This is a genomic window from Bacillus sp. FSL R5-0712 (assembly GCF_038593285.1).
Lineage (GTDB): Bacteria > Bacillota > Bacilli > Bacillales > Bacillaceae > Bacillus > Bacillus safensis.
Genome location: NZ_CP151981.1, coordinates 1,726,296 through 1,782,626 on the forward strand (window position 1 = coordinate 1,726,296; position 56,331 = coordinate 1,782,626).

General features: G+C 39.7%; 65 protein-coding genes and 2 pseudogenes (1 of these 67 cut by a window edge). 49 read left to right on the forward strand and 18 right to left on the reverse strand.

The genetic code is table 11. The annotated features are described in order from the left end of the window. From NSU11_RS08575 to NSU11_RS08640, 14 genes and pseudogenes are all read left to right on the forward strand, one after another. Window positions 1-83, forward strand: a pseudogene (locus NSU11_RS08575) (T7SS effector LXG polymorphic toxin); its annotated part reaches 1,089 nt to the left of the window's first position; the annotation flags it as partial. Window positions 84-516: 433 nt separating this feature from the next. After that, window positions 517-900 carry an immunity 22 family protein gene (locus tag NSU11_RS08580; protein ID WP_024425095.1) on the forward strand — a complete coding sequence of 128 codons (384 nt, stop codon included), beginning with the start codon at window positions 517-519 and terminating at the stop codon, window positions 898-900. 73 nt (window positions 901-973) lie between these two features. Then, window positions 974-1,378 carry a hypothetical protein gene (locus tag NSU11_RS08585; protein WP_024425096.1) on the forward strand — a complete coding sequence of 135 codons (405 nt, stop codon included), beginning with the start codon at window positions 974-976 and terminating at the stop codon, window positions 1,376-1,378. Window positions 1,379-1,846: 468 nt separating this feature from the next. Then, window positions 1,847-2,026: a hypothetical protein gene (locus NSU11_RS08590; RefSeq protein WP_024425097.1), complete on the forward strand. Its 180-nt coding sequence runs from the start codon at window positions 1,847-1,849 to the stop codon at window positions 2,024-2,026. 91 nt (window positions 2,027-2,117) lie between these two features. Further along, window positions 2,118-2,462, forward strand: a complete 345-nt coding sequence (locus NSU11_RS08595) for a hypothetical protein (RefSeq protein WP_024425098.1) — start codon at window positions 2,118-2,120, stop codon at window positions 2,460-2,462. A 317-nt stretch (window positions 2,463-2,779) separates the two neighbouring features. Then, complete coding sequence (locus NSU11_RS08600) at window positions 2,780-3,148, forward strand: nuclear transport factor 2 family protein (protein WP_024425099.1); 369 nt, start codon at window positions 2,780-2,782, stop codon at window positions 3,146-3,148. 648 nt (window positions 3,149-3,796) lie between these two features. After that, complete coding sequence (locus NSU11_RS08605) at window positions 3,797-3,973, forward strand: ParB N-terminal domain-containing protein (RefSeq protein ID WP_258011175.1); 177 nt, start codon at window positions 3,797-3,799, stop codon at window positions 3,971-3,973. Window positions 3,974-3,988: 15 nt separating this feature from the next. Then, window positions 3,989-4,498, forward strand: a complete 510-nt coding sequence (locus NSU11_RS08610; RefSeq protein ID WP_024425101.1) for a phage minor head protein — start codon at window positions 3,989-3,991, stop codon at window positions 4,496-4,498. A 42-nt stretch (window positions 4,499-4,540) separates the two neighbouring features. Further along, on the forward strand, window positions 4,541-5,191 hold the full coding sequence (locus tag NSU11_RS08615; protein ID WP_024425102.1) for a hypothetical protein: 651 nt from the start codon (window positions 4,541-4,543) through the stop codon (window positions 5,189-5,191). A 37-nt stretch (window positions 5,192-5,228) separates the two neighbouring features. Further along, window positions 5,229-6,226 (forward strand): annotated as a pseudogene (locus tag NSU11_RS08620) (XkdF-like putative serine protease domain-containing protein); the annotation flags it as partial. 315 nt (window positions 6,227-6,541) lie between these two features. Next, a complete protein-coding gene (locus tag NSU11_RS08625) occupies window positions 6,542-7,174 on the forward strand; it encodes a hypothetical protein (RefSeq protein WP_024425103.1) in 633 nt (210 codons plus the stop codon). A 231-nt stretch (window positions 7,175-7,405) separates the two neighbouring features. After that, a complete protein-coding gene (locus NSU11_RS08630) occupies window positions 7,406-7,825 on the forward strand; it encodes a hypothetical protein (protein ID WP_024425104.1) in 420 nt (139 codons plus the stop codon). Window positions 7,826-8,201: 376 nt separating this feature from the next. After that, a complete protein-coding gene (locus NSU11_RS08635) occupies window positions 8,202-10,127 on the forward strand; it encodes a T7SS effector LXG polymorphic toxin (protein WP_024425105.1) in 1,926 nt (641 codons plus the stop codon). Between the two features lie 3 nt (window positions 10,128-10,130). Then, window positions 10,131-10,607, forward strand: coding sequence for an immunity protein YezG family protein (locus NSU11_RS08640; RefSeq protein ID WP_024425106.1), 477 nt, complete (start codon window positions 10,131-10,133; stop codon window positions 10,605-10,607). Window positions 10,608-10,671: 64 nt separating this feature from the next. Here the strand turns inward: NSU11_RS08640 and NSU11_RS08645 are convergent, their stop codons facing one another. Then, window positions 10,672-11,133, reverse strand: coding sequence for a macro domain-containing protein (locus NSU11_RS08645; protein WP_024425107.1), 462 nt, complete (start codon window positions 11,131-11,133; stop codon window positions 10,672-10,674). 228 nt (window positions 11,134-11,361) lie between these two features. Here NSU11_RS08645 and NSU11_RS08650 point away from each other — a divergent pair, with 228 nt between their 5' ends. Beyond that, a complete protein-coding gene (locus NSU11_RS08650) occupies window positions 11,362-11,943 on the forward strand; it encodes an undecaprenyl-diphosphatase (protein WP_342493878.1) in 582 nt (193 codons plus the stop codon). Window positions 11,944-11,995: 52 nt separating this feature from the next. On the opposite strand, the gene NSU11_RS08655 is transcribed toward NSU11_RS08650, so the two are convergent. Beyond that, on the reverse strand, window positions 11,996-12,367 hold the full coding sequence (locus NSU11_RS08655) for an iron chaperone (RefSeq protein WP_206533830.1): 372 nt from the start codon (window positions 12,365-12,367) through the stop codon (window positions 11,996-11,998). A gap of 543 nt (window positions 12,368-12,910) precedes the next feature. Here NSU11_RS08655 and NSU11_RS08660 point away from each other — a divergent pair. Continuing rightward, window positions 12,911-14,023: a tetratricopeptide repeat protein gene (locus tag NSU11_RS08660; protein WP_151039499.1), complete on the forward strand. Its 1,113-nt coding sequence runs from the start codon at window positions 12,911-12,913 to the stop codon at window positions 14,021-14,023. Between the two features lie 727 nt (window positions 14,024-14,750). On the opposite strand, the gene NSU11_RS08665 is transcribed toward NSU11_RS08660, so the two are convergent. Further along, on the reverse strand, window positions 14,751-15,446 hold the full coding sequence (locus NSU11_RS08665) for a YoaK family protein (protein ID WP_149126624.1): 696 nt from the start codon (window positions 15,444-15,446) through the stop codon (window positions 14,751-14,753). A gap of 67 nt (window positions 15,447-15,513) precedes the next feature. Further along, on the reverse strand, window positions 15,514-17,346 hold the full coding sequence (locus NSU11_RS08670) for a DNA ligase D (RefSeq protein WP_283860098.1): 1,833 nt from the start codon (window positions 17,344-17,346) through the stop codon (window positions 15,514-15,516). 115 nt (window positions 17,347-17,461) lie between these two features. On the opposite strand from NSU11_RS08670, the gene NSU11_RS08675 reads away from it, so the two are divergent. Next, window positions 17,462-18,310 carry a Ku protein gene (locus tag NSU11_RS08675; RefSeq protein WP_342493879.1) on the forward strand — a complete coding sequence of 283 codons (849 nt, stop codon included), beginning with the start codon at window positions 17,462-17,464 and terminating at the stop codon, window positions 18,308-18,310. A 217-nt stretch (window positions 18,311-18,527) separates the two neighbouring features. Here NSU11_RS08675 and NSU11_RS08680 read toward each other — a convergent pair whose 3' ends face one another. Beyond that, entirely contained in the window at window positions 18,528-18,971 is a 444-nt protein-coding gene (locus tag NSU11_RS08680) for a DUF2188 domain-containing protein (protein WP_024425114.1), read from the reverse strand. A 165-nt stretch (window positions 18,972-19,136) separates the two neighbouring features. Between NSU11_RS08680 and NSU11_RS08685 the strand changes: the two genes are divergently transcribed. From NSU11_RS08685 to NSU11_RS08700, 4 genes are all read left to right on the forward strand, one after another. Beyond that, on the forward strand, window positions 19,137-19,610 hold the full coding sequence (locus tag NSU11_RS08685; protein ID WP_051170147.1) for a glutathione transferase: 474 nt from the start codon (window positions 19,137-19,139) through the stop codon (window positions 19,608-19,610). 48 nt (window positions 19,611-19,658) lie between these two features. Then, on the forward strand, window positions 19,659-20,072 hold the full coding sequence (locus NSU11_RS08690; protein ID WP_024425116.1) for an Rrf2 family transcriptional regulator: 414 nt from the start codon (window positions 19,659-19,661) through the stop codon (window positions 20,070-20,072). Between the two features lie 100 nt (window positions 20,073-20,172). Continuing rightward, window positions 20,173-21,024, forward strand: a complete 852-nt coding sequence (locus NSU11_RS08695) for an SDR family oxidoreductase (protein ID WP_024425117.1) — start codon at window positions 20,173-20,175, stop codon at window positions 21,022-21,024. A gap of 154 nt (window positions 21,025-21,178) precedes the next feature. Next, the gene (locus NSU11_RS08700; RefSeq protein ID WP_024425118.1) at window positions 21,179-22,087 is read left to right on the forward strand and encodes a DMT family transporter; all 909 of its coding nucleotides are present in this window, start codon (window positions 21,179-21,181) and stop codon (window positions 22,085-22,087) included. A gap of 12 nt (window positions 22,088-22,099) precedes the next feature. Here the strand turns inward: NSU11_RS08700 and NSU11_RS08705 are convergent, their stop codons facing one another. After that, entirely contained in the window at window positions 22,100-22,291 is a 192-nt protein-coding gene (locus tag NSU11_RS08705) for a hypothetical protein (RefSeq protein WP_024425119.1), read from the reverse strand. Between the two features lie 110 nt (window positions 22,292-22,401). Between NSU11_RS08705 and NSU11_RS08710 the strand changes: the two genes are divergently transcribed. The 7 genes from NSU11_RS08710 to NSU11_RS08740 all read left to right on the forward strand — a co-directional run bounded on the left by NSU11_RS08710 (window position 22,402) and on the right by NSU11_RS08740 (window position 32,093). Beyond that, window positions 22,402-24,618, forward strand: a complete 2,217-nt coding sequence (locus tag NSU11_RS08710) for an RNA ligase (RefSeq protein WP_024425120.1) — start codon at window positions 22,402-22,404, stop codon at window positions 24,616-24,618. Window positions 24,619-24,682: 64 nt separating this feature from the next. Next, window positions 24,683-25,393 (forward strand): DUF421 domain-containing protein, encoded by a 711-nt coding sequence (locus NSU11_RS08715; RefSeq protein ID WP_024425121.1) that lies wholly within the window; start codon window positions 24,683-24,685, stop codon window positions 25,391-25,393. 221 nt (window positions 25,394-25,614) lie between these two features. Beyond that, window positions 25,615-26,193: a TetR/AcrR family transcriptional regulator gene (locus tag NSU11_RS08720; RefSeq protein WP_024425122.1), complete on the forward strand. Its 579-nt coding sequence runs from the start codon at window positions 25,615-25,617 to the stop codon at window positions 26,191-26,193. 21 nt (window positions 26,194-26,214) lie between these two features. Beyond that, complete coding sequence (locus NSU11_RS08725) at window positions 26,215-29,358, forward strand: bifunctional cytochrome P450/NADPH--P450 reductase (RefSeq protein WP_342493880.1); 3,144 nt, start codon at window positions 26,215-26,217, stop codon at window positions 29,356-29,358. Window positions 29,359-29,551: 193 nt separating this feature from the next. Then, window positions 29,552-30,460: a trypsin-like serine protease gene (locus NSU11_RS08730; RefSeq protein WP_024425124.1), complete on the forward strand. Its 909-nt coding sequence runs from the start codon at window positions 29,552-29,554 to the stop codon at window positions 30,458-30,460. A 258-nt stretch (window positions 30,461-30,718) separates the two neighbouring features. Continuing rightward, window positions 30,719-31,099 carry a NucA/NucB deoxyribonuclease domain-containing protein gene (locus tag NSU11_RS08735; RefSeq protein ID WP_051149980.1) on the forward strand — a complete coding sequence of 127 codons (381 nt, stop codon included), beginning with the start codon at window positions 30,719-30,721 and terminating at the stop codon, window positions 31,097-31,099. Between the two features lie 145 nt (window positions 31,100-31,244). Next, window positions 31,245-32,093, forward strand: coding sequence for an STAS domain-containing protein (locus NSU11_RS08740; RefSeq protein ID WP_024425126.1), 849 nt, complete (start codon window positions 31,245-31,247; stop codon window positions 32,091-32,093). A gap of 32 nt (window positions 32,094-32,125) precedes the next feature. Here the strand turns inward: NSU11_RS08740 and NSU11_RS08745 are convergent, their stop codons facing one another. After that, the gene (locus NSU11_RS08745; protein WP_024425127.1) at window positions 32,126-32,668 is read right to left on the reverse strand and encodes an IseA DL-endopeptidase inhibitor family protein; all 543 of its coding nucleotides are present in this window, start codon (window positions 32,666-32,668) and stop codon (window positions 32,126-32,128) included. Between the two features lie 295 nt (window positions 32,669-32,963). Here NSU11_RS08745 and NSU11_RS08750 point away from each other — a divergent pair, with 295 nt between their 5' ends. Further along, window positions 32,964-33,410, forward strand: coding sequence for a hypothetical protein (locus NSU11_RS08750; protein WP_024425128.1), 447 nt, complete (start codon window positions 32,964-32,966; stop codon window positions 33,408-33,410). 44 nt (window positions 33,411-33,454) lie between these two features. Here NSU11_RS08750 and lexA read toward each other — a convergent pair whose 3' ends face one another. Beyond that, window positions 33,455-34,075 carry a transcriptional repressor LexA gene (gene lexA / locus NSU11_RS08755; protein WP_024425129.1) on the reverse strand — a complete coding sequence of 207 codons (621 nt, stop codon included), beginning with the start codon at window positions 34,073-34,075 and terminating at the stop codon, window positions 33,455-33,457. Window positions 34,076-34,233: 158 nt separating this feature from the next. Between lexA and yneA the strand changes: the two genes are divergently transcribed. The 6 genes from yneA (at window position 34,234) to NSU11_RS08785 (ending at window position 38,649) form a co-directional block, all read left to right on the forward strand. Continuing rightward, a complete protein-coding gene (yneA, locus tag NSU11_RS08760) occupies window positions 34,234-34,545 on the forward strand; it encodes a cell division suppressor protein YneA (RefSeq protein ID WP_024425130.1) in 312 nt (103 codons plus the stop codon). A gap of 17 nt (window positions 34,546-34,562) precedes the next feature. Further along, window positions 34,563-35,210 (forward strand): recombinase family protein, encoded by a 648-nt coding sequence (locus NSU11_RS08765; protein WP_024425131.1) that lies wholly within the window; start codon window positions 34,563-34,565, stop codon window positions 35,208-35,210. Window positions 35,211-35,279: 69 nt separating this feature from the next. Continuing rightward, a complete protein-coding gene (locus NSU11_RS08770; protein ID WP_024425132.1) occupies window positions 35,280-35,510 on the forward strand; it encodes a DUF896 domain-containing protein in 231 nt (76 codons plus the stop codon). Window positions 35,511-35,697: 187 nt separating this feature from the next. Continuing rightward, complete coding sequence (tkt, locus tag NSU11_RS08775) at window positions 35,698-37,701, forward strand: transketolase (RefSeq protein WP_024425133.1); 2,004 nt, start codon at window positions 35,698-35,700, stop codon at window positions 37,699-37,701. 198 nt (window positions 37,702-37,899) lie between these two features. Beyond that, window positions 37,900-38,346, forward strand: a complete 447-nt coding sequence (gene sirA, locus NSU11_RS08780) for a sporulation inhibitor of replication protein SirA (protein WP_024425134.1) — start codon at window positions 37,900-37,902, stop codon at window positions 38,344-38,346. A gap of 84 nt (window positions 38,347-38,430) precedes the next feature. Then, entirely contained in the window at window positions 38,431-38,649 is a 219-nt protein-coding gene (locus tag NSU11_RS08785; RefSeq protein WP_003212379.1) for a YneF family protein, read from the forward strand. 261 nt (window positions 38,650-38,910) lie between these two features. Here the strand turns inward: NSU11_RS08785 and NSU11_RS08790 are convergent, their stop codons facing one another. Further along, on the reverse strand, window positions 38,911-39,078 hold the full coding sequence (locus tag NSU11_RS08790) for an aspartyl-phosphate phosphatase Spo0E family protein (protein WP_008343814.1): 168 nt from the start codon (window positions 39,076-39,078) through the stop codon (window positions 38,911-38,913). A 214-nt stretch (window positions 39,079-39,292) separates the two neighbouring features. Here NSU11_RS08790 and NSU11_RS08795 point away from each other — a divergent pair, with 214 nt between their 5' ends. Beyond that, window positions 39,293-40,000 (forward strand): cytochrome c biogenesis protein CcdA, encoded by a 708-nt coding sequence (locus tag NSU11_RS08795; protein ID WP_024425135.1) that lies wholly within the window; start codon window positions 39,293-39,295, stop codon window positions 39,998-40,000. 94 nt (window positions 40,001-40,094) lie between these two features. Beyond that, window positions 40,095-40,577 (forward strand): CcdC protein domain-containing protein, encoded by a 483-nt coding sequence (locus tag NSU11_RS08800; protein WP_047203110.1) that lies wholly within the window; start codon window positions 40,095-40,097, stop codon window positions 40,575-40,577. Between the two features lie 20 nt (window positions 40,578-40,597). Here NSU11_RS08800 and NSU11_RS08805 read toward each other — a convergent pair whose 3' ends face one another. The 4 genes from NSU11_RS08805 to sspO form a co-directional block, all read right to left on the reverse strand. Beyond that, complete coding sequence (locus NSU11_RS08805; protein ID WP_024427086.1) at window positions 40,598-41,026, reverse strand: DUF2621 domain-containing protein; 429 nt, start codon at window positions 41,024-41,026, stop codon at window positions 40,598-40,600. 262 nt (window positions 41,027-41,288) lie between these two features. Then, window positions 41,289-41,690 (reverse strand): Hsp20/alpha crystallin family protein, encoded by a 402-nt coding sequence (locus tag NSU11_RS08810; RefSeq protein ID WP_024425138.1) that lies wholly within the window; start codon window positions 41,688-41,690, stop codon window positions 41,289-41,291. A 102-nt stretch (window positions 41,691-41,792) separates the two neighbouring features. Beyond that, the gene (locus tag NSU11_RS08815; protein WP_003211331.1) at window positions 41,793-41,939 is read right to left on the reverse strand and encodes a small acid-soluble spore protein P; all 147 of its coding nucleotides are present in this window, start codon (window positions 41,937-41,939) and stop codon (window positions 41,793-41,795) included. Between the two features lie 16 nt (window positions 41,940-41,955). Next, window positions 41,956-42,102: a small acid-soluble spore protein O gene (gene sspO / locus NSU11_RS08820; RefSeq protein ID WP_024425139.1), complete on the reverse strand. Its 147-nt coding sequence runs from the start codon at window positions 42,100-42,102 to the stop codon at window positions 41,956-41,958. A gap of 220 nt (window positions 42,103-42,322) precedes the next feature. On the opposite strand from sspO, the gene acnA reads away from it, so the two are divergent. The 7 genes from acnA to NSU11_RS08855 all read left to right on the forward strand — a co-directional run bounded on the left by acnA (window position 42,323) and on the right by NSU11_RS08855 (window position 47,118). After that, window positions 42,323-45,052, forward strand: a complete 2,730-nt coding sequence (acnA, locus tag NSU11_RS08825) for an aconitate hydratase AcnA (protein WP_024427088.1) — start codon at window positions 42,323-42,325, stop codon at window positions 45,050-45,052. A 66-nt stretch (window positions 45,053-45,118) separates the two neighbouring features. Continuing rightward, a complete protein-coding gene (locus NSU11_RS08830; RefSeq protein WP_342492446.1) occupies window positions 45,119-45,622 on the forward strand; it encodes a TlpA disulfide reductase family protein in 504 nt (167 codons plus the stop codon). A gap of 74 nt (window positions 45,623-45,696) precedes the next feature. Then, a complete protein-coding gene (locus tag NSU11_RS08835; protein WP_003211002.1) occupies window positions 45,697-45,822 on the forward strand; it encodes an FbpB family small basic protein in 126 nt (41 codons plus the stop codon). A 51-nt stretch (window positions 45,823-45,873) separates the two neighbouring features. Continuing rightward, complete coding sequence (locus NSU11_RS08840) at window positions 45,874-46,017, forward strand: acid-soluble spore protein N (RefSeq protein ID WP_008357830.1); 144 nt, start codon at window positions 45,874-45,876, stop codon at window positions 46,015-46,017. Between the two features lie 13 nt (window positions 46,018-46,030). Further along, complete coding sequence (gene tlp, locus NSU11_RS08845; RefSeq protein ID WP_341081811.1) at window positions 46,031-46,273, forward strand: small acid-soluble spore protein Tlp; 243 nt, start codon at window positions 46,031-46,033, stop codon at window positions 46,271-46,273. A 107-nt stretch (window positions 46,274-46,380) separates the two neighbouring features. Further along, a complete protein-coding gene (locus tag NSU11_RS08850) occupies window positions 46,381-46,803 on the forward strand; it encodes a thioesterase family protein (protein ID WP_341081814.1) in 423 nt (140 codons plus the stop codon). Window positions 46,804-46,806: 3 nt separating this feature from the next. Then, window positions 46,807-47,118 carry a hypothetical protein gene (locus NSU11_RS08855; RefSeq protein ID WP_149126618.1) on the forward strand — a complete coding sequence of 104 codons (312 nt, stop codon included), beginning with the start codon at window positions 46,807-46,809 and terminating at the stop codon, window positions 47,116-47,118. 39 nt (window positions 47,119-47,157) lie between these two features. Here the strand turns inward: NSU11_RS08855 and NSU11_RS08860 are convergent, their stop codons facing one another. Together NSU11_RS08860 and plsY are read right to left on the reverse strand one after the other, a co-directional pair. After that, a complete protein-coding gene (locus tag NSU11_RS08860; RefSeq protein WP_024425145.1) occupies window positions 47,158-47,445 on the reverse strand; it encodes a HesB/YadR/YfhF family protein in 288 nt (95 codons plus the stop codon). 97 nt (window positions 47,446-47,542) lie between these two features. Beyond that, window positions 47,543-48,124: a glycerol-3-phosphate 1-O-acyltransferase PlsY gene (gene plsY, locus NSU11_RS08865; protein WP_024425146.1), complete on the reverse strand. Its 582-nt coding sequence runs from the start codon at window positions 48,122-48,124 to the stop codon at window positions 47,543-47,545. A gap of 75 nt (window positions 48,125-48,199) precedes the next feature. On the opposite strand from plsY, the gene NSU11_RS08870 reads away from it, so the two are divergent. From NSU11_RS08870 to parC, 4 genes are all read left to right on the forward strand, one after another. Further along, on the forward strand, window positions 48,200-48,328 hold the full coding sequence (locus NSU11_RS08870; protein ID WP_254966706.1) for a hypothetical protein: 129 nt from the start codon (window positions 48,200-48,202) through the stop codon (window positions 48,326-48,328). Beyond that, window positions 48,279-48,692, forward strand: coding sequence for a CoA-binding protein (locus NSU11_RS08875; RefSeq protein WP_024425147.1), 414 nt, complete (start codon window positions 48,279-48,281; stop codon window positions 48,690-48,692). The genes NSU11_RS08870 and NSU11_RS08875 overlap by 50 nt, the downstream gene beginning before the upstream one ends. 417 nt (window positions 48,693-49,109) lie before the next feature. Next, window positions 49,110-51,077, forward strand: a complete 1,968-nt coding sequence (gene parE, locus NSU11_RS08880) for a DNA topoisomerase IV subunit B (RefSeq protein WP_039178939.1) — start codon at window positions 49,110-49,112, stop codon at window positions 51,075-51,077. A gap of 2 nt (window positions 51,078-51,079) precedes the next feature. Further along, complete coding sequence (gene parC / locus NSU11_RS08885) at window positions 51,080-53,518, forward strand: DNA topoisomerase IV subunit A (protein ID WP_197172873.1); 2,439 nt, start codon at window positions 51,080-51,082, stop codon at window positions 53,516-53,518. A 53-nt stretch (window positions 53,519-53,571) separates the two neighbouring features. On the opposite strand, the gene NSU11_RS08890 is transcribed toward parC, so the two are convergent. The 3 genes from NSU11_RS08890 to NSU11_RS08900 form a co-directional block, all read right to left on the reverse strand. After that, a complete protein-coding gene (locus NSU11_RS08890) occupies window positions 53,572-53,697 on the reverse strand; it encodes a hypothetical protein (protein ID WP_254966705.1) in 126 nt (41 codons plus the stop codon). 43 nt (window positions 53,698-53,740) lie between these two features. Then, the gene (locus NSU11_RS08895; protein WP_024425150.1) at window positions 53,741-54,076 is read right to left on the reverse strand and encodes a hypothetical protein; all 336 of its coding nucleotides are present in this window, start codon (window positions 54,074-54,076) and stop codon (window positions 53,741-53,743) included. A gap of 187 nt (window positions 54,077-54,263) precedes the next feature. Continuing rightward, window positions 54,264-55,445: an MFS transporter gene (locus NSU11_RS08900; RefSeq protein ID WP_185854437.1), complete on the reverse strand. Its 1,182-nt coding sequence runs from the start codon at window positions 55,443-55,445 to the stop codon at window positions 54,264-54,266. 225 nt (window positions 55,446-55,670) lie between these two features. Here NSU11_RS08900 and NSU11_RS08905 point away from each other — a divergent pair, with 225 nt between their 5' ends. Beyond that, window positions 55,671-56,240: a sugar O-acetyltransferase gene (locus NSU11_RS08905; protein ID WP_185854438.1), complete on the forward strand. Its 570-nt coding sequence runs from the start codon at window positions 55,671-55,673 to the stop codon at window positions 56,238-56,240. Window positions 56,241-56,331 lie beyond the last annotated feature (91 nt).

Sequence of the window (56,331 nt, forward strand, 5' to 3'; positions counted from 1 at the left end):
AGCAGGAAGCAAGTATGAATGCTGCGCTTGCAATGCTTTTACCGTTTGGGGCGAAAGGTTTTCAGGGGAAAATGGGGGTAAAGGAAGCTGGCAAGAGCACTGATATTCCTTCTGTTAGAAATAAAGAATTTAATAAGTGGTTTGATAAATTATCAGTCGATGAATTTGAGAAAGCGTGGAATGTTCCTGCTTTGAGAAGTAAAATTGAAGATAGGATCAGACAACCAGGAGGCTACCACGAGTGGCATCTTGTAGCAAGAACACCTCAATTTAAAAAGTGGGATGTGAGTATGGATCGCATAAAAGAATTGAGGACGCTAACTAAAGATGTTGAATTTGTTAATCCTCCTGGACGGCATGGAGGACGGGGCTCTACTAAAGCACATAATGAAATATTAAAAATTATTGATACTGCTCCTGATTATGAAAGTTTTGTTAGAGAGTTAAATGAATGGGCGAGTAAACGAATGAAAAATGGAGTTCAGGATTTACCGGAAGGGCTAAGGAGGTAATACAATGAAAAATGATGTTTCTTTGTGGTTGGGAAACTTTAGTGATTTTGATAAGGTCGAAAATTACACAAAAGTTATGTATAACGATGACGGTGATAGCATTCCATCTATTTTTGAGAAAGAATTTAAACTGGGTTATTATGATAGGAGTTTAATTGAAAAAGATTGGATTCCAGAAGCTGAAGATGATATAAAAGAACTTCTGGTTGATTTCTCATATGATGATCAATTGATAAAACAATTTAATGATATCCAATTAAACTCTAAGTATAATACTATTATTTTAATTTATAATTATAATTATGAGAAAGACGGTTTGGCTGTTAATTCAGTAGATAAAGGTGAGTACACACTACAGTTTATTGGTACAGCAGAATACGTAGATTGATCAATATAAAGCACTTACTTGCTCAAATGGCAATAGGTGCTTTTTGACGTTCTTTCTCTAGGGGGAAAAGCTCATGATTGTATACATTGGACCAGTTGAAGAATCAGTTGAAAACCCAGAAGAAGAATTTATTAAAAATATTTTCTTTGAAAAAGAAGCGGATTATTGGAAACAAGGAAGTGGAGATTCTTGTTTTGAGATAGAAGGAGAAGATGAATGGCTTATTTTCTTTTATGATGAGCCATATGGATTCTTTATCATGAGACATCCTGATTATTTAGTCCCTTTGAATAAGGATGTTGAAATAGAAACAATAGAGCATTTGGTTGGTGGAGAACCAATGAAGGTACCATCATGCAGTTATGTAAGTCGAGAAGAAGCATATAGAATTGTTAAACACTTTTTAAGTACAAAAACTATGCCTGATTTTGTTGAATGGGTTGATTTATATGACATCGATTTTGAACATGATTTTTAAAACTAGAGTGTCCATCTTTATGGGCACTTTTTTATTTGCATTGCAGAGAAAGAACCGAGAAAAAACCGACAAAAAGGGGGATAAAAAGGGGACCTTTTTTCATAAGCGGATCATTGTATGATAGAGACAAGCAAAACGAACGTGAATATTTTGTCCAGAAGGAAGAACCTGCGGACGCTGATCATTGAGCATTTTAAGTGCCTTGATTGGTGTCCGCTTTTTTTTATTGGGAGACGCGTCTTTCCCTTATCAATGGCGTATCTGGATACGGAACAAAGGTGTTGAGGAATGTGGCCATACGAGAGGGACATTCTGAGCCTGGATAGCAGCTGGTCTGCGGCAGCCGTATCGAGGACAGTTTTTCATTTTACTTGATGATTGACTGTACTTGGCATCCTCTCGGAGTGTAGTCATCATTGCAAAATCTATAGCGTAAGGTGGTGCTTATTCGGCAAGGAGAGTATGAACATGAAGATCAGGGATTCTGTTTCTAAAGAGACATTAAAGCAATTTAAAAGCATTGCTCCTGGTTCTAATAGAAAGAAGGAGAACGATGATCCCATTACCAATAGGGATTGGGAAGAAATCATGGGAACGAGACGCGAAACGTATCAAAGACAAGGCGGCCGTATCCGGAGGAAACGATGATTTGATGGGAACAGTCGTCTTTTGGGTGTATGGCTGCACGTGCTTTGGTGAGGGATAGGAGCGCAAAAATATAAAAAGGGAGATGATGAGCATGGCATCAGGATTTGGAGTGTCGGCAAACCCGACAAAAGCTAATCACAAAATTGGAGAGGATAAGGTCGTACGAATTGCAGTACAAAACCACAATGACTTTAGTGCTGGTCCCAACCTTATTCCACAAAGAAAGGTGAATGGAAAGTGGGAGACAATTAAAACAAATTCCCCGAACCCCCTTAACCCAGGTGAAAAACTTTATGATCAATTTGACATCAAAGGGTCATTTGGTAACAAAAAAGGTACTTATCGCTTTAGAGTGGATGTAGAACGTTACGACAAAAAGGGCAATCATGTTGCAACTCTGGGAACATTCTACACTAGCGAATTTTACATTAAATAGAACCAATTCAGTGAAAACCTGAAAATTTCCAAATCACCTCCGATATATGTTTAGGAGGTGATTTCTTATGAATGAAATTAACGAAACCAACGAATTTACATCATTTGAACAGAGTAAATACATCGGGATTTATTTGAAACAATTTGGGAAAAAGATGCATAAAGCAACTATAACAAGGCTTTAAAGTGCACCAATAAAGCGAATGAGTGTAGAATGACATAAATTCCAACCAAGAACTTTTTTTTTGTTCATTTTGATATAATAGATTCAAAACACTAGTTAAGAACTGCGCTTAATTAAAAAATAGAGGAGTACTTATGAAAGAAGAAATTATAAAAGAATATTTCTTTATGTGGGTAACTAGAGATTTTACGTTTTTAGATACGTATTTTTCTGATGATATTATCTACCGCGAATGTTATGGAGCAATGTATGTGGGTATAGAGGAAGTCCATTTGTGGATCAAAAAAATGTTACTGAAGCAAGTTGTCTTAGAATGGAAGATAAAAAATATTCATCAAGTAAATGATACCTTATTTTTTGTAGAATGGTATTTTAAAGCAAAAGAAGAACAACTTTATTCATTTGATGGTATATCAAAGATTAGATTTGATGGAAATAAAATCCGATTAATAGAAGAGTATGAAGCTAAACATGAAACTTTTAGACCATGTAAGATTGATTAAAGATGTCCAGGGACAAGAACATCAATCACATGCACTTAAAACTGACACGATGTGAGGTTAAACACGGTTGAGGGATACTCCGTATGAATGGTACGAATGGTACAGAAAATTGTCCAGGGACAAATTTGCTCCGTTTATTAAAGATTGTCGAGGGACAAGAACATGGTCCCCATTGAAGTCGCTATTTTAGCGGCTTTTTATTTTATCGGTACAAGTTCTTGTCCCGATTGCCGGAATGCGAAAAGAACATGTTACTATTGCCAATTAGTCATAAATCTAATCGTTAAAAGTTAGGTACTTTGTGTCAATGTACAATGAGCTTCACCTTCAGGAGGCTTCATATTCTATTATTTTGAAACAGCACTTTTTTCAATCATGTCTTTTTTATTTGGAAGTATGATGAATCATGGTATCACTATAGTTGAAAAATTAAATGTACATGCGCCTACATTTATGATCTTGTATGTTTCTTTTTTAACTTTGGGAATTTGGAAAATGCAAAACTTTGTTGATAGAAAAGAGAACAAAGTTTTGATTAGATATAAACGATTACTACAAGAATGTTTAGATGAAATTCCAAATAGAAGTTTTAAATAAGTACCAGACACCTTAGAAGATAGGGTGTTTTTTTATTGGAGGCGATATATCATGAATATTAAAACAATCCCCGTACATAAAATTAATCCTACACCATATAATCCCCGCATCGATCTGCAGCCAGGAGATCACGAGTACGATTCACTAAAACAATCTATAGAAAAGTTTGGATACGTTGATCCGCTTATCTGGAATGAACGGACTGGACATCTCGTTGGAGGTCATTAACGTTTCAAAGTATTGATGGAGGACAATCCAAGTGATATTCCTGTATCAGTTGTATCGCTTAATGAACAAGATGAAAAAGCACTGAATATCGCATTGAATAAGATAGACGGTGAATGGGATGAGTATAAACTTACTGAACTGCTGAAGGATTTAGAGGTCAGTCGAAAGCGCGCACGTGTGACAGCTGTAACAGAAGTGTTGACGGCTTCTTCTGTTGCTCAACATGAATCTTATGTACAATATCCAGCTGTAACGGGGAAGAAGTGGAAGCACAGTGGCGGGAAAAAGAATCAGTCGAGGGATAGTCATGTGCAGCTGGACGGCACGATCATTCCACTCGATGAAGAATTTGAGATACCAGGAAGCGGAGAGCTGTGCATGTTTCCGAGAGATACACAGCTCACGCCAAAAGAGCGAGTAAATTGTCATTGTGCGGTTGGTCCTGTGGTTGACCCAGTCATTTTGGGTTTGTCAGCTGAGGAAAAAGAAGAGATTAGAAGAAGAGTCTTACAAAACATGGAATGAAATAGTATAATATCCTCATTACTTTGGGAATGAGGAGAACTTATGAATGTTTATGAATTAATATCTTCTATGTTTAATGGATTTATAACTATTTTTACATCGATGATATGGCCGATCCTAATAATTATTGTTATCGCCATGTTGAAAAGGCCCATTACAGATCTTATTCAAGATATAGCAACGATAAAATATGGAGGCTTTGAACTTAATTTTATTAGGAACAAACTAGAAGAAATTGAAGGGGAAATTAAAGAAGAGTTGAAATCGGATATTGATCAAAATTTGGAAACGGATGAAAATAAGGGTGTTAATAACAATGAAACAGAAAAGCCTGAAATACCCAAAGTCTCCAAAAAGCAAATTGCAAAGAGTAATAAGCTTGAAAACCGTGTCCATGAGTATTTAAATTTCCTTGATATGACTATTATTGAATTGTACGTGACTGTTGAAACGAAAGTTGAAAAAATGAGTTTCAAAGATATTGATATACCTTCTATTATTGATTTGTTAGAACAGCGTAAAATTATTAATAGTACAGTAGCTAAAATTATTACGGATACTAGGAGGCTTCCTTTTTATTTTTCAAAACCATTGACAAGAGATGTTGAAGAGAAATTTGTTAGAACATGTGAAGAGTTAGCTGTATATCTTGATAATATTATAAAACTAAACAAAAAAAGTGAGCCTTCTTAAAAAGAAGGTCTTTTTCTTTTGAAAGGAGGTGAATGAATTGCCACGCGAATTGATAAATGCAAAAATCACACACGTTTCATACGTGGACAAGGCTGCTAATCAAAAGCAGTTCTTTTTTATGAAGTCAGAAAAGCAGCCAGACTTTCAAAAAGAGATCAAGGTCATTGCGAAAGCTGATGATGCACAGCGTCTTGTGTATGGAATTGTATACGAACCAAACGTAGCTGATGCACATGGAGATTTCATGACACCAGAAGAAATTGAAAAAGCCGCTCATGGGTTCCTGAAGGATGCACGTGAGATTGATAAGCAGCACGACTTTCAAAGCGGTGTCGGGGAAGTCGTTGAATCGTACATTGCTCCATCTGATTTTGAAATAGGTGATGAAGTTATCAAGAAAGGATCGTGGGTCCTTGTGACAAAAGCATCTGATGAAAACTGGGAACAGATTCAAAAAGGGCGAGATCAACCGGATATTCAATGGCCGGAACAGCAGATATAGGAAAACAAGAGGATCACAAGCCAGCTTCTGATGAGAAGGGGCTTTTTTCTTTGCTCAAAAATTTCTTTTTATCAAAAGGAGAAGTAAAGAACCGATACGACAAAGGCCGCATGCGTCGTGAGTTTTGGGCTGCACAAGATGCGCTGAATTCCGTTTTGTATAAATGGGACCCTTACGAGGATGATGGTTTAGAAACTGATCCTGAAAAAGTAAGAGCAGCACTGCAAGATTTTGTGGAAATCACACAAGAGATTTTGCTTACTGATAACTTGGCTGGGATTCAAACTGATCCACCTGAAGAAGTCGCAAAAACAGGTAGAAAGTTTTCAGCTGCTAATCTAAATGAGCTAAAAAATGCAAGAGCCGCTATCGACAATCTGTTGAGTCAAGCGGAAGAGAAGAAGGAGGAAGAAGACGTGAACAAAGAAGATTTGCAAAAGATGCTAGAGGATACAATTGCACCGGTTGTAAAGCGTCTGGATGACCTTGAAAAAGGCGGTCAGCCTGATCCGCAAGAAAAACAAATTGATGAAGCTGTCGCAAAAGAAATGGCCGCAGCTGTAGGGATGTCTAGGTCACAAGTTGCAAATAATTTGGATCGATATTCAGCGGTTGAATGAGCAATAGAATTGTATCGATGTATCAAATATAGGCTATACGAACTTCTCATTCTTTTAAGGAAACAAGTGGTTAAAGATTTCCGATTAAAAAATTGAATGATTGATAAAGTAGTACTTCATTATAAGTACAAATACTGGTAGAATTGAGCAAGCAAACCATAAAATACAACTGAGTTAGAGCAGTATAGCCAATATTCGAAAATAATTAAAATATGAGGGAGAAATTTAATGGAGTATGTATTAATGGAACCACCAATTATAATGGAATCCTTTGAAACTTTATCAAAAAAAGAGGCTAAAATTCTCTTCGATTGGTTTGTTAATCAGATACCACTTCGGATTGAAGTTTTGAAAAATGTTACTAATGAAGAGGTGGACTTTAATTTCACTCCCGAATCACTTATAGATATCTATAGTTGGTTTTTATCTCAGATTGAAATTTATGAATTATCAGAAGAAGAGATTGGTAGAGAATTAGAAGAATTAAGGCAATATCCTGATTTTATTTATGAAGATGAAAAAAAGAGCTTATTGGCTAATCCAGTTGAAATTGCAAAAGTGGACTATGCAATAGCAATGGATATAGGGATTTATTATGCAGAAGTTATTAGAAGAAACCATCCTCAAGTGAAGTGGACGTGTTTTACTAAGCCAAAATCTTATGCATACTTAAACAAGCCTATTCTACATTTCGATAAAGGCGACAGCATTTATTATGAGCGTGAACCTATAGATTTAATGTTTATTCTTAACCAACGAATTAAAAAAGGAGAAGTAACAGAGCGTACACTTTATGAAATGTATTTTACAGATGAGAATTTGATATTGGGTGTAGACGAAGATCCTGAAGATGAAGATTAAAAAGAGTAACTTCTGACATGGAAGTTGCTTTTTTCATTTTGTTTTTAGAAACTTTGATAAAGAAAGTATGTCTCAAATAAATTCTCAACGAATGATTGTTTGCTGATACTCTATAATCATAATACTAGATGATATATTAAAGAAGATGGGGATATTTACAAAATGACTAAGCACCTGTCTAGATTTTCCTCATATAATAAAACAAATTGTTTAATTTGAGGAGTGACAACGTTGTATTTAAATCAAAATTATAACATAGGAGCAGATTATATTCCTAATTATGGGTATCCAGTTTATCAACCACTCGTACATCGTCAAGAGAACCGAGAACAAAGGCAAGTTGTTAATGGGTTATTAAATGTATCTGATCATTCACGTCATGAAGATCTTGGCGATGGTTTTGACCTTTGGCTATGGCAAGATTCAACACAGGTTCCTGGAAATGGATATCTTGTGATGCGTTTAAATGGGTTAGGTAGAAGAGCTATTAGTGCAGGGTGGTCTATCGCAAGCTATTTGCCTGCTTATGCAATTGAAAGTTTCAATGATATTATACACAACCGTAGTGATCAATGGATAATCACTATTCACAACCCTACACCTAATCCTAGAGTGCTATCCTTTTATTTAATAACTAAGAGAAAAAGATAAGGATGAATTGAAATAAAACATTGGACATTTAACTATATGAATGTTCATAATATTATTCTTATAGACAAGAAATTTGATGATCTAAGCAGCTATCGCTGTAACTGATCTTACTGTTGTAGAAGAGGAAAGCTTGGTTGATGGGCGAAATATTTATTAGAGGAAAAGGAGTTATTCCATTATCAATAGCTGTGGTAGCATTAGGTACACTTTTCTTTACAAATGGTTTCATTCAACCTCAACATGATGATGTCCAAACCGTCGCATCAAGAGGGAGCTCTGGAGGATAATTGGTTAAAAAACGATAAAGTGGATTAAAGTGTAAGACTCCTTATGGTATTCTAGTAAAAGAATATTCCATAAAAGGAGTCTTTTTTATATGAAAATATTAGATGCTCCATCTTTACTGTCAGCTGTCGAACAAAGGTCAAAAGCCTATCAGGGCCTTCGAGACGAAATGCAGCATGTGAAAATAGCATTAAAAAGTGTGTCGGGATTAGGTGATGAATTTACTGGAAAAGGTGCAGACAATATTAAAGCCTTTTATGAGGATCTTGTGCTTTACACAGACACTTATCTTGATTTTATTGATATGCAAAAAGCTTTTTTAGATGGGGTAAAAGGAAAGCTTGATGATGAATCGTTAGGCGGGAGTACATTTATTGATGAGCATTTCTTAGACGCTCAACTGAAACAAGGGATTCAGAATAATAAAGATATGGTCAACGAACAAAAAGAAGCCTTATCCACTATTTTTGATGACATCAGTGATCTCATAGAACTGAATGTATTTTCAAGTAAAGAGGTCAATGAACATTTAGATGATGCGAACAAAAAAAGAAAAGATGCAATTGAGGTTTTACATAAAATAGATCATGAGCTAAAAACAGAATACGCAAAATCAGAAGCGATCGAAAAACACCTCGCAACTTTTTATGCAAAAATGATGGCTGCTACAGGAAAAGGAAAAAATGCGCAGCCCATGTATTACGATGCAAAAGCGTTTCATGAGACAGATGTGTACAAGAATCACGATAAAATCAATGCACAGGTGAAAGCATATTTAAAAGTGAAAAAAGAAGAAAAAGAGAAACGAAGAATCAAAGAATTGAAAGAAAAACTCAACGATCCTTCGTGTATATCAGAAGAGAAATACTTTGAGATTGTAGACGAAATTGGATATGAAAACCTTTCTTACGATCAAAAAATGTATTACAGCCAGCTTCTCCAGATCAAAGCGCAGGAAGAAGCATCAGAGGGGTTCGTTGATGTTGTAAAAGGTGCAGCAGTTGGTCTATATGATGTAGCCAAAGATACAGTAGTTGGCATCTACGATCTTGTGACAGATCCTGGAGGTGCCGTTGAATCGGTCGTAACGGCTGTTTCACATCCAATTGAAACGTCGAAAGCGATTGGAAAGTCGATTTCAGATTCATTCCAAAAAGAAGTCATCGATGGTGATGCATATTCTCGATCACACTGGTTCGCCTATGCGACTGGTTCTCTAGCAGAAATCGTCTTTGGCCCTAAAGGGGCAGGTGCCATTACAAAAACGGGGACAACAGCAGCTAAAACGACGGTGAAGAAAGGGCTTGAACAAGGAGCAAGATCATTAGACAGAGTCTCTATTCCGAATCTATTGCCATACTCACCAAAGTTTCAAATGGCTGGCGGCCCGAAGCTGCCGTATAACGTGTTTGACGGAGAAAATCTCAAAAATAAACTCCTCTCTATGGCAAAGCGCCTAGATAACAATTCAGGATACGGTATCTCTAAAACAGGCAGACGATTACCGGCACCAAAATCACCACCGACTATTGTTAGCTACGGAGATCACTATGTGAGATGGAAACGTAAAAAAGTATTAAAACCAAATGTTGTTTATTCAACAAAGCAAGGCTACACCTACACAACTGATCACTACGGACGTATTGTCAAAGTCGAAGCAAGTGATTTAAAATACGGAGAGGTCAAAAGAAACCAATATGCCCAATCCAATTCAGGTAAGCCAGATCGATTAATGGATGATGATGGAGGTCACTTGATTGCAACTATTTTTAAAGGTTCAGGGGATATTGATAACCTACTTCCGATGAATTCACAAATTAATCGTAGTGGTGGGAAATGGTATGAGATGGAGCAGAAGTGGAAAAAAGCATTAACGGCTGACCCTCCAAAGCATGTAGAGGTTAAAATTGAACCTGTCTATATGAATGATTCATTAAGACCTGCAGAGTTTCTTGTAGAATATAAAATCGGAGACCATAAGAGATTTAGAACTATTAAAAACAAGCCAGGAGGTTGAAGTATGGAAAAAATAGAAGAAAACTATAAAGAAATAGCGGAAATAATAAATGAAATGATTCCTGTAGAATGGGATAAAGTTTGGATGTATGCAGAAATCGTGGATGATTCGTCAGAAGTGAATTTTTATTTCTGCAACCCAGGCAATGAAGAATTAATATATGGTCATAATATTCCTGAAAAGTATAGTGTTAGCAACTCTATTTATAAAGAGTTATTATTAAAACTTCTCCATTCTTTTGAAGACTTAAAAAAGGAATATGTAAAAAATGGATTTGGAGATTGGTCGACAGCAATTTTAAAAATGGAGCAACCAGGGAAATTCTCGATTGAGTATGGGTACGAAGATATTTATTCATTAGGCATTGATGGTGATCAAAGAATCGCAGTTTGGGAATATGAAACGTTCGGATTTTTACCCGACGATGAAGAAGATAAAGAAGCCGTATTAATTTATGAAAAAAATAAAGAAGATAACTAACGCACAATACCCTCCAATTTAAGGAGGGTATTTCTCATATATGTTTCATAAAACCTCATTTCCATTATCTAAACCGATAAACCGTCACCTCACAATCACCCAGCACCTCTTCAATCATCTCTTCCACAATCGTCCAATCGCCGCCAGCCAATCCGCAGCCGATCCCGTATGGAATGGCGATGGACGTTTGTTTTTTCTCTTCAGGTGATTGTGTCACTGTATCCTTTAGATGTTGAAAGCAGCTGCGTAAGGCATCGTAGTCTGTTTGCTTTCTTGTTCTTCCGTATCCAGCTTGGGCAAATAAGTTGGCAATTGTTTTTCCGTCTTTTGTTGTGATGAGTTGAACGGAGCTTAACAAGTCATCTCCTTGTTCTGTACATAACTGTTTATAATCTTTGAACACATTCGGATATTTGCTTTTGATCTGTTTTGCTAATCCAGCTCCCATGACTCCTTTACAGTTCACTTGGTGACAAATGATGTCTTCGCTTGCCTCTAATATATTGCCGTCTACCGTTTTGATCATATGCAGTAACCCCTTTTTGATAAAATGCAAACTTACGTTCTATTATAACAGTTTTGTTCCTGTGATTTAATAGCCTTTGATGAGTTTTTAGTTAGTACACGATGTTCAGGTGACAGCAAAGTGACAAACATGTCATATGATTCCATGGTTTGTTCGTTCGATCGATGGAGGCAGACATCTCATTTCAATTATCCTTATCGTAAATCAAGTAAAAAGGGATGAAATGAGATGCAGGGACTTAATGAAGATTTATTTAGGCGGGTGAATGAGCTCAGTATCGATCATGGTTACTTGAATCCAATATTTATTGGACTAGCTGAATATACAGTGCTGCTGGCAGCGCTTGTGTGTCTGTTCGTATGGTTTCAAAATCGCAGCAGGTACAATAGGGCGATGGTCGTTTCTGCCGGACTGACCTTCGTACTCGCCGAGTTACTTGGGAAAATCGCTGGGGTGTTTTATTTTAATCAGCAGCCCTTTGCAGAAATGAGCCACGTCAATCTTTTGATTCAAAAGGAAGTGAATAACTCGTTTCCGAGTGATCATACCATCTTTATTTTTTCGATTTGTGTGATCTTTTGGCTGTTTCACAAACGCCATATGTATTGGCTGATCATTGCGTGTGCTGTTGGTTTTTCAAGGATTTGGGTAGGTGTTCATTATCCATTTGATGTATTAGCAGGAGCTGCTATAGCGTGTTTAACAGCCGTCGCCGTTGTATATTTGCCGATATGCCAAAAGAGCGTTGATGCCCTTTTGTCATGTTATGAATGGGTTGAACAAAAATTGGTAGGGAAGAGAACAAAATAATATTGTTGCAGCAAAATACCCCGATCTGCTAACGCTGAGATCGGGGTACTGTTTATTTTCGCCAAAACGTTGAACAATCCGCTTTGTCTTCGATATTAAATTCGATGATTTTTTTTAGGAGAGGATAATCAACTGACAAGCTTTCTTTCATGCGAAACAGATTTTTCCCATGATCGTACCCAGCTTGTACAATGTCAGCTGAAAATTGATCAATTCCTTTTGCTTCTGGTGCGACAGAAATGTGATGTTTTGCCACGCTAAACCCAATAATAAATGTGCCGTGATTTGTGAACATGGGCTGATTCCAAGCAATTCTTGGCTCTAATTGAGGGAATGTGTCTTCTACCCATTGTAAGATGTCTTGAGTGCGCTGCTTCAGCTCTGGGTTACCGATTTTGCTGATATATTCTTCAAACACATGCATGATATTTTATCCTCCCAATCCATCTACCTCATAAGCCTCAGACGGGATTCGAACCCGCACTCCTTTCGTAAGCATAGGCTAGGGGCAACACGCTTCCCTACGGAATTTCACCGACAGGAATTTCACCTGTCTCAGCTCATGTGCTTTTCGGTGCTTCTGAAACCCTTGCCTTGCGACCCGCCAGCTACAATTTGTTTTACGGCGCTCTTCCCTTCTAGAGCTACTGAGGCGTGTAAGTGATTGATCATATTATATATAGAAATTGGATAAATGAAAAGCTGCTATGAACCATCATAAGATTAGAAAGGCTTCGGCATTGCGCTTTTTTCATTTCATCTCAAGATGTTTATTTTTAAAAAAGGCGGAATTTTTTCGCAAATATCATTGACTAGGAGAAAGAAACGCACTTTCAATGGAAACGGTTATTGAAGATTCAAGTGATTCATATTAAAATGATGTCAAATGGACTAATTAGCAATTGCTAATAGAAGTTCCATATTTAGTGAAATATGTGTTGCAGCTGAAGGTGATTGGGGGTGTAGAATGAGCAAAGTTCCTGTTGCGGAATTGGCATCACTATTAAATGACTGGAACATGGAAATCAAAAAAGATCATGCAGATGAGGCAGAACGGTTATTTGCCAAAGCGAAACAAGCGGTAGAGGAAATTGATGATGCGGATATCCTCATATACTATTCTCTTCTTGAGAAGAGACATCACATTCTGATGTACAATTTAAGAGGGCAAAAGGGCAATGTTTCAACGAAAAGCATAGAGGGTCATTATGGAAAAAAAGAAGATGACCTGTCTAACCGTCTTGCCTATTATTTTGATTTTTATGAGGGTGTGTATGAGCAGCATCAAGGTAATTATGAGGTTGCATTGCAGATGTATCAAAGTGCTGAAAAGCTCTTAGATAAAATTCCAAGTGAGATAGAACGTGCTGATTTCGATTTTAAAGTGGCATGGCTTTATTACCGTCTCAGTCATATCATGCTCTCATTAAGCTATATCCGCAGAGCGCTGCACGTCTATAAGCGGCACAAGCAGTATGAAAGAAGAACGGCCCTTTCATACTCTCTTATAGCAGCGAATCTAACGGAGATCGGCCGGTATGAAGAGGCGCTTGAGAATTATCGTCTGGCAGAAGAAGTTTTGACAAGCGAGCAGGATGATTTTATGCTGGCTCAGCTTCATCACAATGTGGCCATTTTATATTCATTTTGGAATAAACCGAAGGAATCGATACTTCATCTTGAAAAAGCACTGTCCCATCAAGAGTATTATGATTCAGATTTCTTTTTCCATTCTACGTATCTGATCAGCCGGGAACTCTGTGTGATTGGTGAAAAGCAGCGTGCAAGCCAATATATAGAGGCTGCATATGCCAGAATAAAAGATGCTTCTCATGAAGTGTTTCAGCTAAAAATAGGCATCGTACATGATCTTTACTTAACGCATGCGCCACAAAGATTTCAGCAAATTGATGAGAAATTAAGAAAGTTAGAAGAAAAGAATGAATATCATGAAGTAAAAGAGCTATCACAATTTGCAGCAAAATATTGTGAAAAGCAAGCACTTTATGAGCAGTCTGTTTTTTACTTGAACAAAAGTTTAGAAGCGGATTTACATATGAAAAGAATGGGGTTGATTTAAGATGAAAACAGGATTAAAAGTATTATTCGTTGTCGGTTTAGCGGTCGCTGCGACTGTTCTATCGCAAAACGTTGCGGGTTCATTCGAAGTTGCAGAAAAAATCATTGGTGGTTAATATCTTTTTCTCTCGCCCTTGTTGATGATCGTCAGCAAGGGTTTTTTGTGTTTTAATAGGCTCTTCTTATTAAACGCTGCAAGAACGTTTAATAAGAAGAATTCGCAACAAAGGGGGTGTGCAAATTTATTACCTGCTCCATTATTCTAAATAAACATAGGGCAGAGCAACAAGTTAAAAAGGTCACTTTTCTTTGCTTAATTTAATTTTTTGCAGGACTTTTCATTCAAATTTTATCAAATTGGTCTAATGTACATAGAAGGAAAGAAAAAGCAGGAGCACCGCCCATCCGTCATGCATATGATGAGATAAGGTCTGATTCGAAGGCAGGTGATTGTATGTATCCACGGGTTTATGGTGGTTTTCATGGAGGCGGTTTTAGCGGAGGTGGGGCACATATTGGGCCGGTTGGTTCCCATATCGGCTTTGGCGGGTATTATTTGAGCCCTGGTGTATTCTCTGGCTTAGGCGGTTTTCCCGGGTACGGAGGATTCGGGACATTTTCTGGATATCCATATGGTTCAACGTTCATCATGGGACGCCCTCCTGGTTTTTATGTAAGGAGTTATTAGTGTAAGATCACAATAATTGAAATAGCCCCCTAAAGAGAGGCTATTTCAATTGGTGAAAGTGCTTCAATCCAGCAGTGATCACAATGATGCCTAGAATGATGATCGGCAGCCATATGATAATAAACGGATCGTAACGATCTGTGTATGCAGCAATAGCTGCACCTAGGCAGTAGAAGACAATAGAGCCTATTCGCATCAAGCTTACAAGCTGGATAGGGGCCTTTCTTTTTTCCCGGTATGATATACGCTGGGCTGCATCTTCAAATAGATTAGCAAGTGTACTCGTGAGAACGGTTGTGGAAATGCCAGCAACATTCAATTTACGTGCGGCCGCCGTTTGCATGCCCATAGCCATACTTAAAAGGATGATCAGCATAAAGTAAGCACCTTGTGTATAAGGGAAAATGGTCATGAGAGCAAATAGAAGCAAAATCATCAATTCGATGATAAAAATGCGTGTAACGGCTTTTGGCCAAAACGTTTTCTCGTGATTTCCGCCTATCACAACTGCAAGTAAAACCCCTAAAACGAATCCACTTAGAGCAATGATCGAATGAAGGGCTGTTAGCTGCAAGGAGCTTCCTGCAGCAATGCCAAGCAGCACAATATTACCTGTCATATTGGCTGTAAACACATGCCCTAGGCTTAAATAGCCAATCACATCCACAATTCCTGCGGAAAGACATAAGAAAATCAAAGCTGTATTTCGAAATGAATGTGCGGTCAAAATAGTCAACCCTTTCTTCCTCTCTAATGAATAAGTGTAACGCGTCATGACCGCAAATGTCCATCTGATGAGATGGTCACATGTGTGCAAGCTGATGTAAGACTTGTCTAAAAGCATCATCATTCACAAGGTGCCTCATGCGGCGGAACGGATCGCCCTTTTCCTTTAAACGCTCTATAACAGCCGGCATCGTAAAAAGAGAAGGATGAAGCTCATCATGATAGAGTTCGTCCCATTCAAGGGGTGTCGCAACAAGTCCAAGCTCATTTCCTCTTGGAGAATACGGAGCGATGATTGTTTTACCAGCATCGTGCTGAATGTAGTCTAAATACAAGCGATTGCCGCGTTTTTTCTTAAGACGTTCCAGAGTAAAAAGATCCGGTGCTTGCTCACATAAAAATTGGCATATGAACGCGGTGAATTGTCTTGTTTCTTCGTATGTGAAGGCGTTTTTCTTTAAAGGAATATAGACTTGAAGCCCTTTACCTCCGCTTGTTTTAATAAAGGCTGTGAGAAAAAGCCCGTCTAAAAGCGCTTTGATTCGTTTAGCGGCTTCTATGGCTAGATGAAACTCATTTACAGATGGCGGGTCTAGATCAAAGACGATTTCTGTCGGCCGATCCGTATCTCTTGTCTCAAAAGGGATATGAAATTCCATCGCCAGCTGGTTGCCAAGCCAAAGAAGCGTACGAGGATCATTACAGACCGTATAAGAAATATCATCAACTTCATCTGTTAAAACAAAATCCGGCGCATAATCAGGTGTCGACTTTTGATAAAAGAATTCTTCTCCAGTGCCATGCGGATACCGAATTAAAGTAAGACGCCTTTCACGTAAAAAGGGCAAAAGGTAGGGAGCCGCTTGTCTTAAATAAAGTAAGTAATCTGCCTTGTTTAGTTTAAGAGCCGGGACAATCGGTTTTTCAGGGTGAGTGACGTCTATAGCAGCAGGGAGTGGATACAGCTGTTTGAGCATTTGCTGAAATGTACATGCTGCTGGATCAGCATCTAGTAAAAAGGAAGAAAAACGCGGCTCTCTTAACGCCGATCCATCAAAGGATATACAAGCAATGCTGGCAACGATAGAAGGAGGGATTTCGTATAATGATCCTCCTGTTAACTGGCCTTTTGTCTGAAATAGCGTACGCAGCGTTTGTTCTTCTTCTTTAGAAAAACCATGCTTGAATTGGACAACCTCGATGAGAGCCGAATCTTGATAAATGGAACCTTGAAAATAGCCATTTTCTTTGTCAAAACGGGTGACAATGACAGAGACATACCGCCAGTTTTTCATTTTTAGCCATTCTTTTGAACGAGTATTGTCATGCCATTTACTCATCTTTTTTTTCGCTACTAGTCCTTCTGCTAAATATGTCGTCATCACGTTTTTCATGTATTCAGAGTCTGGGTCTGTATGAATGACCTGCAAAAGGGAAGGGTGCTCAAGCTGAACTGATGAGGGGAGCTTTGCTTCTTGGAATAATTGCTGCAGCTGATTTTTTCTTTCCATCAACGGTGAATCAACGAGAGGTTTCCCTTTGCAGCTTAATAGATCGAATGCAATGAAATGACATGGAAATCGTTCAGCCTGTCTTTGGATGGCTTCTTTGTTTTTCAGCCTGCCTCTTTGCTGAACCTTCGCAAACTCACTTTGCTCTTCACTTAGTAAAAAGACCAATTCTCCGTCAAGTGTCAGTGGAAGAAAGGGAGCAAATTCGTCTCTTAATTGTTCGCACTGATCCATCACTTCAGGAAATTGCTCATTTAGCTGTTTTCCGGTCCTGCTTTCTAAACGAATCTCGTCTTCTTCCCATACAAGAATAGCCCGAAAGCCATCATATTTTAATTCATACACCCAGTCTGCACCGGCAGGTATATCATGTGCAGGTGTTAATCGCATAGGTTTCATTGTGCATGTCACTTCCTTATATCATGTGTTCTTAGAGTGGGATGAAATTTTCAATCACATACATAAGTCTGATGAAAACATTACATAGTAAGGAGAAAAGAACGGAGGAAGCGCGATGCATACAGTATGGAAAGGCGGCATTAGTTTCGGATTGGTCAATATTCCAGTCAAGCTGTTTACCGCTACAGAGAACAAAGACATTAAATTAAGACAGCTGCATAAAGAGTGTCACACGCCGATTAACTACAAGAAAGTATGTGCCAATTGCGGTGAAGAGGTAGCGCCAGAACAAATTGTGAAGGCGTATGAATATGCGAAAAATAAATTTATTGAATTGGACGATGAAGAGCTAGAAAAACTGCGAAAAGAAAATGAAGAAAAAGCCGTTGAAATCATTGATTTTGTAAAGATTGAAGAGATAGATCCAATCTATTATGAAAGAAGTTATTTCTTATCACCGGATACCGGCGGATCGAAAGCTTATTCATTATTAAGAAAAGCTTTAGAGGAGTCGGGGAAAATTGGTGTGGCAAAAATTATGATCCGCTCAAAGGAGCAATTAGCGATCGTTAGGTGCTATGAACATATTTTGCTGATGGAAACCATTCATTTCCCTGACGAAATTAGACAAGTATCAGATGTACCGAATATCCCCCAAGAGGAGAACATTGTCAAGAAAGAGTTAGATACAGCGCTCCTTTTAATCGAGCAGCTGACCACAACGTTCGATCCAGCGGCATATCAAGATGAATACAGAGAACAGCTGATGAATTTAATTGGCGATAAAATATCTGGAGAACATACCGTTCAGCCAGAAACGACAGGCAAAAAAGATCCTGCAGCCAATGTGACAGATTTAATGGCCGCACTACAGGCTTCGATCGACCGATCAAAACCAGCCAAAGCGAAAAAAGCAGCACCTAAGAAAAGAAAAACTCCAGCGAAAAAAGAAAAGAATGCTTAAAAAAAGACCGCTGACAAGCGGTCTTAAATTGTTAACAAAAGACTAAAATGATCTTTATTTTAGCCTTTTTTTTCCTTCAGCGTGATAGAAAACCTTTGCAGCCCTAGGAAGGACGAGTACCGGAGCGGAGCGAATTTAACATTCGTGAGCACCGGCACGCAGGACTGACACCGAATGCGAGGGTTTGTCTACACGCTAAGACCGCTGACGAGCGGTCTTATTGCGGTTTTAACACGTCCTGAATCGTCCCGTCTTTTCGATGAATGACAACGGAAGTTCCTTTATTAGCTGAAATCTCCTTTGCCCGGTCAATTGCTTCTTGTTTTGTTTCTTTGACCTCACTTGCTCGTTTCGCTTTCTCTGTTTGAATCGCCCAGCCTTCCTCGTGTTTCACTACATGCTGCGCATGATCCATGAGCTCTGGTCTTGTGGAGCTGCTGCTCTCTGAAGGTTTGACAGAACCATGAGATGAAAAATTCTCTACCTCTTTCTCCGCTGCGTTCTTTTTCCACTCTTTCGCTTGACTGATTGCAATTGGAATGGCTCTATTTTCCTCATAGCCTTCCTGAATCATTTTATTGGCAATCTCAAGCGCTTTTTTTCGAATGACGTTGTCTAATGATTTAAATGAAGCTGGATAATCGTTCATCGTCCAAGGCATATGGACCGCTCCTTTCTGTTATTTTATTTGAACACCTTCCCCCATCTGCAATAAATCAAACATACAATGTCTCTCAAACTAATGTTAGGGATAAAATACATCGTTTTGCTGAGGCAGAATATCATTCATTCACGCAGAATAGAAGATAGAAAAGGAGTGATTTTGATGATGATGAAAGGTTTGTATGAAGCACATTTACCTGTGAGTGACTTGAAGACATCGATTGCGTTTTATGAAAAATTGGAATTGACACTTGCTCATGAAAATGAAAGAGTTGCTTTTTTATGGATTGAGAAAGGAAAGAGCTGGCTTGGACTGTGGAAAGTAGATATAAATGCCTATCCATACCATCCTTCGACTCGTCACGTTGCCTTTCAAATTACAACGTCCAGTATCGAACAGATTAAGACTTGGCTGATTGAAAGAGGCATCAGTATTCACCCAATGTTTGGTTTTTCAGAAGAAAAGCAGCCTTTAGTTCTCGATAATCCGCCGCAATTTCATGCAGCGATCTATTTTCTTGACCCAGATGAGAATCTGCTTGAATGCATTGCCCCGCTTGAACTTGATACAGCAGAAAACTACGATATCATGGCATATGAGGACTGGGACCAAAAGAAAAATCCGTTTATTGATTGACAAAATCACTCATTGTAACTATATTGATTACAACGGTGGTGAAAGATTGTGAAACAAATTAGCAGCAGGTATCCGATTGCTGTTCATATTGTGTCATTTATTGCAGGTGTTCCAAAAGAGTGTACTAGTGATTTTATTGCAGAGAGCGTGAATTCAAATCCAGCCATTGTTCGAAAAATGATGGCAATGCTCAAACGGGCGGGTCTCATTGAAATTCGCCGCGGTGTGGGCGGTGCTTATTTAAAAAGACCGGCTGAGGACATCACGCTGTTAGATGTGTATCGCGCTGTGGATGTAAGCGAGGATAAAGAATTATTTAACTTTCATCAGCCCGTCATCGCATGCCCGATTGGTCAAGCGATGGACACGAGACTTCGGCATGAACTAAAAGAAGCACAAGCTGCACTTGAGAATCACCTAAAGCAAGTGACAATTCAGCAATTATTAACAGAGGCGGAATAAAAAAGCTCGTACTTTAGAGCTTTTTTTACACCATTGTTGTAACCATTTCGATTATAACGAATGTACATCACCGTTGAACGAAAAATGAGGAGGTCAACAAATGAAATTATTAGTAACAGGCGCAACGGGACAACTTGGATCGCTCGTCGTCAAGCATTTGCTCACAAAAGTACCGGCTGAACAAATTTCAGTCAGTGTTCGAAATCCGCAAAAAGCAGCACATTTGAAGGATGCAGGGGTGGATGTACGCCATGGAGATTTTACTCAGCCAGACACCCTGGCATCAGCATTTAAGGGCATTGATCGTCTGTTGATCATTTCAACAGCGGATGGTGACCGCGTCGAGCAGCATAAAGCAGCAATTGAAGCGGCGAAAGCAGCAAATGTGAGGTTTATTGCTTATACAAGTGTTGTCAATGCAAGAGAGAGTCAGCTTGTCCTTGCAAATGACCATGCCAAAACAGAAGAAGCCATTTTGGCCTCTGGCATTCCTCATGTATTTTTAAGAAACAACTGGTATGTTGAAAACGAAAAGGATACGATTCTGGCGTCAGTCAGCGGCGCACCATTTTTAAGCCCTATTGGCGAAGGAAAGGTTGGCTGGGCAACAAGAAATGACTACGCAGAAGCGGCAGCAAATGCGTTAACACTTGCCGTACATGATCAGGAGATATATGAACTGTCAGGACCTCTTCGGACGCATAGTGAACTTGCACAAATTGTTAGTAAGGTGAGTGGAAAAGAAATCAAAGTAGAAAAAATAGATGTAGACACCTTTGGAGACTTTTTAGCTTCAAATGGTGTACCAAAAGAAGCAGTGCCATTTGTCAAAGCCATTCAAAGCGGCATACGCGATGGTGCTTTAGCTGTCGAAAGTCAAGATTTCGAAACATTACTAGGCCGGCCGTTAACACCTATTGAAGAGAGAATTCGTGAATTGATTTCAGAATAAACAACAAAAACGCCCTATGAAAAGGGCGTTTTTTCCATCCGAAAAGCTCACGCCAGTTTTAAAAAATCATCTTGCCACTAGGTGAATGGACATAGTAAGATGACGACATACAAGATGAACTGCTCATCTACTGCTGATGTAAAGGAAGCTGCTAATGGAAATGAAGACAACTGCTCAAACGAAATCAATTGCACTGCCGCTTGTGATTTCAATTATTGCCATTTCGTTTTCTGCAATCATTGTGAAATGGTCAAATGCACCTGCTGCTATTTTAAGTATGTATCGAATGATTTTTGCGGCGGCTCTCATGCTGCCGTTTATCTTGCCAAGAAAAAAAGAATTTCTCTCGATAAAGCGCAGAGACTGGTTTTTCTTATGTACCTCAGGCTTCTTTTTAGGGCTTCACTTTGTGTTATGGTTTGGCTCACTGAAGCTGACGACAGTGGCAAGCTCTACCATTATTATCGCCCTTCAGCCGATGGTGTCCTTATTAGGAGGATTCCTCATTTTCCGTGAACGAACAACAATGTCTGCAATATTAACGATGTGTGGGGCGATTGTTGGTGCCCTCATGATAGGCTGGGGAGATATTGGTCATAGCAAGGAAGCCATCTTAGGAGATATTTTATCCTTTTTGAGTGTGATCGCTGTTGTTTGTTATTTGTTAATAGGCCAACAGGCTGTTAGAAAAATATCTCATTGGATTTATAGTTTTTGTGTATTTGGCTTTGCCGGTCTTTTTTTAATTTTATTCAACCTGCTTCAGCAAACTCCTTTTATAGGCTATCCGGTTAAAGAGTGGGGAATCTTTTTATTGCTCGCCATTATTCCCACGATGTCTCATGTCATTAATAATTGGCTATTAACCTATGTTAATGCGACTACCATTTCAATGAGTATTCTAGGTGAACCTGTTGGGGCAACGATCCTTGCTGTATGGCTGCTTGGAGAGAAAGTCACGCTGCTTCAAATGCTTGGCGGTCTGCTTGTTCTTTTAGGCGTCTTTTTCTTTTTGATGCAGCAGCGTCAAGGTATCGTGATGAAAACAAAAAAATCCGGTTAACTTCCGGATTTTTTACTCTTTTAAATCGTTTTTTTCAATCACTTTGTTTAATCTTGCCTCGATTTTTTTCAATTCCATTCGTTTTCTTCTAATCATGCGAAACGCGATAACAATGATTGTCACAATAAAGGCAATGAATAGAAGAGAGAACACTTGAAATAGAAGATCTCCCATGTTGAATGCCATATTCTCTCTATTAGACATACGTAAAACCTCCTTTTCTATCTATATATTACCATAATCAATAAAAGATTGAGATTTATCCATAATTTATCTATAATAGGTAAAATATCACTCATTAAAGGAGAACCAATATGAGAACTTTAGTCCTTTTACGAGGTCTCCCAGGCGTAGGTAAATCAACATGGATCAAAGAACAAGGCTTAGAGCCTTACACTTTATCAGCGGATCAAATCCGGCTGTTAACTCAGCCGCCGCAGCTATCAGTCAATGGGAAACTAGACATTTCAAGCAAGCATGACCACAAAGTTTGGTCTTTATTATTCGATCTACTCACAGCCCGTATGGAGCGCGGAGACTTTACTGTGATTGATGCGACACATATTTCAAGTAAATCGATTTCTCAATATAAGTCTTTAGCGACATCTTATCGTTACAGGGTGTATGTCGTCGATTTCACGCAGGTCCCCCTTGAAACAGCTCTTTTGCAAAATCGCTCACGTGAATCTCACAAAGTGGTGCGGGAATCTGTTTTGTATCAAATGAACGAGCGGTTAAAAACAGAAAAGGTCCCATCATGGGTGACTGTTTTGCAGCCGGAGGATTATCCGCAAGTGATGACTTATCAGCCTCGATCCTTTGATCAATATGAGGCCATTCATGTTTTCGGAGATATTCACGGTTGTTACACCGCACTTACCACCTATTTGCAAGGAGACATCAAAGAAAACGAACTTTATATCTTTGCAGGTGACTTGCTTGATAGAGGAATAGAAAACAAAGAAGTATTAGAATGGATGCTCGCCCATAGGGAATGCCGGAATGTCATCGTCATTGAAGGCAATCATGATCAGCATTTATACCGGTTTGCACATGGTGAAAAAGTCAGAAGCAATATGTTTAATCGTCATACTGTGCCTGAAATTGAAGCAGCAAACTTTGATTTGAAGGAAGTACGAAAGTTTGTCAGAACCTTTCATCAGCTTACTTATTTTACGTACCATGATCAGACATTTCTTGTTACACATGGCGGGCTTGCTCATTTGCCAGAAGAACTTCTGCATGTCTCAACACAGCAGCTCATTCACGGCGTAGGAGAATATTCAGATGATATTGATCACTTATTTGTACAAAATACGGCTGGGCTGGATATCATCCAAATTCACGGGCATCGCAATTTATACAGACTGCCTATTCACGCAGCGGAAAGGTCTTATAACCTAGAAGGTCAGGTTGAATTTGGGGGGCAGCTGCGGGTGTTGAAAATCACACCTGACGGGATTGAGACTCATGAAATCGACAATCCAGTCTACAGAGCGTCTGAGAAAAAACAATCGGCTGCTGTTCAGCCAGATATTTCACTGGATGATTTTTTAGCTCATTTAGATCAGCATGAATACGTACAGGAATTAAAGCTTCCGCACCATATTTCATCTTTTAATTTTACGAAAAAGGCTTTTAGTGAACGGCAGTGGGATGATGTGAATGTGAAAGCAAGAGGTTTGTTTGTCAATATGGTTTCTAAGCAGATTGTGTCTAGAAGCTACAATAAATTTTTTAACATTGATGAGCGTCCGGAGACAAGAATGCAGCATTTAGTGAACCATCTTCAATTCCCTGTCACCGTATATGATAAAGCAAATGGATACTTAGGAACTGTTGGGTATAATGAAATGGAAGATGAATTGGTGTTTACATCCAAATCCTATACATCACATGTGAAACAAAATCAGCATGCTTCATGGGTCGAAGAGCTATTTAATAAGACCTTCAGTGACGTGCAGGCTGATTACATTAAATCATATGTCCGTGACCACCATGTATCTCTTGTGTTTGAAGTCATTTTGCCAAAAAAAGATCCGCATATTATCACATATGAACAAGATCAACTCATTTTACTTGATATTGTGAAGCGGCAGTTAAGCTATGAAAAAGCACCATTCGCTGAAGTGAAAAGATTAAGTGAACAGCTTGGAATATCCTGCAAGCAGGAAGTGGCTGTTTTCCATGATTGGACGTCTTTTTATAAATGGTATCAGGCTGTCTCTCATGATAATACAATTAAAGAAGAGGGGTATGTCATTGAGGATGATCAAGGCTTTATGACAAAACTCAAGCTCCCTTATTATCAATTCTGGAAGCAGATGCGCGGGATGAAGCAGCGCGTTGCAGAGAAGCGTACCTCGCAAAAATATATGCAGGCTTTGCAGACAGCGGAGCAAGCAAGATTTTATACATGGCTTCTTGAGCAAGAAGCAGATCATGTGAGGAATAGCTCAATTATTGAACTGCGATCACAATTTGAACAAAGCGGTACTGTCCAATTGAATAATGATGAAATAAATGCATAGTCTAACAAAGAGTCTTTTCTAAGGAAAAGGCTTTTTTTGATGCAATTGAAAGGTGGATACTTGCATGTCTGACCATATTGAAGTCATTCTTCGGACGATGTTTGCTTTTGCGATTTTATTTGGAGGAGCACGTCTTTTAGGGAAACAAACCATTGCGCAAATGAATATTTTTGATTTTATAGCAGCCATCAGCTTAGGTTCAATTGCAGCGAACCTGGCGTTTAATACAACGCTCCCGCTTCAGCACACAACGATTTCCTTTGTGTCACTTGTCATGATTATTTATGTGATTTCCCTGCTTGCATTAAGAAGCCGGAAGATGAGAGGGTTGATGGCGGGTAAACCAACACTTGTCATACAAAATGGAAAAATTCTTGAAGGAAATATGAAAGGGATGAGATATACCCTTGATTATTTAAATCAGCAGCTGAGAGAAAAAGACATCTTTGATATTAGCGAAGTTGAATTTGCAATGATTGAAACAGATGGGCATATGTCAGTGAAAAAATACCCTTCGTTTGAAAAAGTCACGCGGAAGGATCTTCATTTATTCATGGAGGCAGAGCGTTACATGCCGATTGAAGTCATCATGGACGGGAAACTCATCCAAAAAAATATACAAGAAAATCAATTAACAGAGCAATGGATAGAAGAAGAGCTGAAAAAAAGGCAGCTGTCCTTAAAGGACATTGTTTATGCTGTCCGTTCAAGTAATGGAAGCTTATATATTGATACATATGACGACCACATTCATTCCCCAATCGATCAGGAATGAATGTGTAGTGCTGATGACACCTGCATGACACACATTTGACAATCTTTATAAGCCCTTTGGATGTCATGTGACTAGGTATCATTTCTCAATTATTATTATTTTCAGAAAATGTAGTGACGGAATAAAATAAGTATGTTTAAGTATAAATAGATGAAATTAAAATATTAATATAATATACCACAAGCGGAATGAACGTTCATTCCTATAAAGGAGGGGATGAAATGCCAGCAGTGACTGATAAACAAGAACAGATCATGAAGGCTTCGCTGGAACTATTTATTGAACGAGGCTTTGATGGCACCACAATGCCGATGATTTCAAAAAGAGCAAACGTCGGAGCGGGCACCATTTACCGTTATTTTGACAGCAAGGAGGCACTCGTCAATATTTTGTACCAGCGCAGCCTCTCAGCATTTATCGAAAAAATGAACACAAACAGTCCAGATCCAAAGTTAAGTATTCGGGCGTACTTTAAGCATGTATTTTATTGCTTAGTTTTATTTACAAAGGAGAATCCAAGCGGGCTGTATTTCTTAGAGATTGATAAACGGTCCCATTACTTAGACGAGACGAGCAAAGAGAAAATGCAGCATTTGTTACATGAGCTATTCCTTATCTTTGAAGAAGGAAAAAAGGATGGGATTCACCCAAACCTCTCAGGCAGAACCATTTTATCCATTGTATTTGGTGCCTTCGTGCAGCTGCATAAACAAATTCTTGCAGAAAAAATAGAGCCAACGATTGAATTTTTAGAGGATATTGAGCAATGTTTATGGCGCGCCATTAGCATTGCATCTTAAAGAAATAAAGGGAGTGGGCATATGAAGCAAACATCAATCATTCCAAAACCAAAAACATACGGACCTTTAAAAAATATTCCCCATATAAAAAAGGGAGAGCTTGCTCAAACCTTTTGGCGGCTGGCAGATGAATTAGGACCGATCTTTCAGTTTGAATTTTCAAATGCAACAAGTATTTTTGTTTCCAGCCATGAACTTGTCAAAGAAGTATGTGACGAAAGCCGTTTTGATAAATTTATTGGAACTAGTCTGAGTAAAGTAAGAGCATTTGCAGGGGACGGACTATTTACAAGCTGGACAGAAGAACCGAACTGGAGAAAGGCTCATCAAATTTTGATGCCTGCATTCAGCCAGCAGGCCATGAAGGGCTATCATGAGATGATGCTCGATATTGCCACACAGCTTGTGCAAAAATGGCAAAGAACAGGCCGCGATGAAGAAATTGAAGTAGCTGAGGATATGACAAAGCTGACTTTAGATACGATCGGCCTTTGCGGTTTTGATTTTCGCTTTAACAGCTTTTATAAAGAAAATCAGCATCCGTTTATCGACAGCATGCTGAAAGGCTTAAATGAAGCAATGGAGCAGTCGAGTCGATTGCCAATTGCAGATAAACTCATGATCAAAAGAAGAAAAGAATTTGACCAGCATGTCGATTTTATGAAGCAATTAGTAGATGACATTATTCAGGAACGAAGAAAACAAGATAAAGCGGGCGATGATTTACTGTCTCTTATGCTGCATGCAGAGGACCCTGAAACAGGTGAACGTTTATCCGATGAAAATATCCGTTATCAAATCATCACCTTCTTAATTGCAGGCCACGAAACAACAAGCGGGCTGCTATCATTTGCGATTTATTTCTTACTGAAGAATCCAGAGAAATTAAAGAAAGCCGTCCAAGAAGCAGATGAGGTACTGCAGGGCGGGCTTCCGGCATTTAAACAGGTGCAAAAGCTAAGCTACACTCGTATGGTGTTAAATGAAGCTCTCCGCCTCTGGCCAACAGCGCCTACGTTCTCTCTTTATGCGAAAGAGGACACAGTAATCGGGGGAAAATATCCGATTCAAAAAAATCAAAGTGTCTCTGTTCTGCTCCCTAAATTACACCGTGATCCAGCGGTATGGGGCGAGGATGCTGAAGAATTTAAACCAGAGCGGTTTACACATCCTGAGAAAATCCCGCAACATGCCTACAAGCCTTTTGGGAATGGACAGCGTGCATGTATCGGTATGCAGTTCGCCCTGCATGAAGCTACGATGGTTCTCGCGATGGTTCTGCACAATTTAGAGTTAATTGATTACACATCTTATGAGCTTGATTTAAAAGAATCTCTCACAATTAAACCTAACGATTTTAAAATCAAAGTGCGGCCAAGGAACCAGCAATTCTTTATGGCACCACCGAAAGAAGAATCTAAGAAAAGCACCAAATCTCATGAGTCAAAAGTGGCGAGTCACGGTACACCGCTGCTAGTTTTATACGGATCAAATCTTGGTACGGCGAAGCAAATAGCGAACGAATTGGCTGAAGATGGGAAAGCAAAAGGGTTTGATGTGACCACTGCGCCGCTTGATGACTTTACACGCCAATTGCCAGATACAGGTGCTGTCTTCATCGTGACCGCTTCATACAACGGACATCCGCCTGACAATGCGAAGCAATTTGTGGATTGGCTGGCGCAGGATGAAGAGCAGGATTTATCAAACGTGACATTTGCTGTCTTTGGATGCGGAGATCGAAATTGGGCGAGTACGTACCAGCGGATCCCCCGTCTAATTGATGAAGCTCTAGAAAGAAAAGGAGCCAAACGTGTAGCTGATTTAGGAGAAGGTGATGCAGGCGGTGATATGGATGAGGATAAAGAAATCTTCCAGAAAACAGTCTTCGAACAGCTTGCAAAAGAATTTAAGCTCACCTTCCAAGAAAAGGGGAAGGAAAAACCAAACCTATCAGTTTCTTATACGAATGAGCTAGTGGAGCGTCCTGTAGCTAAAATATATGATGCCTTTTCAGCTGTTGTATTGAAAAATGAAGAATTACAATCAGAAACAAGCACGCGGCAGACAAGACATATTGAACTGAAGTTGCCTGCTGGCAAAGCATACAAAGAAGGGGATCATATCGGGATTGTGCCGAAAAATAGTGATGCACTCGTTGAGCGTGTGACCTGCCGCTTTAAACTAGATCCAGAGCAGCGCATTAAGCTCTCATCTGATAAAGAGGCAAGTCATTTACCATTAGATCAGCCGATTCCAATCAAAGAATTACTTGCCTCGCATGTTGAGCTTCAAGAACCTGCAACACGTACACAGCTAAGAGAGCTTGCAGCACATACGGTATGTCCGCCTCACCGCGTAGAACTTGAACAAATGGCTGGTGAAGCATATCAAGAAGCCATCTTAAAGAAACGAGTAACCATGCTGGATTTATTAGATCAATATGAAGCGTGTGAGCTGCCATTTGTACACTTTTTGGCGCTTTTACCAGGTTTGAAGCCGCGTTATTATTCGATCTCTAGCTCGCCAAAGGTAGATGAAGAAAAAGTCAGTATCACAGTGGCAGTTGTCAAAGGTAAAGCATGGAGCGGCAGCGGAGAATATGCCGGAGTCGCATCAACCTATTTATGTGGTCTGAAAGAAGGGGAAGAAGTAGCCTGCTTCCTGCATGAAGCACAAGACGGATTCCAGCTGCCCCCTTCATCAGACATACCGATGATTATGATTGGACCAGGTACAGGAATCGCTCCATTTAGAGGATTTGTTCAGGCAAGAGAAGTGTGGCAGAAGGAAGGGAAGCAGCTAGGCGAAGCCCACCTATATTTTGGCTGCCGTCACCCTCAGGAAGATGATCTGTATTTTGATGAAATGAAGCTTGCAGCGCAAAACGGCATTGTCCATATCCATCGTGCTTATTCTCGTTACGATGAGCAAAAAGTATATGTCCAGCATTTGTTGAAAGAAGACGGCGGCATGCTGATCGAATTGCTTGATCAAGGTGCTTATCTGTACGTGTGCGGAGACGGAAAAGTTATGGCCCCTGATGTAGAGGCTACACTGATCGATCTTTATCAAAACGAGAAACAATGCTCGAGAGAAACAGCTGAAAATTGGCTGACAACCCTCGCAAATGACAATAGATATGTAAAAGATGTGTGGAGCTGACAAAGAGGAAAGACCGCCTATTAGGCGGTTTTTTCTATTCTCATAGAAAGAGATCGATAGAATGAAGGTTGGGAAGATACAAAACACCTAATTTGGAAATGAAATATTTTGTAAAAAATAAGAATATTCTCTCATTTACTCCAATATGAAACAATCGTATGATTTTTGATATAGGACATAAAGGAGGAATATGATGAAAAAGGTGAAAATGTTACTCCCTTCTCTTCTCGTTTTTGGTGCTTTAAGTGTGCCTAGTTTTGCCCATGCCGCATCGGATTCAGTACTAACGTCTGATTATGACATGGTGACTTCTGATGGTAAAGTGATTTCTTCAAGTGATTTCCACAATGATACGAAAGCCCCCTCATCCTTTGACAAAGTGGATGATCTTTCTTCTACTGTTGGCGAAAAAGTAAAACCACTATCAAAATATTTAAAAGATTTTCAAACGAAAGTCGTCATTGGAGACGATGGTAGAACCAAAGTAGCAAATACAAGAGTGGCACCATACAATTCGATTGCTTATATTACATTTGGCGGCTCAAGCTGTACGGGAACACTCATTGCTCCTAACAAAATTTTGACAAACGGACACTGTGTGTACAATACGGCATCGAGAAGCTATAGTGAGAAAGGGACTGTATATCCTGGTATGAATGATAGTACAGCGGTGAACGGTTCAGCAAAAATGACTGAGTTCTATGTGCCAAGCGGGTATATTAATACTGGTGCAAGCCAATATGACTTTGCCGTGATTAAAACCGATACGAACATTGGCAATACGGTCGGCTACCGATCCATCCGCCAGGTGACAAACTTGACTGGGACAACCATTAAAATCTCAGGATATCCTGGTGATAAAATGAGATCGACTGGCAAGGTGTCACAATGGGAGATGTCAGGTCCTGTGACGAGAGAAGATACGAATCTAGCATACTATACGATTGATACATTCAGCGGAAATTCAGGTTCTGCCATGCTGGATCAGAACCAGCAAATCGTTGGAGTTCATAACGCTGGGTATTCAAACGGAACGATAAATGGCGGGCCGAAAGCGACAGCTGCCTTTGTTGAGTTTATAAACTATGCGAAAGCGCAATAAAAAATAGAGCTTGTTTCCTTCATAGGGGACAAGCTTTTTTGTATGAATCGATTTGATAGGATTCATATTTCTAACCTGAGAGATTTGAGATTGAGAGCCTCATCATTTTTTTCTCATGTCATCTGCGCACCACTCATACATTAAAATGACACATTTCCTTTAAGTCAAGATGATGCTTAAGATGGATGAGGAGGTCACACGCTTTTGAAGATGAAAAGAGGCTGGATCGCTGCTGTCGCCTTATGTTTTGTGATATGGATGGGCACGTTGTTTGGCGGATTTGGAGAGAAGCAGGCAGCAAAAGGGGCTGATCGATATGATCATGTCGTTCAATTTCCAAAGGAAAGGTACCCTGAAACAGGCAGTCATATTCAAGAAGCCATTCGAAAAGGGCATTCAGATGTGTGTACCATTGACCGAAATGGAGCAGATGCCCGCAGGCAAGAATCATTAAAAGGAATTCCGACAAAACCTGGCTTTGACAGGGATGAATGGCCAATGGCGGTTTGTCTTGAGGGAGGAAAAGGCGCAAGCGTTCAATATGTCAGTCCATCTGATAATAGGGGGGCAGGCTCATGGGTCGGGCATCAAATCAGCGGGTTTCCTGATGGGAAAAGAATATTATTCATTGTGAAATAAATCGGAAAGAGTCTCCCTTGAGTGGGGGGCTCTTTTGTTTATCATCAGAGCCTATTCGAGCTAGCAGGGTCAAAAGATTCAGTGGTACAATCAATCTATAAGGTACAAAGACTGACAAGAAGAAAATGTGAAGGGACATTTGCTTATGGATAAGAACAGTGCATTATACGATTTTTTTATGCAGCATGCAGAGAAGCTGACTGAAACATGGTATGAATCAATTGAGGACGATGATCCAGAATCCATATATCGTTCAACAGATTCCAGCATCATAGCAGAGCTAAAACGGCAGAATCAAGATTATTACCAGCATTTTATACGAGCTATTATTGAAGATAAGACGTATTTACATACTGAATTTAAAAAATGGTCTGAGGATTTAGCCAGTGACCCAAAGCATTTAAATACACCATTAGATTATGTCGTGAGAGAATACATGTCCAATCAAAGAGTGGTTCTGCATTACTTAAAAGAATTTATCAAACAGCGTCAAGATGAAATTGATATTGACCGCATCTTTTATTGGTATGATTTAATTTCCGAAGCGTTTAATATTTCAATCCATGTGTTTATCCAGCAATATGTGAAAAATACAACCGAAAAACTCGTGGCTCAAAGAGATATGATTTACGAATTGAGCTCGCCGGTAATTGTCCTAAAAAGCCAGATTGCGTTATTGCCTTTAGTAGGTGACATTGACACAGCGAGAGCAAAGATTATTTTAGAAAATACGCTAAATCAGTGCTCGCAAAAAGGTGTTCAGCATTTATGTATTGATCTATCGGGTGTGGTCATAATTGATACAATGGTGGCTCATCAAATCTTTGATCTTGTCACGTCACTTCGGTTAATTGGAGTAGAGACGACCATTTCAGGGATTAGACCAGAAATTGCCCAAACAGCAGTGCAGCTTGGGCTTCCTTTTAATGAATTTCGCACGGCATCATCACTTGCTCACGCGCTGGACCGAATGACTGAATTTTCTTCAATATAAAAACCAGGCCGATGAAAGGCCTGGTTTTTTATTTAGATGACAGCGTCAATTTGTGTGACTTTCCAATTTTTTTGTACTTTTTCGTACGTAACAGTTCGTTTTACTTTGCGTCCATCAAGAGTTGGGACAGTAAATTCATATGTGCGGACCGTTTGTTTTTTAGAAACAAGTTTAGGTGTGGCTTTTTCCCAATTGAGCATGTTGTCTCCATCACCGACTGGAACAGCCATTTTGCCTTTATGAACAATGAACTGATAATCTTTTAAACCATGTTTGATGGCATCTGGAGTGAAAACTTGAGATAGGTAGCTGTTTAATTTTTTCTTTGTATCAAATGTTTTAGAAAGATAGTTGTACGTCATATCTTTATAGGTAAATGATTTTAATTTGACATTAGAATGGTCTTTAATTTTGTAGCCTGACATTGCACTCCAAAAATGTTCTCTTGCATCAAGGGCAATATGTAACGCTTCTTTATTTGTCAAAGCGGCTGATTTCTTGGAAGCGGCCAATGTTGTTGTTTGTAATGAGATCATAAGCATAATAGCAGTTAATAAAACAAATAATTTTTTCAAGGCGATTGCCTCCTTTTCTCAATGAAAACTTCTTATGTTACAAATGTTACAATAATTACAGAGATATTACAAGTATTAAATCTAAATGTTTTTTATTTCTTTTGTTTCTAATTATATAACGTTTGAGGGAGACAAAAAGTTTTCATTTTTTTTATTTTTCTTCTTAATCATTATTTAACCGTTCTAAAGAAGAACGAAACGTCTTTTGGAAAAATTTCTATTTAGACGTTCAACACTCTTTTTTATTTAAGGCATATACTGTCGTGATGAATGTCTAAAGAAAGTGGTGTTTAATATGTATCATCCGTATGAAGGTATGGGGAATGGTTACTCATATGATAGGCAGATGCAGGGATTGCCATCGATTTCTATTCCTCAAATTGGAGGTTTTCCTGGGTTTCCGATTGGAGGAGGTACTTGGCCAGGTCAAGGGTCAGGCGGACAATCGGCACCGCCAGCACCGCCGCAGCATATGATTTCGCAGTATCAGCAAGCACTCTCTCAGCCTCAAAGTATGCAGTCATTTCTATTTGGGCATGGTGCAGGGGGAGGCCATCAAGCTGTACAATTTGCAGCGGGATGTAATAGAAGATGGACGATTGTGCTTTTGAGAAACGGCCAAGTATTTTTAATGTTCGTTCTTTCCTCACAGCCTTTTGGCCGAACAACTGGCTTTATATGGCCGAACTTTACATTTGGTTCCTTCCCAAGCTCAAGTATTCTTGCCTATTCTTGTGCATAAGAAAAAGCCGGTTCTCATCAGCAGCTGATGAATACCGGCTTTTTTTAATGAATATTTCGAAAAACGCCAATCACTTTACCTAGTATACTCACATTCTGTAAAATAATCGGTTCCATTGATGGATTTTCTGGCTGTAATCTAAAGTGTGTATCTTCTTTATAAAAACGTTTCACTGTCGCTTCATCTTCCTCTGTCATGGCGACCACAATATCACCATTGTTAGCAGTGCTTTGCTGACGCACAATGACATAGTCCTTGTCCAAAATACCTGCATCAATCATACTTTCTCCCATAATTTCAAGCATAAACACTTGTTCGTCTGGTGCAGCAAATGTCTCTGGAAGAGGGAAGTATTCTTCTACATTCTCAACAGCTGTGATAGGAAGGCCTGCCGTTACTTTTCCGATGACTGGAACGTTCATTACAGCACTCTTTGGAATATTCATTTCCTCTTCATCTAGTACTTCGATCGCTCTAGGTTTTGTCGGGTCTCTTCTAATTAAACCCTTTGTTTCTAGTCTAGCTAAATGTCCATGGACCGTTGAACTGGATGCTAGACCGACAGCTTCTCCAATTTCACGGACGGATGGGGGATAACCCTTGCTTTTTACTTCATCTTTGATGAATTTCAGGATATCGAGTTGTCTTTTTGATAGCTTCGTCATCTTTTGCACCTCAAAACGTCAATTTTAAAGAAATTATAGCATGTTTTTCCTAACAGTACAAACATAGGTTCGAAAAAACGTTTGACAGAAACGTTTGTTCGTATTTATAATGAGAGACAGAAAGAGCGAACACATATTCTATTAGGAGAGATGACATTATGAGGTTAAAAGAATCTATTATTTTTATTGGGGTATTCTCATTCATCGTTGGCATTTTTCTCTCACTTATTGCAGTCACAAGCCATAATGATTCAAATCAATATGTTAAAATAGAGGTTCAATCAGGAGATACTCTGTGGGGGTTAGCTGATCAAGTAAATGACAGCAAATCAATCGACAAAAATGCATTTATTGACTGGGTAACAGAACACAATGATCTTGCTTCAACAGAAATCCAGCCTGGAGACATTCTTGTCATACCCGTGAAAAAAGAGCATCCAGTCGTATATCAGCTTGCAACAGTACAGTAGAAAGGTCGATTGAAGACATGAACGCAATCATTTATGCGAGAGTAAGCACTGTGAAAGAAGAGCAGGAAACCTCGCTGAAAAGACAAGAAGAAGAACTGCTGGCTTTAGCTGCCATGCACAAGATGAATGTGGTCAAAGTCATCAAAGAAAAAGCAAGTGGATATGAGCTAGATCGTGATGGCGTGTTTGAAATGCTTGCTGCACTGAAGGAAGAGTCGATCGATGCCGTTCTTATCCAAGATGAAACACGTCTTGGAAGAGGACAAGCAAAAATTGCGCTTCTTCATTGTCTATTTAAAGAGAACGTAAAGGTATACAGCATGTTTCATAGAGGAGAGCTTGAGCTTTCAGAAGCAGATGAAATGGTCATCGAGATTGTAGGAGTCGTCGAAGAGTACCAACGGAAAATTCATAACCTGAAAATCAAGCGGGGGATGAAAAGGGCTGTTGAGCGCGGATATCAGCCTGAACTGAATTTAAGGCAGCAGAACCATGCACCTGGCCGTGAGCGTATTGAAGTGCCGATATCAGAAATTGTTCGATTAAGAAAAAATAACATGACGTTCGCCGAAATTGCCGCAACTCTTCAGGCATTAGGTTTTGACATTTCAAAAGCAACGGTGCATAGAAGGTATCAAGAATATGAAAAAGGCTTTACCACCTAAAGCGTGATTTGTTGTCAAAATGATTGATATTTAGTAGTATGTAGAGAAAATGCTTTAAAGGAGTTTGTCATGATTTCTAAAGAACAGCTTGCAAGAATAAATGAGCTTTCAAAAAAATCGAAAGAGACCGGTTTATCAGACGCTGAAAAAACAGAACAAAAGCAGTTGAGAGAAGAGTATTTGAAAGCTTTTCGTTCTTCTATGAAAAATACACTTAAAACTGTTAAAATCGTTGACCCTGAAGGAAACGATGTTACACCAGAAAAATTAAAAAGAGAAAAAGATCAGAACCTTCATTAAGGCTGTGATTTCTTGAATTTTGAAAAGATGGGAAGAATATTCTCGTCTTTTTTCATATTTGCATAACTTTTTAGGTGATCGATAAACTAAATGTGACAAAATCCTTCTTTTTCAGCGTGAAATAGTTGTGAAAAAAGGACAGTAGATTTATGATAATGGTGTACACAAGATACGGAAGGGGATTTATATGGAAACGATTGAATTGAAATCTATTGCAACAATACGTACTCTCTCCATAGACGCAATTGAAAAAGCGAATTCCGGTCACCCAGGAATGCCGATGGGTGCTGCACCAATGGCGTACGCTTTATGGACGAATCACTTAAACGTAAGTCCGCAAAATCCAAATTGGTTTAACAGAGACCGCTTTGTTTTATCTGCGGGCCATGGTTCTATGCTTCTATACAGCATGCTTCATTTAAGCGGATACAATCTGAGCATTGACGATTTAAAACAATTCCGCCAATGGGGAAGCAAAACACCTGGACATCCTGAATTTGGACACACAGAAGGCGTAGACGCGACAACGGGTCCACTAGGCCAGGGAATTGCTATGGCAGTAGGAATGGCACTTGCAGAAAGACATCTTGCGGAAACGTATAACAAAGACAACTTTCATGTTGTAGACCACTATACATACAGCATTTGCGGAGATGGAGACTTAATGGAGGGAATTTCCTCTGAAGCAGCTTCACTTGCTGGTCATTTAGGCTTAGGCCGTTTAATCGTTCTTTACGATTCAAATGACATTTCTTTAGATGGCGACTTAGATCGTTCATTCTCTGAAAATGTGAAGAATCGTTTTGAAGCGATGAACTGGGAAGTTCTTTACGTGAAAGACGGCAACAACATTGAAGAAGTAACAGCTGCTATTGAAAAGGCGAAGCAAAGCACAGACAGACCTACATTAATCGAAGTGAAAACAACGATCGGTTTCGGATCGCCAAACCGTGCGGGAACGTCTGGTGTGCATGGTGCACCGCTTGGCAGCGAGGAAGCAAAGCTGACGAAGGAAGCTTACTCTTGGACGTTTGAAGAAGATTTCCATGTACCTTCTGAAGTGTACGATCATTTCAAAGAAGCTGTCAAAGACGCTGGACAGAAAAAAGAAGCAGCGTGGAATGAATTGTTTGCGCAATACGAAAAAGAATATCCAGAGCTGGCAGCACAGCTGAAGCTTGCGATTGAAGGAAAGCTTCCTGAAAATTGGGATCAAGAGGTTCCTGTTTATGAAGCAGGTTCAAGCCTTGCCTCCCGCGCATCCTCAGGTGAAGTGTTAAATGGCATTGCAAAGCAAGTACCTTTCTTTATTGGCGGGTCTGCTGATCTTGCTGGATCAAATAAAACAACGATTAAAAACACAGATGATTTCGGTAAAAATAATTATGCCGGCAAAAACATTTGGTTCGGTGTCAGAGAGTTTGCAATGGGTGCAGCACTCAATGGTATGGCACTTCACGGCGGTCTTCGTGTATTCGGCGGAACGTTCTTTGTTTTCTCAGATTACTTAAGACCAGCAATTCGTCTTGCTGCCTTAATGGGACTTCCAGTCACTTACGTCTTTACTCATGATAGTATCGCTGTTGGTGAAGATGGTCCGACGCATGAACCGGTTGAACAGCTTGCTTCACTGCGTGCGATGCCTAACCTTTCCGTTATCCGCCCAGCAGATGGAAATGAAACAGCTGCAGCGTGGAAACTAGCTGTATCTTCAACGGATAAACCGACAGCACTAGTTCTTACTCGTCAAAACCTTCCAACGATTGACCAGGCACCAGAGAAGGCATATGAGGGAGTAGAAAAAGGTGGATACGTTGTGGTTGAAGCAGCTGATGCACAGCCTGAAGCTCTTCTACTCGCTTCAGGATCTGAGGTTGGTTTAGCCATTGAAGCGCAAAAGGCACTTGAAAAAGAAGGTATCCGCGCATCTGTTGTCAGCCTTCCTGCATGGGATCGCTTCGATCAGCAGTCAGACGAATACAAAGAATCCGTTCTTCCTAAAGCAGTACGTGCACGTATTGCAATTGAAATGGGTGCTTCACTTGGCTGGGAGCGTTACACTGGCCTTGATGGTGACGTGATTGCAATTGATAAATTTGGCGCTTCTGCACCAGGAGAAACCATTATCGAGAAATACGGCTTTACTGTCAGCAATGTAGTCAGCCGTGTGAAAGCGAAGCTGAATAAATAAACGAACTCCAAGCATCATGCTTTTTTGCTATCTGTTTGCAGAGCATTTTCATCCGCTCTGCAAACTTTTTTCTTTTTTCTTGTTTTTTTGACAAAACTAGTTTCTTCTTGCTTCATATATAGACAATTCTTTCTTTCACATTTTTGTATAATACAAGCAATAAACGAGATTGACGAAATGTGAAAGGAAGGGATAGACATGGAACGTCATTATTATATTTATTGGATTGAGGATGAATTTGCGCATCACTATTTTGGCAGAGAATCGATTTTGTTTCATTTGTTTGAGTCGTTACATTGGACGAACCGCACTGACGATGAGTTGGTTATGCTTGTGAAGCAAGTGGATTATGTGACGAAACGTATCCCTGCTTTTCATATGCACCAGCGTCTAATGAATAACTTAACGAACATTCACTATACACAAATAGGCTCGATTTACAGCGCTTCCTTACCAGATGGAAAAGGAACTGCAGCATTTATTATTAAAGACCGGTATATTCAAATGTCTGCCACTGGCAGTTATGAGGCAGAAGCGGTGTTTTTTGAAGTGCTGAGAAAAATCAGCCCTTGTTTTCTTGCGATGGACTTTAGTTCAAAGAAACACGGATGGCTCAATCCAGTAAAAGTGAGGAATTTTGTTTAAAAAAATAAAATTGAACGTGAAATGTTGTATAATAGCCTTTTGTTTAGTACACTTTATACGAGACAACATGAAGGAGGAAGAATTATGGATTTATGGGTTGTCATCCTTGTAGGCGTTGTTGCACTGCTTGCAGGAGTTGCACTCGGATTCTTTATTGCTCGTAAGTATATGATGAGCTATTTGAAAAAGAATCCACCGATTAATGAACAAATGCTTCGAATGATGATGATGCAAATGGGCATGAAACCGTCCCAGAAGAAAATCAATCAAATGATGAAAGCCATGAACAACCAAGCGAAATAATACGTACGATATTATGATCATAGATGGAACATGGTTTTAAAGAATGGACAAGCGTTGTCCTTTCTTTATTCAATTCACCTTCATCAGACGCTTAAAACCACTGTACTTGCATGAATGAAGCAGGGAAGGTGGTTTTTATTATGGCGTCAAGAGCATGTGAAAAACAAAAAACCCCTATGTCAGAGGTTTTTGTTTCGTTTATGGTCACACATATCAACTGTTCTAAAAATGGTGCGGCATGTTTGATATCATGAAGTATGATTAGTTGGCTGAGTTTGAGTGTAAGTGTCGTTGATATTGTAAGAGGAGATGATCTAGCTGCTGGCTATGTTCGATGGTCACTGTTGATGTCATCCCATTATGCAAGACAACTTTCATCAGCTCTTCTCTTTTTTCTTCGATTTGAGTTAATAATGATGTTTTTACCAAAGTCATGTTCCTTTCATGCAAATCTTGATAAAAAGAATCGATTCTATTATATCCATTTTAAGGTTTATTTTCAAATTTAAAGGATTCATTATCTTGATGTCAAATTAAATTATATAAGGTTTTAAGAGAATAGACCATCTTTATTGAGGTGATGTAAAAAAAATGAAATGATTTTGTCATCTCTTATTGTATATTGTAAGAAGGGGGTGTTCTTTTGACAGATTTGAATTACTTTTTAGCATTTGGAGCAGGATTTCTTTCTTTTATTTCACCGTGCTGTCTGCCGCTTTATCCCGCATTTTTATCGTATATTACGGGCGTTAGTATAGATGAAGTGAAATCCGAGAAGGTGATGCTGAGAAGAAGAAGTCTGCTTCATACTTTATTCTTTTTAGTAGGGTTCTCTATTATATTTATTGCGATTGGCTTTGGGACATCGTTTGTCGGGAAGTTTTTTAATGATTATCATCAAGCGATTCGTCAAATTGGAGCCATCCTCATTATTTTCTTTGGTTTTATGACTCTTGGCGTATTCAAGCCCTCTTTCCTCATGGGCGAAAAGAGAATCCAGTTCAAAAACCGTCCTGCTGGTTTTTTTGGATCCATTCTCATCGGAATGGGCTTTGCGGCTGGATGGACACCTTGTACAGGACCTATTTTATCCGCTGTCATCACACTGGCGAGTAACAATCCTGAGTCGGCGGTCATGTATATGATTGCGTATATATTGGGCTTTGCCGTCCCGTTTTTTATTCTCTCCTTTTTCATTACGAAAATGGCGTGGATCAGAAAACGTCAGCAGCTCATCATGCGAATTGGCGGAATCATTATGATTGTGGTAGGGATTTTGCTGTTCTTTGATCTGCTGACATGGATTATCATCATGTTCTCATCATTGTTTGGCGGCTTTACAGGCTTTTGAAATCGTTTTCTACAGTCGCGGCGAATGGTTTTTTTTCGTCAATTGGAGTATATTATACATAGGCTGACCTTAAAGAATAAAGGAATGATTTGATATGATGATCTTGATCTCTTCTATAATTGCGATATGTATGGCGGTGGCCGTCATGTTTATTCGCATTAAGTCATCTGCAAAACCTGCAACTGCGAAAAAAATTATTTTACCTCCTATTTTCATGAGCACTGGCGCATTGATGTTTTTCGTTCCTATGTTTCGGGTAACTGGAGCTGAATTTCTAGAAGCGATCACAGTGGGGATGTTTTTCTCGATATTTTTAATCAAAACATCGAAGTTTGAAATTAGAGGCAATGACATCTACTTAAAACGGTCAAAAGCATTTGTGTTCATTCTCATTGGACTTCTTGTCCTTCGTATCGGGATGAAGACCATCCTAAGCTCTTCTATTGATTATGGTTCATTAAGCGGGATGTTTTGGATTCTTGCCTTTGGCATGATCGTGCCTTGGCGGGTTGCCATGTATTTATCGTTTAGAAAGCTGTCTAAACAATTAGATCCGCAGCAGATTCAAATGAATTAAACCTCCTTTTTTAAAGGAGGTTATTTTAATAACGATTCATATGGCGAGTGATCAATGTTTTTTTCTTGAAGGCGCTTCAGTAAAAACTTATGATCCCGCTTTGGTGTGGCCATAATGTAGCCGCGAATGATTAAGTCTAAATTAATGCTGGCAGCCTGTTCTTTTAATGCCAGCTCACCAATTTTACCCGCTATTTTTTCTTTGGCAACATCTCTAAACAGCTCTGGCACAGGTAATACGAGTTCATTTAACAGCTGTTTGTCCTCATCCCGCCATAGGTGAAGGCTCTTTTGAATATATTCGTCCTGCCAATCAAGCTCTGATTTCCCATCTTCCTTTGGCAATCGTTTTAAAAATTTACGAAACATAAAAAAGCCACCGATTGCGAGTAATCCGATCATCACTGTACCCCAAAATAAAATGAACCACAAAAACCAGCCGCTTAACATGTTCTCACTCCTTATACCCCTTATCTCTCTATTTTATATTACATGAAGAGAGGATAGAAGAAAATAACAAAAATGTATGTCTATTTTCTCTATAAACGCCCTTTTTCATTGATAGCCGCCCATTTACTAGAATGACCCAAACCAATTAGTAGAAAAAGAATACTCTATCATATAGCGACTCTACTATTTGGCCATGGTGGTTCGCAAAAGGTATTGACTTGAAACGAACGGGAAGAGAGCCCACCTATATAAAGGTGGGCTCTTAATGTTTGAAGTGCGGGATTTGAAAGGAAAATGCACCGTTTGGATGGTCGGAACATTTTTTAATTTTTATCGATATGATTCGGTTTTCATAATCTGTTTCAATGTCTTTGTCGTTTAAATAAAAAGGGAGCATCACGCTTTTTTCAATTGGCTGTTCGCCTTCACCATTTGGATGCTGTACTGTGTAAGTCAACGTCAGCTCATGTCCAGCGAAGGTCAGCTTTACATCAGTGATCGATAAGGTGGAGACATCGATTTCGATAATATAATCACGGCTTGTTTCATAAAGATCAATTGGGAGGTGTTCATCATACCAGGCAAATGGATCATCCATTAAAACATTGAGCCAATCATCTATTTCAATAAAATCAGAGGAATTCGATTGCTTTTCATTCTCCATAAACACTCCTCCATCACATCTCATAATAAATCATATGATGAAAATGGAAATGTGTGAAAGACCTAAAACATCCCGTGTGGTCACGGGATGAGAGGGGGATCATTACATATCATGATGAGAATTGTGCTTTTGTCTTGTATGGTTGCGGTTTTTCACTTTTTTACTGCCTGATAACGGCTCAGGCTGACCGCCTTGATGCTCCTTAGGAGAGTTTTGACGGATGTCTTTCCCTGTGTTTTTATTCGTCATGATGTTTGGCTCCTTCTTATTGATTCTTTTTACGTTTTTTATTGTTTTGCCTTTGTTCTTCTGTTAAAACGAGCTGATCATCTTCCGTATAGCCTGCGCCATTACCCTGGCTTTTGGCTGCGTTCATGCCATTCATGACATGATTAGCTTTGCGTTTTGTCATGTTCTATCACCTCATTTGTAGTATGAGCCCGCCCCGCTTCGTTTATGAAGAGTAATCATTTCCTAATGATAAGTTAAACTTATTGAATTTAATAAAAGCATTGTTATTTACTTATGTATGAATTTGTTTTAAGATGAAATTGTGAGAAAATTGTGGTGAAATACGACGATTTTTCTGAGAATTGAAATTGATCTTGATCATCAAAAGGGGGATTTTGGACATGTCGAAACAGCAGCAAGTCGCTAAACAAGACGCTTTTCAATCTAGAAAAACGTTTTCGACAAATGGGAAAACGTATCACTATTATTCGTTAGAAGCACTAGAGAAACAAGGAATCGGAAATGTTTCTAAGCTGCCTTATTCCATTAAGGTACTTTTAGAATCAGTGCTTCGCCAAGTAGACGGTAGAGTGATCAAGAAGGAACACGTTGAAAACTTGGCAAAATGGGGAACTGCCGAGGTAAAAGAAATTGATGTTCCGTTTAAACCTTCTCGTGTTATTTTACAAGACTTCACGGGTGTACCAGCAGTCGTTGACCTTGCTTCTTTAAGAAAAGCAATGGCAGATGTAGGCGGGGATCCGGATAAAATCAACCCTGAAATTCCAGTTGACCTTGTGATTGACCACTCAGTACAAGTTGATAAAGCTGGAACTGAAGATGCATTAAACATTAACATGGATTTAGAATTCGAACGTAACGCAGAGCGTTATAACTTCCTTAGCTGGGCAAAGAAAGCGTTTAATAACTATCAAGCTGTCCCGCCTGCAACAGGAATTGTTCACCAAGTGAACTTAGAGTATCTTGCAAGTGTTGTTCATGCGATTGAAGAAGATGGCGAGATCATCACTTACCCAGATACATTAGTTGGAACTGACTCTCATACAACGATGATTAACGGTATCGGTGTACTTGGATGGGGCGTTGGCGGTATCGAAGCGGAAGCTGGTATGCTTGGTCAGCCTTCATACTTCCCAGTACCAGAAGTGATTGGTGCTAAATTAGTTGGAGAGCTTCCAAACGGAACAACTGCAACTGACCTTGCATTAAAAGTTACACAAGTCCTTCGTGAAAAAGGCGTAGTGAACAAGTTCGTTGAGTTCTTCGGACCGGGTGTTGCACAATTGCCGTTAGCAGATCGTGCAACCATTGCGAACATGGCGCCAGAATACGGTGCTACTTGCGGATTCTTCCCAGTAGATGAAGAAGCGCTTGCTTACCTGCGCCTTACTGGACGTGATGAAGAGCAAATTAATATCGTTGAAGAATATTCTCGTGCAAATGGCTTATTCTATACGCCAGATGCAGAAGAACCAATTTTTACTGATGTTGTGGAAATTGATCTTTCTAAAATTGAGTCAAACTTATCTGGTCCTAAACGTCCACAAGATTTGATTCCACTTTCTCAAATGAAAGAGACGTTCCATAAACACATCGAAAGCCCAGCTGGTAACCAAGGGTTTGGCTTAGATAAATCAGAGCTTGATAAACAAATCGAATTTGATCTTGCAAACGGTGAAAAAGCTGTGATGAAGACAGGTGCGATTGCGATTGCAGCGATTACGAGCTGTACGAATACATCGAACCCATACGTGTTAATCGGAGCAGGTCTTGTTGCGAAGAAAGCAAGCGAGCTCGGTATGAAAGTGCCGAACTACGTGAAAACGTCACTAGCGCCGGGTTCTAAAGTTGTAACAGGGTACCTTGTGAATTCGGGACTTCTTCCATATTTAAAAGACCTTGGATTTAACATTGTTGGATATGGCTGTACAACATGTATCGGAAACTCCGGACCGCTTGAGAAAGAAATTGAAGATGCAGTCTCTGAAAATGATCTGCTGATCACTTCTGTTTTATCAGGTAACCGTAACTTTGAAGGTCGTATTCATCCGCTTGTGAAAGGGAACTACCTTGCATCTCCACCATTAGTTGTGGCTTATGCACTTGCTGGTACGGTGAATATTGATTTAACAAAAGATCCTATCGGTGTCGATAAAAATGGCGAGAACGTTTATTTCAATGACATTTGGCCATCAATGGATGAAATCAACAGCGTCGTTAAAAGCACTGTCACACCTGAGCTATTCCGTTCAGAGTATGAAACTGTTTTTGACAACAATGACCGCTGGAATGAAATTAAAACGACGGATGATGCATTGTATAAATGGGATGAAAATTCCACATACATTGATAACCCGCCATTCTTTGAAAACCTATCAGTTGAACCTGGTAAAGTTGAACCGCTTAAAGGCTTGCGCGTCGTTGCGAAGTTCGGTGACTCTGTCACAACTGACCATATTTCTCCTGCTGGAGCGATTGGTAAGGACACACCGGCGGGCAAATACTTGCAAGAAAGAGGCGTATCGCCTAGAGACTTTAACTCATATGGATCTCGCCGTGGTAACCACCATGTCATGATGAGAGGTACTTTTGCAAACATCCGTATTAAGAACCAAATTGCACCAGGAACAGAAGGCGGTTATACAACTTACTGGCCAACTGGTGAAGTGACATCGATTTATGATGCATGCATGCGTTATAAAGAGGATGGAACAGGTCTTGCGATCTTAGCAGGTAAAGATTACGGAATGGGTTCTTCACGTGACTGGGCTGCTAAAGGAACAAACCTTCTTGGAATTAAATTTGTTCTAGCTGAAAGCTTTGAGCGTATCCACAGAAGTAACCTTGTCTTCATGGGCGTACTTCCTCTGCAGTTTAAAGATGGAGAAAGTGCAGAAACTCATGGTCTAACAGGAACAGAAACATTTGAAGTTCATGTTGACGAAACAGTTCGTCCACGTGATCTCGTCACTGTGAAAGCAATTGACACAGATGGAAACGAGAAAACGTTTGAAGTGGTGGTTCGCTTTGACAGTGAAGTCGAAATTGACTACTATCGTCATGGCGGTATCCTTCAAATGGTACTTCGCGAAAAATTGGCAAGCAACTAATACAGCAAAGAAGAGAAGGCGATCCAACAGCTTTCTCTTCTTTTTTAAAATAGTGGAGGATCAATCATGTGGAAAAAAGGAATGGCAAGCGCTGTTTTACTTGTGTTGATTGGTTTACTTGCGTGGAATTTATTTGGGCCAAAAGAGCCCGCAATCGGTCTTGAAAAAGGGGATCAAGCCCCTGATTTTGAACTGAAAACCCTTGACGGCAAAACCGCCTCGTTATCTGATTACCGAGGGAAAAAGGTGCTCATTAATTTCTGGGCGACATGGTGTAAGCCGTGCAGGACGGAAATGCCGGATTTAGACGCGATTAGGAGCGAAAATGACCAAGTTGAAGTACTAGCAGTGAATTTAACGACCACTGAAAAGAGTGTGGATCATGTGGCAGCATTCACAAAAGAATTAAAGGTGAGCTTTCCTGTTTTATTGGACCAAAAAGGCATTCAAGCAAGATATCAGGTGCTTTCATACCCAACGACATACATATTAGATGAAAAAGGACGCATCATGTCTGTGAAGCATCAAATGCTGACAAAAAAAGAAATTGAAAAAGAGCTGGATCTATAATGATTCAGCTCTTTTGCTTATTTTCTAAATGTTTTGGCGAAAATGTAATCATACATATATGGAGGTGAGTGAAAATGAGAAGAAGAAAACGACGCACATTTGAAGAGCTTGTGCTTGAAAATAAAAAAGAATTATTAAGCAATGAGGAATTTTTAAACCAGCTTGAAGAAAAGTTGGAAGAGCGATTTAGACAGAAATAAGTTATGAATTATCCGTTTTCGTTCATCCTAAAGAAGAGGGAGGGATGAATAATGGGTAGAGAGCATGATAAACAAGCGCAGTTTACACCAGACCATTTAGGGACAAAACCTGTAGCATACAAACGGAATAAAGGTAAAAAGATGCATAATAAATCAAATGAACAGCCTGATGTGATACAGACGAAGGGCGAATAAGGAGGGAATCGTGATGAATGACAAGTCCTATCAATCCAATCCAGATGATCGTTCTGATAATGTTGAAAAGCTGCAAGATATGATCGAGAACACACTTGACAATATCGATGAATCTGAAGCAGCGATGTCCCTTTCGACAGATTCAGAAAAGCAAATGATCAAACAAAAAAACGAAAACCGCAAAATGAGTATTGACGCGATGCGTTCTGAGATCAAGGACGAAGAAGCGGCAAGAAAGAATGGTTATACCGAATAAACCAGGGATTCCTGGTTTATTTTATTGCCTCTTTTTAGAAGAACCATTTGGAATGTGGTAAAATGGCAGAGACAGACCTTAGGTTTTGATAGGAGAGCGATGAAAACGTGTATGTATCCAAAAAAGAAATAGAAGTCCGTTATGCAGAAACAGATCAAATGGGCATCGTGTATCATGCCAATTATTTAATTTGGATGGAAGTCGGCAGAACAGCATTGATTAAAGAATTAGGGTTTTCCTATGCGCAGCTAGAAGCAGATGGTGCTCTTGCACCTGTGATAGACTTGCAGGTTCAATATAAAAAACCATTGCTGTATGGTGAAACAGCATCCGTTCATACATGGATTGAAGAATATAATGGTCTCAAAACGGTGTATGGCTATGAAATTCAAAAACCTGATGGACAAACAGCGATTACAGGGACAACCTCACATATATGTGTGGATAAAGACACCTTTAGACCTATTCAATTTAGAAAAGCCTTTCCTGCCTGGCATAAAGTATATGAACAGTCGAAGAAGCAGGTTTAATTTATGGCTTTTGGTATTAAACGAAGCGATTTAAACGCTTGGAAATCAGCTGTCCAGCAAGGAAAAGTTGCTTTTTTAACACACTACTGGCTCGATGACCGTTTTCCAAATGCCAATACTGTCACAAAAGCAGCCTGTCAGGATATGAAGCGGTTAGTTGAGTGGGGAGAAAGACATGGACTAAAAAAAGAATGGATTCATGACCGCGAAGGGTTTCCTCATTTTGACTTGATCGGTGAGCCGCAAAAAAGAATTCTGCAAAAGGAACGATCTTTAGGGAAGATTCAGGAGTATGGGCTGTATATTGAAGTGTAAAACAAAAAAGATACCCGAGGGATGAGGTATCTTTTTTGTTTATTCATAATGAAATTCTGGTTCTTTCACGGACTCGTTATAATCAATATGCAGATCATGGTTGTCAAAGTACCAAATATCACTTTCCTCAATAAAGAAAGTAATACCTTCTATTTCAGCGGTTGCGCCGGCATTTTGAGGTTCATCTTTTGCGACGCCGAGAGAAAAGCCTTTTTGTACATTACTGCACCCGCCATATCTCACAAAAAAGCGAACTTGATCACCTTTTTCTAAATCTAATTCATCCTTGTACCAATTGAGTGCATCTTCTTTTATCGTTAATTTCAATGTGATCGCCCCTTTTTGAAGTCATGCTGTTTTTAAAATGCAGGATGCAAAAACAGCTTTTCTTTACTTTTACCACATATTTAAATGGATGAAACGGCTAGAGCCATTTGATTTTCGGTTCAGTTTTGTTGAGAATTCGTTTGAGGTTGGCGATGTGTCTGTAGATCACAAAGCCAGCAAGAACGGCAACAACAATGATTAAGAATAGGTCTTTGGTGAATATGCTGTAAATGAATGTATAGATCCCGGTCAGCATAGATGATAGTGAAACATATTTACTAATGTATAAAAATAAGAAAAAAGCAGCGATCATCGTGATAAATAGGAATGGGGCATAAAATAGCAGCACACCGCCTGATGTAGCGACTGCTTTTCCCCCTTTAAATTTTGCAAAGACAGGAAAGCTGTGACCGATAACAGCAGCAACTCCTGCTAATAAGGGATGGATGTCCAGCTGCATGAAAAACGGTAAAGCTGAAGCAAGCGTCCCTTTTAGGATATCAGCAGTAATCACAATAGACCCTGCTTTTACGCCAAGTGTACGAAATGCATTCGTCGCACCTAGGTTTCCGCTGCCATGTTCACGGATATCGATACCCTTTGCAGCTTTCCCGACAATGAGACCGGATGGAATACTGCCGAGAAGATAAGCCAAAATAAACATCAAAGCAATTAACATCTGCATAACTCCTTTATATTCTCCCTCTTGTCTTACATTTTAACATGATCTTGTGAAAAACATGGGGAACTTTTTTTGAAAAAATCGAAAGCAGATGGATTCGGCTTTGTTTTTAAGCAGAAATTCGCTAAAATGGAGGAAAAGGAGTGTCTTGATGAACAATCCTACGAAAGAAGAAATCGGCCGTATATTAAAAAGCAGTAAACGAATTGCTGTTGTTGGATTATCAGATCAGCCGCACCGGACGTCTTATATGGTGTCTAAGGCGATGCAGGATGCCGGGTATGAGATGATCCCAGTGAATCCAACGATCGATGAAGCACTCGGTGTGAAAGCAGTCGCTTCTTTAAAAGATATAAAAGAGCCTGTTGATATCGTCAATGTCTTTAGACGTTCAGAGTTTTTACCAGAGGTGGCAGAAGAGTTTCTCGAAATAGACGCACCTGTTTTTTGGGCGCAGCAAGGCATATATCACGAAGAAGCGAAAAGGCTGATTGAGGAAAATGGCAAGGTCGCCATCATGGATTTATGTATCAAGGTGGCTCATGCGATGACAAAAACTCATTAAATCGTCAAAAATCCTTGGTTTTTCAAGGATTTTTGCTTTTTTGTTGCAGAAATATATTTGCGATTCTGAAAGAAAGCGATAAAATAAGGCGACAGGGACATATCGGCGGCCTTGCATATCGAGAAAAAGAGCGATAAGATCAATATAGAACATTTGTTCTGTTTTGATAAAACCATCATATGATTGCATTTGGCTTATGAAACAGTCTTGTTTATAATGGACTTCTAGTTCTGATTGCAGAATGTAGAATGATTCTCATAGCTGTGCAAAAGAGCATGTATTGGTGAATGACACATGCATGATGATGATGCAGCTTATTAAAGTGGACAGTAATGAGCAGCATGATCATCATTAAAATCTAGAGAGATCATTTGATGATTAGCCGGTTATGTTTGTTAGTGAAAGGGGATTAAGCATTTGGTTAAAAAGCAGCAAGTAGATTATAACGATGATTCTATTCAGGTGCTAGAGGGGCTTGAAGCGGTCCGTAAACGTCCAGGGATGTATATTGGATCTACGGATTCGCGCGGTCTTCATCACCTTGTCTATGAGATTGTAGACAACTCTGTCGATGAAGTGCTCGCTGGCCATGGAGATCATATCATTGTCAAAATACATAAAGATAACAGCATTTCCGTCCAAGATAAAGGGCGTGGAATGCCTACTGGTATGCATAAGCTTGGAAAACCGACACCTGAGATCATTTTAACGGTCCTGCACGCAGGCGGAAAATTTGGTCAAGGCGGATATAAAACAAGTGGTGGACTTCACGGAGTTGGGGCATCTGTTGTGAACGCGCTGTCAGAATGGCTCACTGTCACAATTGAACGTGACGGATTTATTTATCATCAGCGGTTTGAAAACGGCGGTAAACCTGTCACATCACTTGAAAAAGTCGGAAAATCGAAAAAAACGGGAACACTGATTCATTTTAAGCCGGATCCTACCATGTTCAGTGTCACGACCTATAATTTCGATACATTATCAGAGCGTTTAAGAGAATCTGCCTTTTTATTAAAAGGGTTAAAAATAGAGCTGATCGATGAACGGCATGATGTACAAGAAACGTTTTACTATGAGACAGGCATTGAAGCCTTTGTTGCTTATTTAAATGAAGAAAAAGATGTTCTCAGTGAAGTCGTCTCATTTGAAGGAGAGCATCAGTCCATTGAAGTAGATTTTGCTTTTCAATTTAATGATGGCTATTCGGAAAATATCCTTTCTTTCGTTAATAACGTCAGAACAAAAGATGGCGGAACACATGAGTCTGGTGCCAAAACGGCCATGACGAGAGCCTTTAACGAATATGCTCGCAAAGTCGCTCTTTTAAAAGAAAAAGACAAAAATTTAGAAGGCACTGATATTCGCGAAGGACTGTCTGCTATTATTTCTGTCAGAATTCCTGAAGAGCTGCTTCAATTTGAAGGGCAGACAAAAGGAAAGCTTGGGACAAGTGAGGCACGTTCAGCTGTTGACGCTGTCATTTCTGAAAAACTTGCGTATTTCCTTGAAGAAAACCGGGAAACAGCCACTCTTCTTGTGAAAAAAGCGATTAAAGCGCAGCAGGCAAGAGAGGCTGCTAGAAAAGCCCGTGAAGAAGCAAGGAGCGGCAAGAAACGGAAAAAGTCTGAAGCCACGCTGAGCGGAAAATTAACACCTGCTCAATCTAGAAACCCAGCAAGAAACGAACTATACCTAGTAGAGGGTGACTCAGCGGGCGGGTCAGCAAAACAGGGGCGCGACCGTAAATTCCAGGCGGTGCTGCCGCTGCGCGGAAAGGTCATCAATACAGAAAAAGCAAAGCTTGCTGATATTTTCAAAAACGAAGAAATCAACACCATTATTCATGCAATTGGTGGAGGCGTCGGTGTCGATTTTAATGTAGAAGACATCAATTATGACAAAATCGTGATCATGACAGATGCGGATACGGATGGAGCGCATATTCAAGTGCTTCTATTAACATTCTTCTACCGCTATATGAAGCCGCTGATTGAGCATGGCAAAGTGTTTATTGCACTCCCGCCTTTATATAAAGTCAGCAAAGGCTCAGGGAAAAAAGAAATCATTGAGTACGCATGGTCTGATGAAGAAATGGATGATGTATTGAAGAAAGTTGGAAAAGGGTACACGATTCAGCGCTACAAAGGGTTAGGTGAAATGAATGCCGACCAGCTATGGGAAACGACAATGAATCCAGAATCGAGAACACTTGTCAGGGTCAAAATTGATGATGCTGCACGTGTGGAACGCCGCGTCACAACTCTAATGGGTGACAAAGTAGAACCACGCCGTAAATGGATTGAAAAGAATGTCGCCTTTGGACTTGATGAGGAAAGCAACATTCTTGAAAATGAAAACTTGTCGCTAGCTGAGGAGGTTTAAACATGGCACAACAAGAACGATTTCATGATTTACCATTAGAAGAAGTAATCGGCGACCGCTTTGGCCGCTATAGTAAATATATTATCCAAGACCGTGCGCTTCCAGATGCACGTGATGGACTAAAACCTGTACAACGAAGAATTTTATATGCGATGTATGCAGAAGGAAATACGCAGGATAAAAACTTCCGTAAAGCCGCTAAAACAGTCGGTAACGTGATTGGTAACTATCACCCGCACGGAGACTCATCTGTTTATGAAGCGATGGTAAGAATGAGTCAGGAGTGGAAAGTACGAAATGTACTGATTGAGATGCATGGGAATAACGGGAGTATCGATGGTGATCCGCCTGCTGCCATGCGTTATACGGAAGCAAGGCTGTCTGCTATTGCTTCAGAGCTTTTAAAGGACTTAGACAAGGAAACGGTCGAATTTGTCGCAAACTTTGATGATACAAGTAAAGAGCCCGTTGTATTACCAGCGATGTTCCCAAACCTTCTTGTGAACGGATCAACAGGGATTTCAGCCGGCTATGCCACAGATATCCCTCCGCATCACTTGGGAGAAGTCATTGATGGCGTTATTAAACGAATCGAACAGCCCCATTGTACGGTTGAGGATTTAATGACGGTCATCAAAGGGCCAGATTTCCCAACAGGTGGTATCATTCAAGGTGTAGCCGGTATTAAGAAGGCGTATGAAACAGGAAAAGGAAAGATTATGATTCGAGGCAAAGCGGAGATTGAAACCATCCGCGGCGGACGCCAGCAAATCGTGATCACAGAAATTCCTTACGAAGTGAATAAAGCCAATCTTGTCAAAAAGATGGACGAGTTCCGAATTGAAAGAAAAGTAGAAGGCATTTCAGAGGTCCGAGATGAAACAGACCGTACTGGGCTTCGAATCGTAGTAGAGCTGAAAAAAGAAGCAGATGCAAATGGTGTGCTGAATTTCTTATATAAAAACTCAGATCTGCAAATCCCATATAACTTTAATATGGTAGCGATACATAATCGAAGACCGACCTTAATGACGCTCACCACTGTACTAGATGCATATATTGCCCATCAAAAAGAAGTGGTGACGAACCGCTCAGCGTACGAGCTTCGTAAAGCGAAGGAACGCCACCATATTGTCGACGGATTGATTAAGGCACTTTCCATCTTAGATGAAGTTATTGCCACAATCCGCTCCTCTAATGATAAGCGTGATGCAAAGAACAACTTGATGGCGAAATATGACTTTACAGAAGCACAATCAGAAGCGATTGTTTCACTCCAGTTATATCGTTTAACGAATACAGATATTACGCAATTAAGAGACGAAGCAAGAGAGCTAGATGTGCGCATAGCAGAGCTTGAAGACATTTTAGCGAACGAGAAAAAGCTGCTGAAGGTCATTACAAACAGCCTGAAAAAGCTCAAAAAGACATATGCTGATGAGAGAAGATCCGTTATTGAGGAAAAAATCGAAGAAATTAAGATTAACCTTGAAGTGATGATCGCATCAGAGGATGTTTATGTGACAGTCACAAAGGATGGTTACATTAAGCGAACAAGCCAGCGCTCCTATGCTGCCTCTAACGGTAAGGACTTTGGCATGAAGGATACTGACCGGTTGATTCATCAGTTTGAAATGAATACAACGGATGTTCTTCTGCTGTTTACGAATAAAGGAAGCTACATTTATTGTCCTGTTCACCAGCTGCCAGATATACGCTGGAAAGACATGGGGCAGCATATTACGAATATCATTTCGATTGATCGCGAGGAATCAATCCAAAAAGCCATTCCAATAAAAGAATTTGATGAAACGTCATATCTTTTATTCTTTACGAAAGGCGGAATGGTGAAGAAAACGGAGCTTCTTCAATATAAAGCGCAGCGTTATTCGAAACCGCTTGTTGCCTTGAACCTAAAAGGTGACGATGAACTCGTCGATGTTCATGTCACAACAGGACAGCAGGAATTGTTTATTGCAACGAAAAATGGTTACGGTTTGTGGTTTGATGAAGAAGAAGTAAGTGTTGTTGGACCGAGAGCGGCCGGCGTCAAAGGAATCAACTTGAAGGAAGGGGACGAGGTAGTCTCTGGCCAGATCATTGATCCGAAAAACGATGTCCTTGTGCTCACGACACAAAGAGGGGCTGTAAAGCGAATGAACCTCTCTGAATTTGATAAAACATCAAGAGCGAAACGCGGAGTTCTTATGCTGAGAGAATTAAAGAAAAACCCGCACCGTATTGTGGCTGTGATCGCTGCAGCGCTGCACGATACACTTGAGATAGATACCGAAAAAGGTACAACGATTCCACTTGATATTTCTACTTTAAGAGCAAATGACCGCTATAGCAATGGATCATTTATTGTAGATGAGGAAGAGCAGGGAGAAGTGACTCATGTCCTTCTGACACCTGAACCTGCACCAGATGATAATAAATAAGCAAACGAAAACCCCCTGCGACTGGCAGGGGGTTTCTTTTATATACGGGTCATTTAGCTCTCGTGGTTGCCAAACATGCTTGTAATGGCGTGCACTACTTCAATTCCTTGGTAGACGAAAAGAGAAAGTGAAGTGACAGAGAAAAGACCTAGAATGAAAATTCTTAAGAAAAATAACATCGTGTAAAACCTCCCAATTTTTGTTTTGATTTAGATGGTTGGGTTAAACACGAGCTTGTCGGAAATAAGAAGATTGATAGAACACTGCAAGTAAATGCTTCTTTTTCCGGTCAAATCGATCAGTATGAGTGATGCGTGCAAATCCAGCTGTCATACTGCCAATAATCAGCAGTGCTGTAAATGCGGCAAATACTGCGTTCACATGTTTTTGTTTCTTTTCATCGCCCATTGTCTGGACGATTTTCATTTCATGTGATTCTTGATCGGCAACCACCTTAGCATGATGGTATACCTGAACGGAATGAGGCATTGAGAACAAATGAAAACTTGCAAGTGCTATGCATAAAACACCTAATTTTAATAGCATATTTTTTTTCATTTTTCTCACCCCTTCCTGGTTATTTTCATGATCTTACCACGTTTTCAGTTATTTGAAAAGTCTTATTTTTTTACTTTCCCTCTTTAAAAAAGCGATAAACATCACGACATCTATAGGACTGTTTCACTTCATGAAAGGTTTCAATTTTATTTTTTAAATTTAAAAAAAGTGCCATGATCACAAAGGATCAGACACTTTTAGTCGCTTGTAATGAATGTGGTTTTGCTACAGCTTTAGTAAAGATTCCTGCAATACATATGGCAAATAGAACAAAGATAAAGGCATGAAGGAGTCCAACCTGATTGGCAAGCAGCCCTAAAATAGGAGGACCGGAAAGGGAGGCTGTGTAACCAGATAAGGTCACAATACTAACGCGTTTGACAGCGTACCGGCTATCATCGCCAGCAGCAGAAATGGTCAGCGGAAAGCCTAAAGATGCGCCAAGTCCCCATAAAAAGATTGATATCATACATACAACAAGTGAAATCTTCAAAATGACTAAGAATAGGCCGGCAGCTGCTGATAAAATCGCAACTCTTAGCAATAATACTCTGCCAAAGCGATCGATCAAACGTCCGCTGATCAGTCTGCCGCTAATCATGCCGCACAAAAACAAAGCATAGATGACTGTACTCATGGAATGTGAAACTTGGTAGCCATCCACCATTGCAAGTGGAATCCAATCATTGGCGGAGCCTTCGACAAACGCAAGACATAAGGCGATCATCGCAAGAGATATCGTTCGTTTGTTCAGCCATGCCGTTTGAGTAGGCTCAACTGTATCGGACTGTTTCTCATGCTGATCCTTTCCTGTCCCGTGCGGAATAAACCGTGTACAAATCAATATGCTGAGGAAAAGCAGAAGGGCAATAGCGAGAAGGTGTATCAATACAGAAACCCCTAAATGGATAAAAAGAATACCAGCACCTGCTCCAATAAAAGTCCCAATGCTAAAGGAAGCGTGCAATATAGGCAGAATGGTTTTCTTGATGCTGTACTCAATCTCTGTTCCTTCTAAGTTCATCGCTACATTGCACATGCCAGAGCCTGCGCCAAAAAGAAAAAGACCAGAAGTGACGACAAAGATAGAAGAGAGTGTTGAACCAATGGCAAGAGTAGTAAATCCAAGGAACATCAAAAAAGCACTGATCACAATCGCCACTCGGCCGCCTTTTTTGCGGACGAATACATTTGAAAGAACAAGCCCAACAATTGAACCAACGGATAAACCGAGTAAAATAAGTCCCATTGTTCCTGTGTTTGCTTGTAATAAATCTCTCACTTCCGGTGTCCGTGAAAACCATGTAGAAATGGAGATACCAGACATCGTAAAGATCACAATAATTGCTTTATACCACTTTAATTCCATCTAATCCCTCACATTTAAAGATATATATGTTATTGAACAAATCTACTCGATTATAAATGAGACTTGCTGATTCGTAAATAACTTGCTGGAGGAACAAGGTCAATTCTAGTCAAAAGAAATCATTCCTTCCCAATTCTTATGATGAGAAGGTAAAATAAACATAAAGGGGGCGGTAGGATGTAATCATATCGCATCGGTATAAATAGAAGGGAGGAGGAGACCAACATGAAAAGTGAAAAGGAAAAAATGATTCAAGGAGAACATTATGTATCTAGTGACCAAACACTGATCGCAGATCGTGAAAGAGCGAGACAATTGACATACGCATATCAGCAAACCAATCAGCAAGAAAAAAGAACATCCATTTTAAAGGAATTATTAGGCGCTTGCGGAAATGATGTCGTTTTTGAAGGAAGACTGCAGTGCGATTACGGATACAATATCGAGATTGGTGAGCATTTTTTTGCGAATTTTGATGCAGTGTTATTAGACGTTTGTAAAATTACCATTGGACATCATTGTTTATTAGGTCCGAATGTACATATTTATACGGCTGGACACCCGCTTGACCCGATAGAACGTGCAAAAGGCATTGAATTCGGCAAACCAGTCACCATTGGAAACCATGTATGGATTGGCGGCGGTGCTATTATTAATCTAGGTGTCACAATTGGCGACAATGCTGTCATTGCATCTGGTGCCGTTGTGACAAAAAATGTTCCAGCAAATGTGGTGGTTGGCGGAAATCCTGCGAAAATCATTAAATATCTTGATGAATCAAAATCTGGCGAATAACGTTGGATTTTGATTTTTTCTATTTTGTCTCAATAAGATAAGTATACTTAATTTTGAGACGAGGGAAATTCATTGTTTGTTTAACTTCCTA

What these genes read in the sequence shown, in the direction of transcription:
- NSU11_RS08890 (WP_254966705.1), bottom strand. Translation starts at nt 53,697, where the DNA reads ATGTTATTTTTCTTAAGAATTTTCATTCTAGGTCTTTTCTCTGTCACT.
- NSU11_RS08840 (WP_008357830.1), top strand. Translation starts at nt 45,874, where the DNA reads ATGGGTAGAGAGCATGATAAACAAGCGCAGTTTACACCAGACCATTTA.
- NSU11_RS08715 (WP_024425121.1), top strand. Translation starts at nt 24,683, where the DNA reads ATGTCTGACCATATTGAAGTCATTCTTCGGACGATGTTTGCTTTTGCG.
- NSU11_RS08835 (WP_003211002.1), top strand. Translation starts at nt 45,697, where the DNA reads ATGAGAAGAAGAAAACGACGCACATTTGAAGAGCTTGTGCTTGAAAAT.
- NSU11_RS08830 (WP_342492446.1), top strand. Translation starts at nt 45,119, where the DNA reads ATGTGGAAAAAAGGAATGGCAAGCGCTGTTTTACTTGTGTTGATTGGT.
- NSU11_RS08735 (WP_051149980.1), top strand. Translation starts at nt 30,719, where the DNA reads ATGGGCACGTTGTTTGGCGGATTTGGAGAGAAGCAGGCAGCAAAAGGG.
- NSU11_RS08585 (WP_024425096.1), top strand. Translation starts at nt 974, where the DNA reads ATGATTGTATACATTGGACCAGTTGAAGAATCAGTTGAAAACCCAGAA.
- NSU11_RS08740 (WP_024425126.1), top strand. Translation starts at nt 31,245, where the DNA reads ATGGATAAGAACAGTGCATTATACGATTTTTTTATGCAGCATGCAGAG.
- NSU11_RS08815 (WP_003211331.1), bottom strand. Translation starts at nt 41,939, where the DNA reads ATGACGAATAAAAACACAGGGAAAGACATCCGTCAAAACTCTCCTAAG.
- yneA (WP_024425130.1), top strand. Translation starts at nt 34,234, where the DNA reads ATGAGGTTAAAAGAATCTATTATTTTTATTGGGGTATTCTCATTCATC.
- NSU11_RS08635 (WP_024425105.1), top strand. Translation starts at nt 8,202, where the DNA reads ATGAAAATATTAGATGCTCCATCTTTACTGTCAGCTGTCGAACAAAGG.
- NSU11_RS08900 (WP_185854437.1), bottom strand. Translation starts at nt 55,445, where the DNA reads ATGGAATTAAAGTGGTATAAAGCAATTATTGTGATCTTTACGATGTCT.
- NSU11_RS08595 (WP_024425098.1), top strand. Translation starts at nt 2,118, where the DNA reads ATGGCATCAGGATTTGGAGTGTCGGCAAACCCGACAAAAGCTAATCAC.
- NSU11_RS08625 (WP_024425103.1), top strand. Translation starts at nt 6,542, where the DNA reads ATGGAGTATGTATTAATGGAACCACCAATTATAATGGAATCCTTTGAA.
- NSU11_RS08660 (WP_151039499.1), top strand. Translation starts at nt 12,911, where the DNA reads ATGAGCAAAGTTCCTGTTGCGGAATTGGCATCACTATTAAATGACTGG.
- NSU11_RS08895 (WP_024425150.1), bottom strand. Translation starts at nt 54,076, where the DNA reads ATGAAAAAAAATATGCTATTAAAATTAGGTGTTTTATGCATAGCACTT.
- NSU11_RS08875 (WP_024425147.1), top strand. Translation starts at nt 48,279, where the DNA reads ATGAACAATCCTACGAAAGAAGAAATCGGCCGTATATTAAAAAGCAGT.
- NSU11_RS08695 (WP_024425117.1), top strand. Translation starts at nt 20,173, where the DNA reads ATGAAATTATTAGTAACAGGCGCAACGGGACAACTTGGATCGCTCGTC.
- NSU11_RS08640 (WP_024425106.1), top strand. Translation starts at nt 10,131, where the DNA reads ATGGAAAAAATAGAAGAAAACTATAAAGAAATAGCGGAAATAATAAAT.
- NSU11_RS08785 (WP_003212379.1), top strand. Translation starts at nt 38,431, where the DNA reads ATGGATTTATGGGTTGTCATCCTTGTAGGCGTTGTTGCACTGCTTGCA.
- NSU11_RS08730 (WP_024425124.1), top strand. Translation starts at nt 29,552, where the DNA reads ATGAAAAAGGTGAAAATGTTACTCCCTTCTCTTCTCGTTTTTGGTGCT.
- NSU11_RS08805 (WP_024427086.1), bottom strand. Translation starts at nt 41,026, where the DNA reads ATGTTAAGCGGCTGGTTTTTGTGGTTCATTTTATTTTGGGGTACAGTG.
- NSU11_RS08705 (WP_024425119.1), bottom strand. Translation starts at nt 22,291, where the DNA reads ATGTCTAATAGAGAGAATATGGCATTCAACATGGGAGATCTTCTATTT.
- NSU11_RS08655 (WP_206533830.1), bottom strand. Translation starts at nt 12,367, where the DNA reads ATGCATGTGTTTGAAGAATATATCAGCAAAATCGGTAACCCAGAGCTG.
- NSU11_RS08605 (WP_258011175.1), top strand. Translation starts at nt 3,797, where the DNA reads ATGAATATTAAAACAATCCCCGTACATAAAATTAATCCTACACCATAT.
- tlp (WP_341081811.1), top strand. Translation starts at nt 46,031, where the DNA reads ATGAATGACAAGTCCTATCAATCCAATCCAGATGATCGTTCTGATAAT.
- NSU11_RS08700 (WP_024425118.1), top strand. Translation starts at nt 21,179, where the DNA reads ATGGAAATGAAGACAACTGCTCAAACGAAATCAATTGCACTGCCGCTT.
- NSU11_RS08765 (WP_024425131.1), top strand. Translation starts at nt 34,563, where the DNA reads ATGAACGCAATCATTTATGCGAGAGTAAGCACTGTGAAAGAAGAGCAG.
- sirA (WP_024425134.1), top strand. Translation starts at nt 37,900, where the DNA reads ATGGAACGTCATTATTATATTTATTGGATTGAGGATGAATTTGCGCAT.
- NSU11_RS08800 (WP_047203110.1), top strand. Translation starts at nt 40,095, where the DNA reads ATGATGATCTTGATCTCTTCTATAATTGCGATATGTATGGCGGTGGCC.
- NSU11_RS08650 (WP_342493878.1), top strand. Translation starts at nt 11,362, where the DNA reads ATGCAGGGACTTAATGAAGATTTATTTAGGCGGGTGAATGAGCTCAGT.
- NSU11_RS08600 (WP_024425099.1), top strand. Translation starts at nt 2,780, where the DNA reads ATGAAAGAAGAAATTATAAAAGAATATTTCTTTATGTGGGTAACTAGA.
- NSU11_RS08680 (WP_024425114.1), bottom strand. Translation starts at nt 18,971, where the DNA reads ATGCCTTGGACGATGAACGATTATCCAGCTTCATTTAAATCATTAGAC.
- NSU11_RS08770 (WP_024425132.1), top strand. Translation starts at nt 35,280, where the DNA reads ATGATTTCTAAAGAACAGCTTGCAAGAATAAATGAGCTTTCAAAAAAA.
- NSU11_RS08810 (WP_024425138.1), bottom strand. Translation starts at nt 41,690, where the DNA reads ATGGAGAATGAAAAGCAATCGAATTCCTCTGATTTTATTGAAATAGAT.
- NSU11_RS08645 (WP_024425107.1), bottom strand. Translation starts at nt 11,133, where the DNA reads ATGATCAAAACGGTAGACGGCAATATATTAGAGGCAAGCGAAGACATC.
- NSU11_RS08710 (WP_024425120.1), top strand. Translation starts at nt 22,402, where the DNA reads ATGAGAACTTTAGTCCTTTTACGAGGTCTCCCAGGCGTAGGTAAATCA.
- NSU11_RS08610 (WP_024425101.1), top strand. Translation starts at nt 3,989, where the DNA reads ATGGAGGACAATCCAAGTGATATTCCTGTATCAGTTGTATCGCTTAAT.
- NSU11_RS08855 (WP_149126618.1), top strand. Translation starts at nt 46,807, where the DNA reads ATGGCTTTTGGTATTAAACGAAGCGATTTAAACGCTTGGAAATCAGCT.
- tkt (WP_024425133.1), top strand. Translation starts at nt 35,698, where the DNA reads ATGGAAACGATTGAATTGAAATCTATTGCAACAATACGTACTCTCTCC.
- NSU11_RS08670 (WP_283860098.1), bottom strand. Translation starts at nt 17,346, where the DNA reads ATGAAACCTATGCGATTAACACCTGCACATGATATACCTGCCGGTGCA.
- NSU11_RS08905 (WP_185854438.1), top strand. Translation starts at nt 55,671, where the DNA reads ATGAAAAGTGAAAAGGAAAAAATGATTCAAGGAGAACATTATGTATCT.
- NSU11_RS08675 (WP_342493879.1), top strand. Translation starts at nt 17,462, where the DNA reads ATGCATACAGTATGGAAAGGCGGCATTAGTTTCGGATTGGTCAATATT.
- acnA (WP_024427088.1), top strand. Translation starts at nt 42,323, where the DNA reads ATGTCGAAACAGCAGCAAGTCGCTAAACAAGACGCTTTTCAATCTAGA.
- sspO (WP_024425139.1), bottom strand. Translation starts at nt 42,102, where the DNA reads ATGACAAAACGCAAAGCTAATCATGTCATGAATGGCATGAACGCAGCC.
- parC (WP_197172873.1), top strand. Translation starts at nt 51,080, where the DNA reads ATGGCACAACAAGAACGATTTCATGATTTACCATTAGAAGAAGTAATC.
- NSU11_RS08590 (WP_024425097.1), top strand. Translation starts at nt 1,847, where the DNA reads ATGAAGATCAGGGATTCTGTTTCTAAAGAGACATTAAAGCAATTTAAA.
- NSU11_RS08685 (WP_051170147.1), top strand. Translation starts at nt 19,137, where the DNA reads ATGATGATGAAAGGTTTGTATGAAGCACATTTACCTGTGAGTGACTTG.
- NSU11_RS08720 (WP_024425122.1), top strand. Translation starts at nt 25,615, where the DNA reads ATGCCAGCAGTGACTGATAAACAAGAACAGATCATGAAGGCTTCGCTG.
- NSU11_RS08750 (WP_024425128.1), top strand. Translation starts at nt 32,964, where the DNA reads ATGTATCATCCGTATGAAGGTATGGGGAATGGTTACTCATATGATAGG.
- NSU11_RS08725 (WP_342493880.1), top strand. Translation starts at nt 26,215, where the DNA reads ATGAAGCAAACATCAATCATTCCAAAACCAAAAACATACGGACCTTTA.
- lexA (WP_024425129.1), bottom strand. Translation starts at nt 34,075, where the DNA reads ATGACGAAGCTATCAAAAAGACAACTCGATATCCTGAAATTCATCAAA.
- plsY (WP_024425146.1), bottom strand. Translation starts at nt 48,124, where the DNA reads ATGTTAATTGCTTTGATGTTTATTTTGGCTTATCTTCTCGGCAGTATT.
- NSU11_RS08615 (WP_024425102.1), top strand. Translation starts at nt 4,541, where the DNA reads ATGAATGTTTATGAATTAATATCTTCTATGTTTAATGGATTTATAACT.
- NSU11_RS08580 (WP_024425095.1), top strand. Translation starts at nt 517, where the DNA reads ATGAAAAATGATGTTTCTTTGTGGTTGGGAAACTTTAGTGATTTTGAT.